This window comes from Beijerinckia mobilis (assembly GCF_000745425.1).
In the GTDB taxonomy this organism is placed as follows: Bacteria; Pseudomonadota; Alphaproteobacteria; order Rhizobiales; family Beijerinckiaceae; genus Beijerinckia; species Beijerinckia mobilis.
The window spans coordinates 1-56,937 of record NZ_JQJH01000017.1; the positions used below are offsets into that span (position 1 = coordinate 1).

The window sequence follows — 56,937 nt, forward strand, 5'->3', positions numbered from 1 at the left end:
CGACACCTTCGGTCTCATTCAAGGCTTCGAGCAGCGTTTCCCACAATCCAGCCAGCGTCCAGCGCCGAAACTGGCGATAAACTGATGACCATTTGCCGAAATGCTCGTGCAAATCGCGCCATTGCACGCCCGTGCGGGAAATCCAGAAAATACCATCAAGAACAAGGCGATGGTCCTTCGCACGTCGCCCGCTATGCGGCCCGCGCCGCGTCACGAACGGCTCAAGACAGGCCCATTCTTCATCCGACATCAGCCCACGAATCAAAGTCGCCTCCTTCTGAAAGCGACTTTGAATCAGAACCTTCGCAACTTGGGAATCCTATTCGTCAACAGGACCTAATTTCAGTATTTGATCGTGGCATTTTTTAACTCCGCCCATCTCTTGCATTCATCGCCCATTGATGACGGCGAAATTAAATTGGCAGTCATATCCCATCATATATACTCGTGTTTCCTGTTCGGGCTCTTATTGCAAGACCCTGCCGAGGCGCTTGATAAAGTGTGCCCGCAATATTTGCATGTGTAACGGCCACTGTGCCGCGCGATGTACTGGTGGACGCCGAATGAACTGACTGTTGATTTCTGGTTTCCCTGGGTCAGTTCTCTGTGGAATTCAATATATTGCTCTCCATCTTTAAAGAAATGCTGTGTTATCCCACCTAAACTTATCGGACGATAAGGGACGTCCTCACGCGCGCCAGCGCACGGTTCCTCACCAGTGCGGGCACATGTGATGAAGAAAGGGAAGAAGAACAACCCCTCCAGCTTCACTCATGGTTCCTCCACGAGTCGCGTGCCAGCAGCCTGCGCGGCTGTGCGAAGGTCTTTGTCCAGCGTGGCCAACGGCAACCTTTCACGCTGGGCCAGTTCCAAATAGCTGGCGTCATACACAGTCAGTTTGTATGCACGGGCCAGCGCGAGAACCACGGCTTCATCTGGAGCACGGTCGACGGCGATCCTGAGACATGCCAACCCTTGCAGGAAAGCGGCGGTATCGGCTTCGGTCAGCCGGCCGCGCCGCTCGTTGACGATCAGGATGTTGCGGACCTCAAACCACCAGAGGCTTGGCACCCACACCTCCTCCACGCGGACTCGCTCTAAGGCGAGAGAAGCGGCGGGATGATCTTCATCCTCGAACACCCAACAAGCGGCAACAGAAGCATCGAGAACGAAAGCCATATCAGTATTTATGGCCTTCGTGCCGAGCCGACAGCAATTCCTCAAGGGTGATCTTGCCGGTGCGCTTGCGCAGCGCCTTAATGCCGTTGATCGCCTTGTCGATGTCCTCCTGGCGACGATCCGGCTCTGGTACGAGACGGGCGATAGGACGTCCATGCCGGGTGATACTCACGGTTTCGCCATGTTCCACCTCGTCGAGAATCTGCAACAAGCGGGCTTTGGCCTCAGAAGCCTGAATCTCGCGCATGAACAGTCTTTCTTACTAGTTAAACTAACTGGTCATAATATAGCAGATTGTTTGAGAGCGTAAATCTTTAATTCCAAAAGCACGCGATAACAATTGCTTATCGGGTGTTTCCTGCAACGCGGTTGTTGGAATCTGCCATCTTGCCCGGCCTTCCGTTCGTGAGAGGGACCTCCCTGCCCCGGCTTCAGTCCTGCAGACCAACCGCCTATGACTACGACGCTGCAATGCAAAACAGACAGGCGCGACGGATGGGATGAAGTTTAAGTTCTAAGCTTCTCATGTCAGGCCAAAAGTGACCTCAAGGGGCATCACTCAACGACCGCTTAGCGCCCATCTCGGGCAAAGAAGTCTTCGCTCGCCGTTCCTGAAACCGGCCATTCAAATCGTCCACCGGCAATTCGCACACTGGGGCTCCCCAAACGGCTGGGTCTGGGACTTTCCTGTCAGACCGCTTCTGGGTCGGAATTGACCGAGGCGGCCGTTCAACCCACGGGGAAAACGCTTCGCAATCGGCAATGCGATTCACTGCGTGAGGCAGCGTACTATCAGCCGTGGAAGCTGTTCGCATATTGCAGGTGCACCACCGACGGCGAGACGCCGAAATGATCGGCGACGACTGTGACCGGTTGGTCCTCCATCTCGATCATGTGCACGACCGCGTCACGCGGTGCCATGAACTCGGCGGCGAACGCCCGTCCCACCGCCTGCCGGTCGGTGTAGAGATCGGCGACGCAGGACGCTCGATCGCCGAAGGCGATGAAGTCCCCGATCCCGCGCGCCAGCACAAAGGCGCTCGAACGCGGTCCCTCATCCTCGACGATGATGACCGGGACTTCCCCGTCTATGCTCTGGAACGCACGTAGCGATCCAGGCGCCTTGACGCTCAGGCCGAAGCGATCGCCAGCGCCCAGCAATCTCGACAGTCCATCGACGCCGCCTACGGGCTCGTCTTCCGTAAGCTTGAGCAAGGCGCGCGTATCGGCGGCCATGCTGTAGCCTTGGCGATAAGGCCGGACCGTAGGGTTGAGGTTACTCTGGCACTCGGCACGCAGTCGGGTTAGCACCGGCAGGGCGTTGCGCTCGTGGAACCGGTCAAGCTCCCGGCGCATCCACAATTGACCCTCCTCGAGTGCGTGAGCGAGGACCGCCGAGCTGAAGTCGAGGCGGGCATCCTCGTCGGGGATGAGCGCGATGAGGTCGCGGATTTGTGCGGCACGCACATCGTTGAGATCATAGGGAGACACGCCCAAGGCGCCCGCGGTCCGGCAGAACAGACGCTCCGCCACCTGGCTGCGCGAATCCTCGACACGCCGGAGCAACGCGTGGAGCGGGCGTGCACTGCGACCGCTCAACCAATGGCGTGAGGAGATCGGATGTAGGATCTCCTCAAGCAGCAACTGCTCGAACGCGGCGATTGTGAAGACCTTCGACCCGCGCTCAAGATCGAGCGCCCAGCCATTGCCGCCGCGTGCCTGGAGGTTGATCTGCGCGCCAAATACCGTTGCGAGTAGCGCGTAAGCTGCACCAGCTTGCTCCTCGAGGGAGAAGTCCCACAAGCGGAACGGCGCATCACGCCGGTAGAGCAGTCGCCACCAGTTCTCGAGCAGCCGCTGTCCAAGCGCGTTGAGGTCCGTCGTGGTCTGTGCAGCGGTTCGCTCGCGCGAGCCCGACGTCCACAGCCACGTGGTCAACTGTCCGGCGATCACGTCACTGTCCGCGTCGGCGTCCTCATCGAACACCATGCTAAACAGCGTGGCAGGCTCCGGTGCCGGGCGCGCCGAAGCGTCAGGCTCTTCCTTAAGTAGGTTGAGTTCGCGTGCCCGCTCGGCGCCCGCCTCGGTGATCTGCGGGATCGACCGGCGTCCGCTCGCTACGACTTCGATCAAGCCAGCGCCCGCAAGCGCCGATAGGGTCCGGCTGACATTGGGCTGGGCGCGACCGGCGAGCTCGGCGAGCGCGCCGATGCTCATGGGCCGATGGCGTGCGATCAGCCCAAGCACCTCGCGATGTCCCGGCACGCCCAGCACACGGACCCAATCATCGGCCTTCGGCGGCGCCTTGAGGTGATTGAGGAGTCTGTCCCGCATTGCCATAGCTGAAATGGTCTTATTCATGCTCATCATCCACAAAGAATTCCGACGACACCCCGCAGGCCTCGCAGTGCTTCACGACCTTGTCGAAGAAGTCTGTGATCAACTGCGCCGCCGAGACGAACATGTAGGGGTAGCGTTGCCCTGTCTGCCCGACCTTGTGCTCGTGGTCCCAGCGATCCTCGGGCGCGGCGCCGTCGAAGGCGTGGGCATTGTCGTATCCGAAAATCCGCTCGCCGCGCTCGTCCTGAAGGATCAGCGCATAGTCAAGACAATGCGGCTGTTGGTCAGTCTGATCGACCCAGTCGGCCCGGATGACCACCTGCCAACCATTCACCATCTGGTAGATACCAGCTTGCTCAACTAGATTCGATAGGTCGCGATGGCCAAACATATATCATTAGTTGATATGAATTGAAAGGCAATGTCAACCGGCATCCACATGGATGCCGTAACACTCGCCCCGTCCCGTCCTGCGCCTTGGCGCGTCGATCCTGCCAGTAATGTCGTGTGTAGCGCGCAGGAAGCCAGCGATGCGACGATCGCGGTCTTCCGCGATTGGCTTGTTGGGCAGGTCGGGGAGATGCCCGCTTCTCGGGATCAGCTCACGAAACGGAAAAAATTGTACGCTTACCGTGGCTGGCCTTTCGACTGAGTTCGAATAACCGTTTGAATCTATTAGAATATATGACCACGATCGACTTTTGAGAGTAGGCTTTAATCCAGAAGAAGATCGGCAAGTTTCATGCGAAAAATCTCGCTCGAAACCGTGCAGTATCTGGAGCAATAAAATAAATAATGTTATCAATTATATAGCGCCATTGATGGCATTGAACCACTTGGAAGTCCCAAGCTCAATTCTCAGGGTCAACCTCACGAATAAAAGCTTAAACGTACAATTTTTTCCGTTTCGTGAGCTGATCCCAGAAAGAGGCGCTGCTGCCCGATGATCTCAAGGCGATGCTCGGCTGTCTCGACCCCTCGGGCCTGCGCGGCATCCGCGACCGCGCCATTCTGCTCGTCAGCTTCACCGGGGACCTCCGCCGTTCGGAAATCACCGGTCTCGACTGCGCCGACAAGCAGACCGCCAATGGCACGGGCTGGATCGAGATTCTGCCCAAAGGCCTGGTGATAGTGCTCAAGGGCAAGAGAGGCTGGCGGGAAGTGGAGATCGGCCGTGGCTCGTGTCCCCTCACCTGTCCTGTCCACGCCATGGAGATCTGGCTGAAACTCGCCCGCATCGGCCATGGGCCGATCTTCCGCCGCGTGACGGGTCAGGGCAAGGAGGTCGGCATCGATCGGCTCAACGACCGCCATGTCGCGGAGCTGGTCAAGCGGGTGGCTCTTGCTGTCGGCGTCCGGGCGGATCTCCCGGAAGCGGAGAGAGGGAAGAAATTTGCGGGGCATTCCCCGCAGGCGGGGTTGGCCACCTCGGCCGAGATCGAGGAACGCCATGTGCAGAAGCAGCTTGGTCATGCCAGTGCCGAGATGACCCGCCGCTACCAGAGAAGACGCGACCGCTTCCGGATCAACCTCACCAAGGCCGCTGGGCTGTAGGACTGCAATCAGATCATAAGTGTCCTTGAATGAAATTAATTCAACTTCCACTTAGCGCCTCATTGTCGCCGTTCACGGTGCCGATCGCCAATCCCAAAACCCGTCATTCCTGCTGAACCCGCTTCCGATGTCTGCATCTGGGGACTTTCCCGTCGGACCGGTTCCAGGCGCCTCGGGGCGGAAACCAGACGTCGATCACCGCCTAAAGGGCCAACCCCGATCAGGGTGCTAGGGTTGATAGGTCTTGTTCAAGCGTAGCCAAGGATTGCAATCTCGCTACCCACCTACCAATTCAGAAAGCGGAGAATCTCATCAGGTCGCGGAAACAAAAACAACGCTCCAGATGACGGGGGACTAGTATGAAGGGGAAATGGCTTCGTCGACCGCAAAATAGCGTCGTGGTGATATTTCTGCACGGTGTTCTCTCGTCGATCGAGACCTGTTGGCGGCATGAAGGCGGTGCCTTCTGGCCTGATCTCGTGATGGATGTGCCCGAGACGAGACAATGCGGCGTATACGTATTCGCCTATCGAAGCACGATCTTCAGCGGCACCTATCGGCTCGGCGACGTCGTTGATGCGCTCAAGGAGCAGATGCGGCTCGATAAAATCTTCGATTGTCACTCGATTATATTCGTCGCCCATAGCATGGGCGGTATCGTCGCGCGCAAGCTCATCGTCTCGCGCACCACAGATTTCCAGTCTCGCAACATCAGGATCGGACTGTTCCTGGTCGCGTCACCTTCGCTGGGGTCGCAATACGCCAATGTGCTCACGCTCTTTGCCCTAGCGATGAAGCATACGCACGCGGAGGCGCTACGCTTTTCCCAGACCAACGGCTGGCTGATGGATCTCGATCGGGAGTTCATCAATCTCAAGGAGGCAGGGACGCTGAAGCTCGTCGGCAAGGAGCTGATCGAGGATAGGTTCATCTTCCTGAAGGGCGTTATCGATAGGCAAGTGGTCGAGCCCTTCTCAGGTGCCAGATATTTTGGCGAGGCGATCAAGATCCCGAACAGCGACCATAACTCGATCGCCAAGCCGGATTCCACCGATGCGCTGCAGCATCGCCTCTTGGTAAACTTCATCGAGGAATTTGTCGACGGCGAGTCACTCCCGATTGAATATGAGCTCAAGGACAGACTCCAGGACAGCCTCAATAGCTGCCGCGACGCTGGTGTCCCTTTCCGGACTTTCCATCGGCTCGCCGTTCTGTTCTCAATGCAAAGCGAGTTTACCGTGTCCTGCTTCGAGGAAGCAGAAACCGGAAAAGCCGCCAAGGTCGAAGGCTGGTTGCATCAGACGATTGCCCATCAGATCAAGAGTGAGAGAGGCCTGCCAAGCTTCCGCGACCCACTGAAAGATCTGGTCATCGGTGCCGCCGGCAAACTGGCCAAAGCGGACGGCGCGACACAAATCGACGAGCGGCACTATCTGCTTGCCGTCTTGAACGACCGCGACGCAGCCACCATCGCTGAACTGCGGCGAGGCCTCACCGAGGCTGGCTTCGAGAAGGTGCGGTCAGCCGCCCAATACGGCAGCCTCGAACCCTTCAAGCCGAGTCGCTCAAACGTGCTAAAGCTCGACGAATGAACGAGGATCGTCAATCTGGCGGGTTAAGGTCGTTTATCGGACGGCCTTTCTCGAACCTGCCCATACAAGATCGCCCCAAGCGCCTCTTGCGCATGGACGGTGGAGACGTCCTGCGGGTCCACACGATCAAGCGGGGCGGCATGGGCCTTGTCTACCTTTGTTCTTCTGAAGATGCTGAAGAGACGGAGCCCCAATTTGCGCTCAAGACCTTTGACGACCGTTACTTCTTCCATCCCGGGATGCAACAGGCAGTGGAAGTCGAGGCGCGAACCTGGATGCGCCTCTCCGGTCTCCCGTTCATTCTGCCTCTCATGGGCATCACGTCCTGCGACAAGAAACCGCATCTGGTCATGCCCGCTGTGCTTCCGAACAATGAGGGTAATGTAACCCTTGCCGACGAAATCAGACGACATCCGAAGGGAATGCCATCGCCCCGATCGTTTACGGTCGCTCTGGCGATTGCTCTGGGTCTGCGGGGATGCGGCGAGCGGATCCCCAACCTCGTCCATGGGGACATAAAGCCCGATAATATCTTACTTATCGGCGGTGACTCCCCTTTTCTCGCGGACTTCGGCACGGCCCGCATTGCGTCACGGGCGAAGCGACCGGCATCCGTCACCGGGACCGCCGCATATCTTGCACCCGAATGCTGGGAGGAGGAGGATCGGACCACACCGGCGAGCGACGTCTATGCGCTCGGCGCTACCCTCTACGAGATGCTTGCCGGTGCACCACCCTTCGCGTCGTTCCAGAACGATCTGCAGGCGCTCAAGAAGGCGCACCGTCAGGAGCCGGCGCGGTTCTCTTTGCCAACGGAAAACCCTCTCGAAGAGGCTCTGCAGGCGCTCGCGTTGCACTGCCTCCAGAAAGATCCAACGCATCGTCCTCCGACCGCTGGCGATATGTTGCTTGAGCTTGCCTGGATTGGCGATCAATTCGCCAGGGGCGAGATGGTCGAAACCCTAATGGCCGCCAGCCAATATGGAAGCGCAACGGAGGGAGAGGCGGAGATCGTCACCATGCGCGTCGAAGCGCTGCTGCGCCAAGACGATGCCGAGGGTGCGCTGGCAATCATTGAAACGTTGCCCGAGACCGACCTAACAGGACGGCTCCTTCAGCTGCGCGGCTCGGCCCTGTCGCTCGCGGGTCACGACGACGATGCGATCGCGGTCTTCGAGAGATGTTTAGCTGAGCAACAGCATCCCGCCGACCGCGCGGTTTGCCAGAGCGAATTGGGGCTGTCGCTCAAACGCCTGGGCAGGCTGGACGAGGCAAAACGGCTCTATGAACAGGCCATCCAGTCAGCGCCCCCAGAGAATTTGCTAGCATTGCGCGCAAACTACGCGACGACACTTCAGGAAATGGGAGATCTCAAAAAAGCAGAAGAAATCCTGATCAGGCTCACGCGTGAACATCCAAAGTCCTCCGAGGTTTGGGGCATGTTGAGCGACGTCAACGTGAAGATGGAGAAACCTGCCGAAGCCGCTGACGCCATAGCCCACGCTATACGGCTGGAACCCCGTAACGGCCGATACCGGGTCATGCTCGGGTCGATCCAGATCAAGGGCCTGCACGAGGTCGAGGCCGCACTCGAAACGCTCAATGTCGCCAATGGATTGGGTTACCATGTGGCCGAGTGGCTGGTTTTGACCTTGGCCTGTAATCTGCTGCTTGGCAGGGCCGGCGACGTGGGGGGGCTTCTTGATAGCGTGCGCAACGATCTTTCAGAAGAGGTTGCGATGGCGATGGTCGGCAAGGCGCTCAGAATTGCGAAGCAGGTGATGGACGGCGGGACGTCGCTGAACGACATTGACGAGTCAGAAGATGCGACGGCCGCGACCGATGTGGCCACTCCTGAGTATCTTCCGTCGCCCCCTTTCCCTGGTCTGACCTCCGAACCGACGGAGAAAGAGCCGGAAGGCACGCAGGAAAAGCTGCGCGCGCAAATCCGCGCGGGCACGCGACCACATCTCCAGATGCGAATGTCGGCCGTTGACAATACGATGATCCAGGATTTCTATTTTGGGCCCGAACAACCTGACTATGTCGAGATGTTCGTTCAAATGATGCGCGAGGTGCGTAATCCGATATTCAGCGGATTAGGAAACATGCGGCAGCGCACCACTCGCCACGCGTTTGCGAAATGCCCGAATTGCGGCGCCGTCATGCTCACGCAGCGAGACGAGGGTGAGCGCTATCGCTGCATTGGATGCGACGAGCACGTCCATGTACAGCGATATGCGACGCCAGAGCTAGATGCCCTGCGGGGCGCCGCGCTCGAGGCGGCCTATCTGAAACCGAAATCCTTGGGTGGTGGGACGCTCTTCGTGGGCGTCGGGCTACTCAAGCCGGATCAGGCAGAGGGGGTGAATCGCCACTTCACCGATGCCGGCTATGCGATGGTCTGCCCTCCACGCCGGATCATCCATGACATGTTCGTCATGCAGGCCCTTGATCGCGCCATCGATCTGCCGAAGGAGTTCGAAGTCTGGTGGAGCGAGTTGCCTCTCGACGACGCCGGGACCGCACAGGACGGCACCCAGGAAAGCTTTGATAGGCTGCTGCGCGAAACGATCAGAGAGGTGGGTGCACTAACCACGATGTCGGTGACCATCGACAGCGGCACAGGCCGGGCCTTCGCGTTGGCCACGCGTGAAGAGGCTTTCGATCAGCATCTCGATGGTGCCGAGGGCGTCTTGGAGAGTGCGGATCACGGCCGAGCCCTGGTACAGGCGGCAATCCACCTCGATCGCCTTACCGATGCGCAAAGATGTGTCGACCAACTACGATTGCTGTTCCCAAATGATCCCGACACTCAAGCGGCACAAGGCTTCCTGGCTATGGCCGAAGGCAATCATGCGCTCGCCATCGAGAGGATCAAAGCCGTGTTGGAGTTGCGCCCCCGAGACCAAGCCGCCCGCGCTACGCTCATGAACGCCTATCAAATTTTGGGGAAGGACGATCGTGCCCGGGAACTCTGGAACAAGCTTCAGGCTCATGGCATGATTCCTCGGCGCAGGGCCTACATGTAGCGGCTCGCAAACATCAGCACGGATGATCGCAATTATCGCGGGGCTGCGCTCAGATTGATTGCAACCGGGATTTCTGGGTAGGTGCAAGATCATTGCAAGCGTGATCGCAATCATCGACCTTGTGCCCACAATGATTGTAACCAAGGCCGGTCAAGAAAACCCTTCTATTTTTGCCCGATCACCGCTTGTTTGAGAAGCCCTCTTGCTACCCAGTTTTGGTGGGCATTAAACTTGGTAAGATAAACTCTGGTCGGTGACTGGTTTATGTCATGGGTTTCGTGACTACCGATAACAATTGCTTATCGCGTGCTTGGAAAGGCGGCCCCGGTCGCGCTAGGTTGTGGTGATGATTTAACTATTTGAGCCATATGGCGATAGCCGCGAGTTTGATAAAGCCAATGAAATTGGCGAGCAGCTTGTCATACCGTGTGGCGACGCGGAGGAACTGTTTGAGCTTGTCAAAAAAGCGCTCGATGTGATTACGCTCTTTGTACAGGACGGTGTCATAGACGCGTGGGCATTTGCGATCCCGTTTCGACGGGATGACGACCTCAATATCCCGTTGGTCCATCTTTTCAACGAGATGGCTGGCCATCATAGCCATTGTCAGCGAGGAGCACATCGGCCTCGATTCCATCAACGAGCTCATGAGCGAAAGCAATGTCATTGCACTGGCCGGGCGCTCCGATCAGACGGATGGGAAGGCCGAGGGCGTCAGTGGCAACATGGATTTTCGTGGTCAGTCCACCGCGAGACAGGCCAAGACCCTGGGCATGTGTACCCCTTTTCCTTATGGGCGCCAGCGGCCTGGCTGTGGGCACGCACGATGGTCGAATCGATCATCCCCCATTCAAGATCGGCTTCAGAATTGATGACCAGCAGCACGCAAAGTGGAACAGCCCCAACAATCTGAGCGCAGCTCCGCGGTAATTGCGATCATCCGTGTTGATGTTTGCGAGCCGCTACAATTACCCATCTGCATTCCGAAACAAACAGCGAGCCGGTAGTTCCGTCCAGAGATCGTGAAGGATCTGCCTGAGCAACAATGCCTCCGACCATCTGTCAGTCGTGTCATTACCATCCGGTCCTGTAATTGCGTAAGGCTTCGGACCCAGCTCGCAAGTGAAAACCAACTCGGCATCCGGCGCAGAGCGCTGCTGCCAATTACGCATGCCGTAGTCCCACCACTCGAGAAACAAATTCAGCCAAGGCCGGTGGTGAGGGAACGAGATTTCGAGCTGGATCTGTTCCCTCGATGCGATCCTGCCATGGAAGGCCCACGCGTTGCGCATGATGCGCTGGATCATATCGTTATTTTCCTCGTCAACAGGAAAAGCGAATTCACGGCCAACCAGAAAATGCGATAGGTCAGCAAGCAGCGGCAATCCGGGCCTCCGATCCAACAGATCCAACGTGAAGAACAAATCCGTCGTCATTCGATCGCGATGGGTTTCGATAAATACGGGAATGCCAGCGTCTTCGGCGAGCCGCATCCATCCATCGAGAAGTGGCAGGCAATCTTCAACCCGGCGCGGGCGGATATCGGGTTGAAGATCGATGTGGGTCACCGGAAATTCCGCCGCAAGCTCCAACGTCAGGCGTAAATCTTCGACGCAACGTGGAAAGCAGACTCCCTCGATCTTCAACCCCGTTCCCCGGATAGCTTCGTTCAGGCGAAGGACATCTTGACGGTTTGTGTAGTGTGCGCTGATGCCATCGAATTCCGCCTCCACAATCATTGCAATATTGTCGTCGAGGCTCCGCTCACGGCCATCCGTATGGCGCCATTCCATGGCCCAGAGCGATTGGAAAATCAGGAGCTTCTGCATCATGCAGCCCGTACGCTTTTCAAAAACATCTTGAGGTTTGCCCGCGGATCCGCCAATGCAGCGGGGTCTGGATGGATCCCTGCGGCAATGAGCCTCTCTGCCAGCTTGATGTCCTTGGCCAAGCTATTGCCGCTACCAAGCGCCGCCGCAGCCACAAGACGTCCGTTATCCAGATAAAATTCGAGCTCTCCTGCCGGGAGAGACCGCAAGACGCACTGATGCGTTGGTTGTGGCAGCCCTGCCACCTGGAGATTAAGATCATATTGATCGGACCAGAACCATGAGAGCGTGGTGAAAGCTTCCGCACTTCCAGCCATATTCCGCGCGGCAGTCTCCGCCTGGACTCTCGCATTTCGCCAGGTCTCATAACGAATGTACCCTCCGCCGGGCTGCGCGACCGCCGCGCAATCACCTGCAGCGAAAATATTCGGCATATTTGTGCGAAGATATATGTCTGTCTGGATTCCATTCCCTGTCATCAATCCAGCTGCTTCCGCCAAAGTCGTTTCAGGTAGAACTCCGATGACACTGACAACGAGATCGGCAGGCACCATAGTGCCATCGGTCAGAGTGACACTGAAGCTGTTGATTGCCGCAACACCTCGGCCCAGATGAAAGCCAACACCTTCAGCAATATGTCGGGCAAATAACTTCTCGGCGAAGCGCATCGGGACAGCGCGTCCCAGAGGTTTCGGCGCAGATTCGATCACATCGACGGTGATGTCCTTTCCACGCAGAACCGACGCAAGTTCCATCCCGATCAAACCACCACCGATGATGACAACACGCAGACCCTTTCCCATACGGGAGAAAATCATTTCAGCGTCGGCATAAGTGCGGAAATCAAGCGCAAGTTCGGCACCTGGACACGTCAGTTTTCTCGGACGCGCACCCGTGGCAAAAAGGAGTTTTTCATAGGTCAACGCCCGCCCATCATTCAGGATCACAGCTCCGGTCTCGCTATCAAGCTTCGATGCCGATGATCCCTGAAGATAATCGATTCCGGCAGACGCAAGCGCGTCACTTGTACATATCAGTTTCATCTCCGCTAAATCGCCAGTCGGCTTTGATAGCGGCGGCCGTTCATAGGGCAGATGAGGCTCGGCCCCGATCAATGTTATGGCTCCGGAATATTTCGCCTCGCGTAGGGCAAATGCTGCTCGTGTGCCGCATTCCCCGGCACCGATAATGATGATACCGTCCATGTGCTCTCCAAGAGAAAAACATCTGCGTGTAGCGGTGAAAACAACGCGCCGATCGGCCATGGGTCAGTTCTGATTATTGTATTTCGCCATATTCTCGGGAGTGACAAGTTCAAAAGGTACCATCACCTGCTTGTCGACGCTTTTGCCGTGCGCCAGGGCAAGGGCAGCGTCCAATGCGCTAGCCGCCTGCCCTTTAGCGTCCTGAAATACGGTCACGTCGAGCTCACCGGCCGCCATAGCAGCAAGGCCTTCCTGTGCTGCATTGACACCAACGACAATCACATCGTCCATCGATATGCCCGCAGCCCGGAGGGCTTGAATCGCGCCGATCGCCATTTCATCACTGTTGGCGAAAACCACATCGATTGGACGGCCCGCCGTGATCCAGTTCGTGGTCACATCCATCGCGTTGGTGCGCATCCAGGCGGCTGATTGCTCGTCCGCAATAGTTACACCTTTGCAATCTCCCGCTGCCAATGTCTCCTTAACCGCAAACGTGCGATCCCGTGACGCTTGATGAACCAAATCTCCCATCAATATATAGACTTGTGCATTGGCAGCTTTGCCTTTTTTCTTTAACAATCGACAGGCGGCCTCCGCACCCAAGCGTCCCGCATCAGTTTCCTTTGAGCCGACATAGGCTTGATTTTTGGGGAGCTGGTTTACATTGTCCGGCTCGAGATTGAGATAAACCAGCGGAGTTCCCGCCTTTTGCGCCGCAGCGGTAATAGCAGGGGCAACAGAAGTGTCCGTCAGCGTTAGGATGATCGCATCTACTTTTGCAGCAATAAAATTGTTGATCTGATTGATTTGCCGCGCGATGTCAGCCTGCGCATCCTCAACCTGGAGACGTATTCCGCCCACGTGGTTCGCTCTTGCTTGGAGCCCTTCGCGCAGCAACGTTTGGAAATTGTCATCGAAGTTCTGCATCGAGATGCCGATCGTCTCGGCCGAAGCGGTACCGACTATCAAGCTAGCCAGAACAGCTACCGTACAGATTGATTTCACGGTATCCTCCCCATTTATTTATTGCCGGGCATTCTATTGATTTGAAGGGCCCTTTATGCTGTCTGCCGTCATCCGCTCCTAGCTGATTGCCACGTGTACCACACCGTCCACCACCTCGGTTGGATAGGTCTTCAAATTATCACAGACAGGAAGCCGCAAGGCCTCACCCGTGCGATAATCGAAAGCACCGGAATGCTTGGGACATTCCACCTCAAAATCCATCACCAATCCGTCGGCGAGATGGATCGCCTCATGTGTACAGAGGCCGGCGGTGCAGTAGACACTGTCATCCGGTCCACGGTAGATCGCGTAGGTGCGGCTACCGTGATCAAAACGAATGACACTCTCCTGTTCAATATCATCGATCTTGCAAGCAGTGATCCAGGTCATTTTGCTGCTCCCCTGACTTCCATGCGACCCCTGCGGGCGGCGAGTTTTGCCTTCAGCTCGCGATAGCGTTCCTGCATCTGGGCTTCACCCTCTGGAGAGCCATCGTGCCAGCTGCCAAACCACTTATCGAGGGGGATCAGGGCATCGCCGTAATTCACTTCGAAATACTTATGGTGCAGGTAGTGGGCATAGGCATGACTATCGATCAGCTTGTCTCCGCCGACCTCTACTTTGTCGAAGCCGACATGACCCGGAATGGCTCCGAAGGCGGCGTAGTGGAGCTGGTAGAGCATGAGGATCGGGTTAGAAGGCAAGATCAGGTGGTAGAATGCTGTTCCAAAGTAAAGCAGATGCTCAACCGGATGCATCGACAGCGACGACCAGGGCGAGGGATTGACAGAGTTATGATGGACAGAGTGTACCCACTCATAAAGAAAGGGAGTATGGATGAGTCTGTGTATGCAGAAAAAATGTAATTCATGAATGATCGGCACCATCAGCGCAACAATGGCAAGCGTCCATGGGTGGTCCTTGAAAGTAAGCCAGGGCGCATAACTATTAGCATAGGCCCATAGCATCACGACCTCGATCGCAGTCCAGATCGTCACACCCGCTAGAAAAGTGCGCAGCATGTTGTCAATGTTCTGACTTTCGAACCAGAATGCCTTACTCTTCTGCCCGGCTGGAAACTTTCCATTGTACTTGAAGCGATTTTCCTGACGCTTCAGAACATAAAGATGGAGCTCGAATGCGCCATAGAAGCAAAAAGTGCAGAGCGCATTCACAACATAAAGCCTGGCAACCCAGCCGATGCCGATCGTCTGCATCATCTCCATCGGCGGAATGATCCACACCCAATAGGCAACCGCGGAAGCAGCAAAAATCACATTCCAGGGAAAGAAATAATGCGGCAACCATTTCAGGATTGCCATGAGCCGTGGCGGGAACACAAATAGCGGCGACGTCTCGATCGGCTGGATCGGTGCCCAGTCACCGCGCTTGTTGCGCTTGCCAAATTTCAGATCATCCATTGCGCTCTCCGTCGGGCGGACCGGCAGTCGTTGCGCCCATACAAATGTCACGTGGAGGGGAGCGCCTTAGACGCGTAACTCGGTGTCGCTTCTCTCGACGGCTCCGGCGCTTCTCCCTGCTGAGAAATTAACAAGGGGGCCTTGGAATGCCGAAGCTATTTTTGATCTAATTAGATCAAAGCGATTCTTTCATAATGGTAATGAAGCGAATGGGCGCTTTGTCCGGCTCGATATCGGTCACACCGATACGGCGCAGGATAAGGTCAAACGCGCGCCGGGCCTGCGCCTCCGGAGCTTGATCCAGCACCACATCCATTGTGCCGTCTTGCAAGGCAATGCGCGTGTATTCTGTCAGTTCGTGCCCAACGAAGAACACATCGCAGCCACGTGGATGCCGACGAAACACATCGATCAAGGCGGAATTAGCGCCTCCCGCATTATAGAAGCCGGCAAGATCGGGATACATCTCCAGTGCCGACCACAAGAGATCGGCGCTCGAACGCTCCTCGTCACGACCGAATCCGATCCATTCGAAGCCGGACGCGCCGAGATGCTCATGAAAATAATCCGAAAACCCGCGGATACGATCGCGATGCACTTGATAGATGGGGTGGCAAATCGCAATAACCGGCCCGGTCCGACAAGCCATTCGACTGATGAAGAGCGCGGCCGTTTGTCCAGCGGCATAATTGTCAATCCCTACAAATTCTCCGGCACGATCGGAAGCGCGCGTTACGACGTGCACGACTGGTAATCCTTGCGCGTTCACTTTTTCGACCGCAGCACTGATCACTGGATTGCTCGGCACGGCAAGGATCAAACCGGCCCGTGGAAGGTCGGTGGACAGGATGTGTTGCGCAATCTTTTCCGGCTTCATCTCTTCCGTGAAGGTGCGATGCACAATCACCAATGGATCAAGGGTCGCCGCGATCCGCTCGAAAGCACGAGAGAGACGTTGATAAAACGTCGTGTCTGGACGAACCATCAACACTTCCAGGCGCAAGAGACCGTGATGGAGCTCAGGCAGTATGCGCGGGTAGTTCAGAGTGCGTGCAGCAATTAGAACCTTTTTGACCAGTTCGGGGCGAACGCCTCCTCGTCCGTTCAAAACCCGCTCGACTGTCGCGGTTCCCACCCCGGCAAGACGCGCAATATCTCCATAGTTCGTCTTGCTCATATTCAATAATCCTCAAGAGTATCCATTTGGGTCGAGCGTGTTTTTATGTTTATTCACGGCTACCTCGCAAGAACGTGTTTGTGAGGATGACACTCTTTCACCTGACAGTAATGATGGCAAGTTTGGCCTCCCCCAATTGGATCTGCCAGCGTACACGCCGAGATCCAGTTGAACCGCATGACACCAAGACGCGCCCCAGCCGTCGGCAGAGCATTGAAAGTGACCATTTCCGGAGCAAGGGAACATGCTCAGGCAGGCAGCTTCCGGCCTCTCACCATCGCCCGATAAATCATCGAAGACTTTGAGACCATGTGCCTGCATCGACGTGGACCGCACAGTCAAGGCACGCTAGCCCCCCGCCCCGCATTCACGGTGTGTTTATGCATATAATTATTGCAATATATGTTGCCGATATTATATTTTCGCAATAAATTTTGAAAGAGCCGTCCATCGGCTCAGCGAACGAACATCTGAGGAACGCAGGCAGGGGGCATATATGGGTCTCACCGGAACGGAAACATATCCTAAGGCCGCACGGCGGCTGCGGCTTGGTATCGTCGGAGGCGGACAGGGAGCACTCGTCGGCCAATGGCACTGGGCCGGAGCACGGCTCTCAAACCGCTGGGACATGGTCGCGGGTGCCCTCTCATCCGATCCGGAACGGGCGCGAGCCTCAGGGCGCGACTGGATGCTTGCACAAGATCGGGTCTATGCCGACTATCATGAGATGGCGAAGGCCGAGGCGGCGCGCCCGGACGGGATCGAGGCGGTGGCGATCTGCACGCCGAATTGGACGCATCGGCCGATCGCCGAGGCCTTCATGGACGCTGGCATCGACATCATCTGCGACAAGCCCATGGCAATGACCCCGGAGGATTGCGACGCGCTCGCCGCAAAGCAGAACGAAAGCGGCGTCATCTTCGCGGTTACCCACCCTTATCCCTATCATCCGATGGCGCGCCAGGCGCGGGAGATGGTGGCGGCCGGAGCACTTGGTGAGATCCGGCAAGCGCTCGTCGAATACGCTCAGGACTGGGCCATGGAGCCGGACGACCCGGATTCGCGCACAGTCTCCTGGCGACGCGACCCGGCCAAGGTCGGCCGGGCTTCGGCAACCGGCGATATTGGCTCGCATGCACTTAACATGATCGAGTTCGTGACCGGTCTCCGCGTTAGTCGGCTCCGCGCTGACTTTCATGTCTGCGGCGCCCCAAAGGCAATGGAGGATACCGCCTTCATGAAGCTCGCCTTCGAGAACGGCGCACCCGGAGCGCTCTGGATCACCCAGGCCGCGCCCGGCAATTACTGCGCGCTGCGCTTTCGTGTCTACGGCACCAAAGCCGGGCTGGAATGGGATCAGGAATACCCCGAGCAGCTTCGCTTCCGCCCCTTGAACCAGCCCGAGCAGGTGATCGTCCGGGGCCATGGGGCCGGTGTCCTGCCCGGGGCCGAGCGGATGGTTCTGCTGCCACGTGGCCACGGCGAGTCGCTCTCGGACGCTTGGGGCCACCTCTACACCGAGATTGCCATCGCTGTTGAAGCCCGCCGCGCGGGTAAGCCGGTGCCGGAAGGACTCTTGGCTCTGCCTGGCATTGAGGAGGGTACAAGGGGCGTGCGGTTCATCCACGCCGCCGCGGACAGCAACGATGCGGGTGGAACCTGGCAGGAGCTGCCATAAGCCGGCTCTGACTCGCGAGTAACCGGCTCTGGTCGAAACATCGGTTTCGGCCACACCCCAACACGACCGGTCACGCGCCAACTTGGTGGCTCGATGTTTCGCGGGAACCCGCACGTATCAGATATTCTCCACGACATGCATGGAGACTGGATAAAGATTCCTGCGCCCAGACCCACTTTCAGGACAGGAACCTGTCATCCAGCCGACAAGGTCCTGAGCGATCTGGTCGATGGGTGTGCCCAACACCACATCGAGAATTCCACTCTCGAGCCCTGCACGTGTTTCGATGGTCAGTTCGTTCGAAACGGTGACGACCCTGCCCGGCTCCGCCTGCTCCCGCAAGGCAGCGATGGCGCCAGAGAAGCCGGAACAGGCGATATAGATACCGGCCAGATCAGGCCGCCGGCCAAGCAAATCGAGGACACCCTCCCTGGCCATATGAGCATCCTCCAGACTGATGAGAGGCGGGAGAACCTCGAAATCCGGCGCCGATTGCCGGAAAAATTCCGTAAACGCGATCTCCGTCTCCTCGTGCCCGAGATATCGGCGACTGCCCATCATAACCACCACCGGGCCAGGACGCCGCGCCAGCCGGGCTATGCTCCATGCCGCGAGCCGGCCGGCTTTGTGGTGGTCAACCCCGAAGAAAGCCGTCCGTGCTTCGGTGCTGAGATCAGACAGCAGCGTGAAGACCGGCATCCGCGTGGCAAGAGCCTCAACCGTCACGCCGATGCGCGGATGATCAGCGGCCACCACAGCGATCGCATCACAGCCCTTGGCGAGGTCGGTGATGCGATTACTCACGGTGGCAGGCGCGAGGTCCGGACAGAATTCAATCCTCATGCGGGCCTGTTGGCTGCGCGCCGCCTGCGTGAGAAGGCCGGCAAATCCCTGATAGAAAGGCTCGCTGCGCCGTTGTAGCAAAACACCGAGCCTCTTTTGCGGCCGGGTCTCTTCCATCCGCCGGCGGAGCAGACTGCTATTGTGGTATCCGAGCGCTTCTGCCGCGGCGAGAACCTTCTGCATGGTCTCGTCGCGAACAGGCGCCCGTCGGTTAAGCACCCGATCAACCGTGGCGATCCCGACGCCCGCTCGTTCCGCGACATCGGCAATACGCGGCCTTCCCATGGGTGGCCTCCCTGATAGTTCTTGCATCACCGTCTGCCAAGGACGGTGAGTGTTCTGATAGAAACTATCATGACGGTATTGCACGCAATAAATCAATCGCCTTATGATGTTGACGCAATAAAAATTGCTGCCACACACGGCGAACCTACGGTTGGGATGGAGGAAACCCGTCTGGGCCGAGCCCCGTCGTGAGGCGCATCGCGCTCTCATTCAAACACAAAAAATGGCTCCGATTTCTCTGTCTGCGGCAGTCGCATCTGCCGGGGATGAGATTGTGCGCCGCGCTTTCTTCGGGAGAAACCCATGGTGGACAATGACGGCAGAAACAATCGTGACTACAGCCTGACCGGCCGCGATGCCCATTTCGCTGAGGCATGCGGACTCGCTAATGCCGACTGGTACCACTGCGCCATTCCACGTAAAGAGCTGAAAAATCTGCTGAAGCGCCAGGACGGACCAGCGATCCGTGACACACTGATCTGGATCAGCGCGCTTGCTGTAACTGGCTTTGGCGGGGTCTGGTTCTGGGGCAGTTGGGTCTGTATTCCCTTCTTCATCGCTTATGGTGTCCTTTACGGTTCCGCCTCGGATTCGCGTTGGCATGAATGCAGCCATGGGACCGCATTTAAGACGCGTTGGCTGAATAACATCGTCTATCACATTGCCTGTTTCATGATCCTGCGCGAGCCGACCATCTGGCGCTGGAGCCATGCGCGCCACCACACGGATACAGTGATCGTTGGCCGTGATCCGGAGATCGTCGCTCACAGACCGCCCGATATTCTCGGCATGCTTCTGAATCTCTTTGCCATCAAGTCGACGTTTCACGCCTTTGGGAAGCTGCTCCTGCATGCTACCGGCAGGCTCGACCCCGAAGAGATGACATTTGTGCCAGAGATGGAGCATTCCAAGGTCTACTGGGTCGCCCGGCTCTACCTACTGCTATTTGTAGGCGTTGCTGCCGGATGTGTCGCTCTGGCCTCGATCCTGCCGGCGATGCTGATTGGCTTGCCGACACTCTACGGCGCCTGGCTCGCCCAGATTTTTGGACTCACGCAACATGCTGGTCTTGGAGAGAATGTGCTTGATCATCGGCTGAACTCCAGGACCGTGATGATGAATCCGGTGTTCCGGTTCCTTTACTGGAACATGAACTATCACATCGAGCACCACATGTTTCCCATGGTGCCATACCACGCATTGCCGAAGCTCCATGAGGCAATAAAGGCTGATTGTCCCGCGCCCTATCCGAGCCTTCTGGCCGCCTACCGGGAGATTATTCCCACCCTCCTCAAGCAGCGCCGGGATCCGGACTATTTCGTACAGCGCCGTTTGCCAGATCACGTGGTGACAAACTCGGACACCGAAAACTTACACCTGGCTCCAGCCGAATAGTCGCGGCCCGCGCATTCCTGCCGCCTGCCCTAGTCAAGGCCATCCCCTGAGTTTTCATGACGTGCATCGCCCGTCTGAGAGGAAAGCTATGAGCATCACCGATACGCCTGTATGGATCCTCGCCTGCATGGTGGATGATATCGAAGAAGAAGATGTGATCCGCTTCGATCATGGAGATCGGACTTTCGCCATTTACCGATCGATAAAGGATGAGTATTTCGCCACGGATGGTATGTGTACACATGAGCACGTTCATCTCGCAGACGGCTTGCTGATGGGTTACATCATCGAGTGCCCTAAGCACAACGGCCGATTCGACTGCCGGACGGGTCAGGCGAAAGGCGCACCGGTTTCTGTCAACCTGCGGACCTATCCGGTCAAGGTGGAAGACGGCCGGGTCATGATCCAAGTGAGATGACGCCATGACCGTTGAACGCATTGTCATCATCGGCGCTGGCGAAGCCGGGTGTCGTGCCGCTTTCGCCTTGCGCGAGAATAGTTTCACTGGCGAGATTGTTCTGCTCGGCGACGAGCCGCTCTCACCCTATGAGCGTCCGCCTTTATCCAAGCAGTGCCTACAGACAAAGGAGCCCGCGCGCTATATCGCCCAGGCGGAGCAATTCTCCGCGCAGGCCATCACGTTTCGTGCCGCCTGCCCGGTCGAGGCGATCCAGCCCCAATCCCACATTGTGAGGCTCGGTGCGGGAGAGGAGATCCGCTATGACCGCTTACTGCTGGCGACCGGCGCCCGCGCCCGGCCCCTGAGGATAAAGGGCGCCGATGCCGCCAGCCTGTTCTATCTCCGCACTCATGCCGATGCTCTCCGTCTGGGGGGCGTGCTGGACACGGGACGCCGTATCGCCATCGTGGGCGGTGGGTTCATTGGCCTTGAACTGGCCGCATTGGCACGCACTGCTGGCGCCGAGGTCATCTTGTTTGAGGCGGCAACCCGTCTGTTGAGCCGTGGCGCATCGGCTGAACTTTCCGACAGGGTCGCTGCTCTCCATTTGCGGGCAGGTGTAGACCTGCGCCTTGGGGCGCAGATCGCGGGTATCGCGCAAACGGGTCAAGCGCATACAATCCTTCTCTCGGATGGTGAGCAATTTGCCTGTGATGCCATTCTTGTGGGTGTCGGTGCTGAGCCGGAGACCAAACTGGCTGCAGCGGCCGGCATTACCTTGGATAATGGTATCGCCGTCGACAGCCAACTACGCACCAGCACACCTGATATCTTTGCCGCGGGAGATTGCTGTTCTTTTCCGCATCTACTTTATGGCCAGCGGCGTATTCGGCTCGAGGCATGGCGAAACGCGCAGGACCAGGCCAACCTTGCCGCGCGTAATATTCTTGGCGCGAGCGAAAGCTATACGGCCGTCCCCTGGCTCTGGTCCGACCAGTACGACATCACCTTACAGATCGCGGGTCTGATCGATGAGGGCACCACACTGGTGACCCGCAACCTCGCCGATGGTGGAGCCCAACTGCATTTTCACCTCAACGACGAAGGACGCTTGGTGGCGGCCGCGGGCATAGGAACCACCGGGCTGATCGCCCGGGACATACGTCTCGCCGAAATGCTCATCGCGCAACGCGCGCGGCCTGCCATCGCGGCTCTCGCCCAACCGGACGTGAAGCTGAAGACTTTGCTCGCAGCCTGACGCTTTCCCCGCTTGTCCCCCTCGGGAGGAAAACTGTGCAATATTCGCAAATTCCCCGTTCCGGCGAGAGGATCAGCCGTCTCGGATTCGGCGCCATGGGCTTCGCTGGCTGGTTCGGTTCGCAGGATGAAAAAGAGCATGTAGCCGCGCTTCACCTCGCATTAGAGCGAGGCGTCAATTTCATCGATACCGCCCGCGCCTATGGCGATTCAGAACGCATCGTCGGTATAGCACTGCGCGAATGGCATGGAGAAAAGCCATTCGTCGCCACCAAAGTGGAGGGGCTCGCTGGCGAACCGCAATGGGGGACGGTGGTACCCGTCACGGAATCATTTCCGCCCGGCCAGGTACGAGCTTCCTGCGAAAAATCCCTTCGAGCCCTCAATCTCGATCAGATCGATCTGTTGCAACTTCATACTTATTGGCCGAACTGGGGTATCTCCGGCTACTGGATGGATGAACTTCAGGCCCTGAAGGATGAAGGAAAGATCCGGTATATCGGCATCTCCATCCCTGATCACCGCTCCGATATGGTGTTGCCCATCGTGATGAGCGGGGCGATCGATGCGGTGCAGACCATCATCAATATCTTTGATCCCACCGCACTCGAAGTGCTGGTGCCCTTCTGCCAGACGCATAAAGTCGCGGTGATCGCACGCTGTATCCTCGACGAAGGTGGATTGTCAGGTTTCCTCACCCCGCAGACGTCCTTTACCGAGGGCGATTTCCGCGATGGCTATTTCGATGCGACGGTCCCGCGCGAGGCCTATATCCACAAGGTGGAAGCCCTGCGTAGCTTCATACCGGCCAATGCGTCGAGCCTTGCAGCTCTCGCCATTAAATATGCGCTGCATGATCCCGGGATCACCACCGCAATCTCGTCCATGCATGTGCGGGCCTTCCTTGAAGCAAATCTCACCGCATTGATGGAGGATCCGCTCGACGAAGCGACCTTCCGCACTCTGATGACGCGCCATCGCTTCATCAAGAACTACTCGAATTTCAAGCATTTCGGAGTGGTCTGACAATGCATGGACCGGATGAAATCCGCTGGGAGCGGTTGAAACCCGCCGAGTTCATCGCTCGCCGCGATGCCTGCCCGATCGTCTATCTGCCCATGGGCCTGTGCGAACCCCATGGCCATGTGGCGCCCTTCGGCCTCGATACCATTAAGGCCGAATGGCTGTGTATGGAGGCCGCACGCCGCTTCGGCGGCGTAGTCGCACCGACGCAGAGCTGGCATATACACGAATGCGGCTATCATGCACCATGGCTGCAAGAGGTCATGGGCGGTGTCAATCCGCTACTCGCGGCGCTGCCGGCCCATCTGGTGCTCGAGACTCTGCTCTATCAACTTCGCGCCTTCCGCAACGCCGGTTTTAAAGCAGCCGTGGTCATATCGGGCCATAATGGTGCCCAAGACGACCTGCGCATGGTAGCACGGCATTTCTCTACTGCTTTTCCCTTCGAGCATTTCATTGCAAGTGATCCGGAGCTGGTTGATGGCCTATTCCAAGGCGATCACGCCGGTCGCTATGAAATCTCCCAGCTTCTCGCCATCAGCGGAGAACTCGTCGCGCTTGGGCGGGCTGACCGGATTAACACGGACGCGCTCGGTCGTTTCGCCCAAAACCCGGATGCGGTCGAAGCGACAGTGGAGGAAGGTCAATCAATTCTCGATGCATCGCTTGAGCACATTGGCCAAGTCGTACGAGCTTTTCACCTCGCCGCGAAACAACCAACAGATTTTATCCCGATGAATGCACTGATCCCTATTTGGCGGGCCATTGACGCGGATCGCGTGCACTGGTGTACCACTGATCTATCACCTTCGGATACCGCCTCTCCTCAAATACTATAATAAAGAGACAGCTTTCTATACGAGCGTAATATATCCGAAGCGCACACAAATAATGTAGCCTGCTCATTATAATTATATGGAGGAAACAATGAAACGGATTCTTCTGGCTGTCATAGTTGTTCTAAATGTTTCCTGCTCGGCTTATGCCGAGACCATCGGCGTATCCATGTCAGCTTTTGACGATAATTTTCTGACTGTGCTCAGGAACGCCATAATTGCCCACAGCCATTCTCTACCTGACGTACGTGTCCAAATTGAGGACGCCCAGAACGATGTATCACGCCAACAAAACCAGGTTCAGAATTTCATCGCCTCTGGTGTGAGCGCCATCATCGTCAACCCAGTGGATACTGATGCGACTGAGAAAATCTCCAAACTCGCTTCTGACGCCAAGATTCCTCTTGTCTATGTTAATCGGCAACCAGCGAACGTGGATCGGTTACCGGAATCTCAGGCCTTTATCGCGTCCGATGAGAGAGTGTCAGGAACATTACAAACGCAGGAGGTCTGCCGCCTGCTCAAGGAACATGGCAAAGGCAAGAGCGCAAATGTCGTGGTGATAATGGGTTTGATGTCCAATCAAGCGAGCCGGCAACGGACCAAAGATATACATGATGTTATAGAGACTCCCGAATGCGCCTTCATGAAGGTCGTGGACGAACAAACCGCTAACTGGCAGCGCACCGAGGCCATTAATCTGATGAGCAATTGGCTCTCTGCCGGGATCCAGTTCGACGCCGTAATCGCCAATGCAGATGAAATGGCCATCGGCGCTATTCAGGCCATGCAATCGGCGGGGGTTCCAATGAAAGATTATATCGTCGCGGGTATAGACGGCAGTCCTGACGGGATCGAATTGATGAAGCAGGGCTACCTGAATGTAACCGTGTTTCAAGATGCCGTCGGGCAAGGCACGGCGGCACTAGATACCGCTTTGACTTTGGCGCACGGTAACAAGACCGAACAGAAAATCTGGGTGCCGTTTCAGCTGATCACACCAGCGAATATGAATGAGTTCACTGGCCGGAATTGACGTTTAACCATAGAAAGAGAATGGTTAGCAATTATTGTGACAGGTTTTGTACACATGAAGATTGCACTTGATCCCTACATGCATCGACAGATGATAAGCTCATTCTGCCCTGAGGAACGGACAGGAATGAAGACGACGAGAAAGCGCTACAGCACAGATTTCAAGGTGCGGATTGCGATGGAGGCGATCTGGGGCGACGTGACGCCTGCGGCCGACGATCTTCTTGGCCCCATCATAACCCAGTGTGCTGCTGAGGCCGGCGCCTTGACTGTCTGCTGGGCTATCCAGGCTCGCCGCGCTGGGTTCAGCGGGGCGCTGCTCGGCACATCCCGTCGATCATTAACACCACGTCGTGGATGGTGCGGAACAGAAGCAGCCGCACAAAACGGCGACACCACCAGTAAACGATTTGCCAAGGCGGAAAATGCACGGGCAGCATCCGCCATTCAAACCCTGGGCAAACCATATAGCGGATGACATTCAGCACGTCCCGAGAGTCGATCCAGCGCTTGTGGCCTGTTTGGGCGGCCTGGGGCGGCAGCGGTGAAATCGCCGCCCCACTCCTAGTCCGTCAAATCGCTTGGATAGCGCTTGGATTTCTTCTCAATCTTGGCCATGCGGCCACGGCTCTCTGGGTTCCACATCCAGAGCAAGACGCCAGAGCTCATCGCGCGCCAGCGGCACGCAAGAAGTCGCGGGCTGTTTCACCGATCCCCGTCTCGATCGGAGTCACATCCGACCAGAAGCGCGTCGTGAACCTCGTCCCATCGATATGATAGGGGCGATCAAAGAGGAAACGCACGTCATAAACCTCACGTAAAATCGGCATGATCATCCGCAAGACCGGCTGGAGAAAGGTGGGCACCTGCTGAATGCGTGGGGACCGCCCCATTGCGGCCGCCGCGATGGTGACGACCTCCCGTAGCGTCCGTGTCTCGGCGCAGGGCATGAGCCATACCTCACCCCAGGCATCCTCAGGTGCGTCCAGCAGGGTGTGCGCTGCCCGCGCCGCATCGGGCAAATAGGCGACGTCGTGCGGATGATCGATCGGCACAGCAAACTGCGCCGCCCTCCCTGCCGCCAACCTGCCGAACAGCAATTCGCCAAGGTGACTGTTGGTTACGCCGGGGCCGTAAAAGTCACTTACGCGAAGTGCACTCATGCGGACGCGCCCTTGCTTCGAAGCCGTCTGCCACATTTCGCTGATCGCACGGCGCACGGCAGGCTTGCCGCCCCAAGGCGCAAAAGGCGTATCCTCCCGTATAGGCGTATCCTGCGGGCCGTACATATACATGTTATCGAAGAACAAGGTCGGCGCACCGGTCGCCTCGGCGGCGGCAAGGAAATGTGCCATCGCACGCGGCCAGCATTCCGCCCATATCCTGGTGTCATATGCGAAGCCCGTGGCGATGACGATCCGCGACGCACCTGCCGCCGCATCCATGACCTCGGCGCGGTCGACGACGTCGCAACGGAAGAATTCCATACCGGCCGGAAGATCGGCTGGACGTGAGCGTTGTGCGACGCGGACGGAACGTCCTGCCGCCGCGAGCCTGTCGGCGATCGCCCGCCCAGCCACGCCATAGCCAAAAATCACGTCATGTCCATTCATCCTGAGCCCTTTCGATCCTGTGATCATCGGCTGGATAGCACTGGACTCAACCATGCTAAAAATGCATTATTTACATAATGAACATAACACCAACACATCTCTCTGGAATCGACCTCGATCTGTTGCCGGTCCTCGACGCGCTGCTGCGGCGACGCAACGTCACCCATGCCGGACGGGAGGTCGGGCTGAGCCAGCCAGCGATGAGCCGCGCACTCGGGAGGTTGCGGCATCTGTTCCGTGATCCGCTGCTGGTGCGTCAGGCAGGCGGCTTTACGCTGACGCCCAAGGCTCAGCAGCTGGCGCCAAAGGTTGCCATCGCGCTTGAGCAGGTCGGCGCTTTGTTTCGCGACGCTCCTTTCGATCCAGCCACGGAGCAGCGCATGATCCGCATCGTCGCGGCCGACGCCCAAACGCTGCTGCTGATGCCGGAGGTGATGCGCAGATTGTCCCGCGAGGCACCGGGACTACACGTCGCGGTGGAGGGCTATGGTCCAGAGACGATCACTCAAATGCAGCAGGGCCGGATTGATTTCGCCTTCGCGCTGTCAACTTCACCTCTGCCTTCAGGGGCGGAGAGTATGGTGCTGGGCTCCGACCAGTTGATGCTGGTGACACGGCGCGGCCATCCATTGGCCAACGGGCCGGTGTCAGCGGAGGATTATGCGCGCTTTCCGCATGCCGCGATCACAATCTTCGGCGATGGCCAGTCGGAAATCGACAGGGCATTGGCCGAACGAAGGCTATCGCGGACAATTGCATTCACTGCGCCGCATTTCACTACCGCGCTCGCGATTGTGGCAACGACAGATTATTTGACGACGCTGTCTGAAGCGCTGACCCGGCATTTCGCGGACCTGTTCGATCTGGTTATGAGGCCGTCTCCTCTGATCACAGAGCCGCTTGTCGTCACACTTGTATGGGACCGGATTCGCTCGACCGATCCGACGCTTGTCTGGTTTCGCGAACTCGTGCGCGACGTGGCCGCCACGGTCTACAGATAGGCCGTCCGATGCGGATGAGCTTTCACTCAAAGCACTGTGGATCATTCTGTCATTGTTGCCGTGAGCATCACCAGTTCGTTCGGCCCTGATCGAAGTGAGGTGTTAGGGGAGCATCCTGGTTTCGCGTGAAATCGCCATGTGATTCGAAACCTTTGAAAACAGCATTCTTCTTTTTGTAGCGCGCGGGCTCTGAAAAACCGCAAACGGCTCTCAGCAGCCGTGCGTGGTAAAAGCCACGATTGATTTTGCTTTTTAGCGCAAAATCAATGCTGCCCCGACCCATAGGTGTGAGCACACTTCGGAAAATGTGCTTAGCGGAATCCCATGGCGAACCAAACACCATCAATTGTGCGATTCCCCATGCAGCGCCGCCGAAAGTCCCTCTCACTCGATCCCGCACGAGGCGAGATGTCCACCCGCTCATCCCACCTTCGCCTTATTTAAGGACCATCTCCTCTTGTAAGAAGCTTTAGCGGGTCTCATCTTGCCGACAGGGAAGCCGGAGGATAGGGTCGGTCTAGCTGATTAATCGTCCTGAGGGCGTTGTGTAAGCGATATGCCATTTCCCGATGGCAATGAAGAAATCTCTGTCTCGAGGGCGCTCAATGTTGTTTCGGCCTTCTTCTGAATCGTTTTTTAATGCCTTTTTCTCCTCACCCTTGCCGCTCGCCGGGGTGTGGAAGCGCGTATTGGCCGGGGTCAGCATCAGTCTCGCCATGCAGGGTATTGCCCTTGCAGCGCCGATCGATCCGACAGGGCTTTGGTACACGACAGGCGAAGATTCGATCATCAAGATCGCACCTTGCCAACCGCCCGTCGCCGGCACGACCACGGCTCCCGGCGCGGCCACGACATATTGCGGGACACTCGTCTGGTTGAAGGAACCGCTTGAGGACGGCAAACCGAAAGTGGACCATGAAAATCCCGACAAGTCCAAGCGGACCATACCGATGATCGGCATCCAATTGTTGACGGAATTGACTGCCGACAAAAACCATTGGCGCGGCAAAGCCTATAATCCCGAAGACGGAAAAACCTACGACATCACGTTCCAGGTTTTGCCGGCCAAGGGTCACGAGAAAGAAAAACTGCCGGGTGATTCTGCGGAAATCGAAGGGTGCATCCTTAGAATTCTCTGCAAGACCGATGGCTTCACCCGGGCCCATTCCATTCCTGGCCAGCCTGATGCCGTCGCGACGCCAGCAGCTCCGAAACCGGCAGCCGCGAAGGCTGGAAAACCGACCGCTCATTGAAGTAAAAGGGCGCACCGCGAACTATGCCGGCCACGCCGAAGAGACTGCGTTTCGCACCAATCGAGACCCACTCGTTATCGCAGCGGGTGTTGGCACGGCATGCCCGTCGCTATGCAGCCCATAGGCTCATAGCGGCATCATTTCTCGCGGCCGCATTTCCGATCTGCGCAACCGGCAATTCCGCAGAGGCTATGACACCGCCGCTTCCTCCAATTCGGCCTCCTGAATTCCAAATCACCCCGCCCGCCGTGGCAACCATACCCGATAATAGTCAAACGGCAGGCAACCAGGCGGAAGCAGATCGTCCTGGTGTGACCAAAGCGGTGGCAATGACCGACAAGGGGACCGGCGACGAGCAAGCGATCGTTTCCCGACCATCGTTGCCATTTGCGGCGCCCTCACCCAACCCTACAAGCCTTGCAGCCGTTGCCTCCCAACCGGAATCCCCGGAGAACATATCGGCTGGCAATCTCATCGTCGACGCTACGCGGGTGGCGACGCGGGTACCGCAGAAATTGCCCAAACTACCAACGGCGTCACGCGCGCGCATGCATGAATGCGGGCTCCAATGGGATCAGATGAAATTATCCGGCGCCGCAGCCAACAAGACATGGCGTGTTTTTGCCACGGCCTGCCTCTCCCAATAAGCACCGTCAATGGCCGATGCTTCGTTCGGCCCAATGACAATAGCCTTAGGAATCGAACGGCACAATTATGCCAGTATCCTTCCTCAAGAGACGACAGATTGAGGGAGAATAAGAGCGCGGATTATTCCGCGCTTCATCGGAAACACGCTTCCCCAAAGCTGTTTCAAACGACTTCGCTTCGTTTGGGCATTTCTCAATGATATTGAATTGCGTCGCGATTCCATCGGTTTAAAAGTGCGCCGATATTTGAGCGGAGCGTCGCGGGATAGAACCGCAGCGCTCTTGAAGAGTGCATTCGCCGTCATCTCCTTAATACAGGCATCCCAGCCGCCTTCATCCCATAATGTGCTCCTGCATTTCGGAACCGATCAATTGTTTTCCGGGACGAGTGGAGCAAGGATTTTCGGCAGCGGTGGTGCGCCCTCTTTCCGCGAAATTTTCTTCACAGCGACTCTCCGGGCGGTGGGACGGCTGACGGTTTTGGAGGACGCTATCTTTGCCACCGCAGGCTTTTGCGCAGCAGTCTTCGCTGTCGTCGTTTTGGCTGTCGTCGTTTTGGCCGGTGCGGTTTTGGCCGCAGTCGTTTTACCGGTCACCGCTGTTCTGACTCCAGATGTCGCGGTCGGCTTCTTCGTAGTCGCAGTTGCTTTGGCAGCGCTCGCGGTGGCGAGGGGCTTGGCGGCCTTAGTTTTGGCAGTCGCAGACTTAGCGGGCGTAGATTGAGCCGGAGCGGCTTTGACGACGGCCACTTTTGTGGTGGAAGACCTCGAAGCGCTCTTTGCGCTCTTCGCACTCGGCGATTTAGAGGCAGTGGTTTTAGCCGTGGCTTTGGAGGATACAGCAGGTTTCGCCGCCGTCGTTTTTGCCGGTGTTGATTTCACCGCAGCCGATCCGGTGCCAGACGTCTTTACCGAAGCGGTTTTGCCCGCAGTTGTCTTGGTCGTTGTCTTGGCCACGCTCGCTGTCTTCGAGGCACTCACTGCTTTCGCTGCGGCAGGCTTTGCAGCCGTAACCTTGGCAGTGGTAGCCTGCGCGGATGTAGCAGATTTGGCAGTGGTCGTCTTGGCGTTTGCTATCTTGGTGGATGCTGTCTTGGCGGATGCTGTCTTGGCTGCGGCTGATTTCGGGGCTGCGGCTACCGGTACAGAGCCTTTTGCGGCAGAGGCTTTCGCCGCAGTCGCCTTGGTTGCAGTCACCTTGGTTGCCACTGTCTTCGGCGCTGTTGCCTTGGATGACGTCCCCTTGGTGCTTATCGCCTTGGCCGTTGTCGCCTTTGTGCTTGTCGTCTTCGCCGCTGTTGTCTTGGTGGAGGTCGTGCCGGAGGCCACAGCCTTGGATGACGCCGCTCTTGCGGACGATGCTTTGGCTACTGATCCTTTGGCGGCGCTTGTCGTACCAGTCGCCCTTCTGGCGCTGGTTGTCTTGCGCACTTCTTTCTTCATATCCTCTGGCGAAATGGCCGCTGCTTTGGCGGCGGCCTTTTTTGTCGCTGGTGCTTTCGTGGTTGCCTTCACCATTTTGGATTCCCTTCGATGCTTCCAAATTCGGCGTGTGCGCGACAAGACGCATTTTTACCAAGTCTTCCTGATCGCGACCCGACGCGATGAAGAAGAAGTCGCGGAAAGCCGCTGCCCCGCCATCAGGACAAATCCTGCTGACTCACATCATCAGGCTTTGATGTTATCAGCGTAGCGCGCTTCCTCATACGCGCAAGTGGTCACACATCCCAGGAAGCAATATTCGCGCTTGTTTCGACGGCGTGGAATACAAAGCGGATCACAAATCCAATGTGTGCGGCGGGTGGCCAAAGATGTATTCCGGGCGCTCGACGCCACATTTCAAACCCGCCTGGCAAGCAAGCGAGGAGTGCAGCGGAAATCACTCCGGCTTTACGGGCTTACATCCAGCGCCGTTATTTTATTAGCAACACATTGATATTATTTGCTTTTATCTGAAAGAAATTTGGTACTGCAAGAAAGCACATTCCACTTCTTTTCTTTTACGGCTCCTGCTTTTCAAACGATGCGTACCAATCATTTCGTCTTCTTTGGAGAGTGTCACGCGTGGCAATAATCGGCACGAAGGCGGTTCAAAAAAAATTTCGTGCAAAGACAAAAAAGGCCGTGCCAGCGGCACGGCCAACGCCCGAATGCGGACGAAAAGTGGCGAATCATTTTCAACGAGCTGCGGCCATCCGATCATCGGTGGCTCGTGAGACAACGCTACCTTGCACCGCATTACTGATCGCGATGCGGTGCATTCAGTAAGAACCGGCAGGTATCAGATCCCGAGTTTTGCCTTCAGCAATTCATTGACGGCTTGCGGGTTTGCCTTGCCTCCCGTCTGCTTCATCACCTGTCCGACGAACCAGCCGAGCATAGTCGGCTTCGCCTGCGCCTGCGCAACCTTGTCGGGATTGGCGCTGATGATCGCATCGACGGCGGCTTCGATCGCGCCGGTATCGGTGACCTGTTTCAAGCCACGAGCCTCGACGATTGCGCGCGGATCGCCTTCCTTCTCCTCACTGATGAGGATCGCCAGAACGTCCTTCGCGATCTTGCCGGAGATCGTCTGCTCGCTGATGAGATCGACGAGCGTCGCGATTTGCGCTGGTGTCAGATGCGTCTGCGCAACCGCCAGGCCGACTGAATTGGCATAGGCCGCGACATCGCCGGTCACCCAATTCGCGACTAGTTTCGGGTCGCGCTTCGTCCCGCCATAATTGACCGCCGCCTCGTAATAATCAGCGGTTTCCTTGTCAGCGACGAGCACACCAGCATCATAGGCCGGCAGCCCGTAATCCTTCATGAAACGGGACTTTTTCGCATCCGGCAATTCCGGCAGCGCGCTGGCGAGTTCATCCACATAGGCCTGATCGAATTCGAGCGGCAGCAGATCCGGATCGGGAAAATAGCGATAGTCATGCGCCTCTTCCTTCGAACGCATCGACCGCGTCTCACCCTTGCCAGGATCGAACAGACGGGTTTCCTGATCGATGCTGCCACCATCTTCGAGAATGGCGATCTGACGCCGCGCTTCCGTCTCGATCGCCTGCCCGATGAAGCGGATCGAATTGACGTTCTTGATCTCGCAGCGGGTGCCGAAAGGCTCGCCCGGACGGCGCACCGACACATTCACATCGGCGCGCAGCGAGCCCTGTTCCATATTGCCGTCGCAGGTGCCGAGATAGCGCAGGATCGTGCGCAGCTTGCTGACATAGGCGCGGGCCTCATCGGCGGAGCGCATGTCCGGCTTCGACACGATCTCCATCAGCGCAACGCCGGACCGGTTGAGATCCACGAAGGAATCCGTCGCCGACTGATCATGCAACGATTTGCCGGCATCCTGTTCGAGATGCAGACGCTCGATGCCGACTTCGATCTGCTCGGTCGGCGAGACATCGACGATCACCGTGCCTTCACCGACGATCGGGCTCTTGTACTGCGAGATCTGATAGCCCTGCGGTAGATCGGGATAGAAATAATTCTTCCGGTCGAAGACCGAACGCAGATTGATTTGCGCCTGGAGACCAAGCCCCGTGCGCACAGCCTGCGCCACGCATTCCGCATTGATGACCGGCAGCATGCCCGGCATGGCGGCATCGACGAGCGATACATTGGTGTTCGGTTCGGCGCCGAAGAGCGTCGAGGCGCCGGAGAATAATTTTGACCGCGACGTCACCTGGGCGTGGACTTCGAGACCGATGATGACTTCCCAGTCTCCGGTCGCACCCTTGATGAGCTTCGATGGTTTAACATGTGTGTTCATGCAGGACCCCGATTCACGAGCCCGCGCTCGCTGTGGCATCAAAGGCCGAAAGCGAGAAATTCTTCCGGCACTATTCGATGCGTTGAAGAAAAGAGCGGATCACCGGCCTGTGGTACCCGGCCACAGCAATCCGCCTCCGTTGCTTTGCTATACTTCAATCTATACCACATCTCATTGATCCCGACAGGTTGGGATCAATAAGGTCCGACGGCGCGGCGCATGACCAATCATTCGCACCGCCCGCCGACAATGTCACGCCCACCAGGCCGAGGGCAGAGATACGGGCGGCGCCGAGGATTCAATGACCGCTGCCAGCGCGAACAATGTTTGCTCATCGAACGGCCGCCCGATCAATTGCAGGCCGAGCGGCAGACCTTCGGAAGAGACGCCGGCAGGCACGGCGATACCCGGCAGACCGGCCATATTCACCGTCACCGTGAAAATATCATTGAGATACATTTCAATCGGATCCTTAGCGCCCTTCTCGCCAAGGCCGAAAGCCGCCGACGGCGTTGCAGGCGTCAGGATCGCGTCGATCTTCTGATCGAAGGCCTGATCGAAATCCTGCTTGATCAATGTGCGGATCTTCTGCGCGCGGACATAATAGGCGTCGTAATAGCCAGCCGAGAGCACATAGGTTCCGATAAGGATGCGGCGGCGCACTTCCTTGCCAAAGCCTTCGGCGCGGGTTTCCTCGTACATGCCCGCAATATCCTTGCCCGGCACGCGAAGACCGAACCGCACGCCATCGTAGCGGGCGAGATTGGACGAGGCTTCCGCCGGCGCGACGATATAATAGGCTGGCAGAGCATGGCGCGTATGCGGGAGCGAGATCTCGACAGGCTCGGCGCCCGCCGCGCGCATCCATTCGATGCCCTGATCCCAAAGCCTGCCGATTTCCTCCGGCATGGCATCGAGCCTGTATTCCTTCGGAATGCCGATCCGCATGCCTTTCACCGATTGCCCGAGCACTTCCTCATAATCCGGCACAGGCAGATTGACCGAGGTGGAATCCTTGGGGTCATAACCGGCCATCGAGCGCAGCATGATGGCGGCATCGCGCACCGTGCGCGTAATCGGTCCCGCCTGATCGAGCGAAGAGGCGAAGGCGACGACGCCCCAGCGCGAGCAGCGGCCATAAGTCGGCTTGATGCCAACGGTTCCGGTGAAAGCGGCTGGCTGGCGGATCGAGCCGCCGGTATCGGTCGCCGTGGCACCAAGGCACAATCGCGCCGCAACCGCCGCCGCCGATCCTCCCGACGAACCACCGGGTGTGAGCGGTGCTGTCGAACCGGCACGGCGCCAGGGGGAAATCACCGGGCCAAAATAGGATGTTTCATTCGACGAGCCCATCGCGAATTCATCGAGATTGAGCTTGCCCAGCATGACCGCGCCATCGCGCCAGAGATTGGCGGTGATGGTTGATTCATAGGGCGGCACGAAATTTTCGAGAATATGGCTCGCCGCTGTCGTCCGCACCCCCTCGGTGCAGAACAGATCCTTGATACCGAGCGGAATGCCTTCGAGCAGGCCAGCCTCGCCACGGGCGATGCGTTCGTCGCAAGCACGCGCCATGGCTTGCGCATGATCGGGCGTCTCGAGAAGAAAGGCGTTGAGCGGCCGCGCCTTTTCGATGGCCGCCAGATAGGCCATGGTCAGTTCGGCCGAGGATATCTTTTTCTGGCGCAAGGCATCGCGCGCATCGGCCAGTGTCAGGTCAGTCAATTCGGTCACGTTTCGCGTCCGTCCATCAGGATCGCGTTCGAGGATCGCTGCTTTTGCTTTACCGGAGGAAGCAGATCGGCAGGAGACGATCGTCAAGCGCGTCAGCTTGAAATCATTCTGTTTGGATCATCAACAGGCCCCGAGCAGCGTTACGTGGCTAAAGCCGCGATTGATTTTGTTTTTTTAAGCAAATTCAATGCTGCCCAGATTTTAAGTGTAAGCAAACTCTGGAAAGTTTGCTTAGGGCCTAAGAACTCCTATTCGACCACCTTGGGCACGACGAAGAACCGATCTTCGCTCACCGGAGCATTGGCGACGATGGCATCGGGAATTCCGCCATCGGTCACGACATCTTCGCGCTTCGCCATCGGCATAGGCATGACCGACGTTAACGGCTCGACGCCTTCGATATCGACCGCCGACAATTGTTCCACGAAAGTGAGAATGGCATTGAGTTCCTGTTGCAGATGCGGCACGTCGGCGTCATTGACCTTGATACGCGCGAGATGCGCGATTTTGCGGACGGTCACGGCATCGACGGACATAGAGGAGTCTCCTTGAGTGGCGCTTGCGCCGAAGCATTCAAAAGTGAGGCGCTTGAAGTGAACAGGAAAGCAAAATTCGCCGCGAACCGACACCAAGGGTCATGGATCGCGCCCTGTCATGATCCATGAAGCTTGGCGGATTGCCGTCGTTCCGCGAACTCTAAGGCCGAACGACGATAATCATGTTCACCGCCCTTCGGTATTAGCCGGAAATGGCGTGCATTGCACCCTCCCGCCGCCAATACGCTCCAGAATTATCGCCCAAGGACCCGCATCGATCCATGTTTTCCTATCTCTTGCAAACCTTTACCACATTGTTCGTGGTCATTGATCCGCTGGCGATCATTCCGATGTTCATTGCCTTCACGGCGGGCCTCACCGAGACGCAGCGCCGCTTCGTCGGTCGCCGGGCCTGTCTCGCCGCTTTGCTCATTCTTCTCACCTTCGCTTTCCTGGGCAACGGACTTCTGCAGGTGGCGGGAATTTCCCTGCCGGCTTTCCGCGTCGCCGGCGGCATTCTGCTCTTCTGGATCGGCTTCCAGATGGTGTTTCAGAAACGCAGCGATCGCAAAGCGGTGGATGCCGCTCCACCGGACCAGACCAGCGATGCCGACGCGCTTGGTTTGGCGGTGTTTCCCCTCGCCATGCCGCTGATAGCCGGTCCAGGCGCCATTGCCGCCGTCATTGTGGCAACGACCCATGCGCCGGGTTTCGGCGCCTTTCTGGGAGTCATCGGGCTGATCGTCGCGATCATCGCCATGACCTTCGCGGTGCTGCAGCTCGCCGAGAGGATCGATGCAATCATGGGCGTGACCGGTCGCGCGGTGATCAGCCGCCTGCTTGGCATTCTTCTGGCCGCGCTCGCCGTTCAGATCGCCGCCGATGGTTTTCGCGGTCTCTTCCCCTGATCCCTGATGCCCCCGCATAAGAGCGGTTTTCACCGGATGGATCTCCACGTCATCATGTCGCGCCCCAAAATATAAATCACCGATCCCGGTCTGCCGGGATCGGTGAGGTCTGGTGGGAAGCCAGCGCCTCGCCGTCGCGGGGCGAAATTGCAGAGTCCTATCCCCAGAGTCTAATTCTCAAGAAGTCTTCCGATCGAGAGTTGATATTAATCGATGATCTGGACAATGGTGCGCGTCGCAGGATCGACGATCGCGGTATGGCCATTGATGATCGTATACCTATATTTCTTGGCGATGCCATATCCCGACGGCACCCGATAATAGGTCACACCCTGCTTCGGCAGCACAGTCCCGACCGCCACGGGCTTATTGTATTGATAGGAAGACCGGTGCTCGCGGAGCACCTGTTCACGGAAACGCGCCGTCTGATCAATTCCGAGAACGCCTTTGACCGCTCCCGTCGCCGTGCCCACCGCACCGCCGACAATGCCGCCAACCGGCCCACCAATCGCACTGCCTTGCGCCGCGCCCTGTTCCGCTCCCGTCGTCGCTCCACCAATGACACCCTGGGCATGAACCACAGCCGGCACCGAAAGCATTGCCGCCAGAATCAGATATCCGAATTTCCTGTCCATCAAAGCCTCCTTCCTTCTCTTAAAGATGAAGGGGCAATCCCCGTTGCCGCAATAAGGTTCCGGAAAAGAATTCATGAAATTTGGATGGAACCGCACCATGCTGCGCATGATTATTACTGATTTTTCCAATGCTTTACGAGACGATTCATCGCTATTGATTGAATTTTTCCTCTTTCACTACGATGAAATATGAACATTCTTCTTAGTCTGTTCTTATCGCTGATTTAAGGTGAGCGGCAGGGCATTAAACACTCTTAACTTTTATCCCCTTTCAATGGTGGCATGAACGTCCTTGCCATGCCCCTCACACCCCATGTTGATCTCGCTTTGATGGTCCTCGCCGTCGCGATCGGCTTTGCCGTCACTTATGCTTCGATCACATTGTTCAGGGCCAGCTCAGAGGTAGAACGCATACAAAGGCCCGGCTGGATTTTTGCCGCTTCCGTGGTTTTCGTCTGCGGCCTTGTGACGACCTATTGCATCTTCCGTCTGGTATACGGGATCGGCGTTCCATCATCCATTGCGATTGAAATCTTGCCCTTGGTCTTTGTTTCAGGAACGATGACGGCCTGGATCGGCTTCACGCTGGTCGATCGAAGCCGCCCGCTTCTTGGTGGCGCGATCATCGGTCTGTCGATCGGCGCCCAGCACTATCTTCTTACCGCCTCGCTGAAATTTCGTGCCGAGATGGACTGGAGCCCGGGTTTCGTCGTTCTTTCCATTCTCGCGCCCGTCATGCTGGCCGCACTTTCCATGGCGATCTTGCCGAAGGATAGGACGGAGGAAAACCGGCCGGGGACTTCGGCAAAATCCTCTCCTTTCCTCTCCACCTCGCTCCTCTTCTCCTCACTCCTCCTCGCCACCGGAATTTGCGGCGCACATTCCTTCGGCATGGCGGCTCTGACTTGCAGCGCAGGGCCGGGCCTCATCCTTGCCGACCAGGATGGGCGCCCTACCCTGATTGCAACCGCTCTCCTTCTCCTGCTTCTGCTCTTCTGCGCGAGCCTCCTCATTGCCATAAGCCAATCTCATCGCTGCAAACACATGGAGCTGGAAGCCGAAGAGTTACGCAAAAGCCGCGATCATCTCGTACGCGCACAGCGTATCGCGCAGATGGGAAGCGTCGAACAGGATCTCGTGACAGGCGCGATCGAATTGTCGGATGAAATCTACCGGCTGTTCAACCTCGACAAAAGCAAACCAGCCTCGGCCTTTCAGTCCTTCGTCCGCTGTCTCAGCCCGGAGGATGGGCCGCAATGTTCTCTTCCGATGCGTATGCCGCATTTTTGCGGCGACGCAAAATGCCAGAACCTGCGTTTCGCGGGCGCTGACGGCACCCTGCGCTGGCTGCATTACAAAACTGAATTCCTCTATGACGAAACGGGCAGACCGCTGCGCTGGATCGCCACCTATGCCGATGCCACACGCATTCACGAAGCGGAAACACAGCAAAAACGTCTGTTGGAGGAATTGAACGCTGCCAAGGAAATCGCCGAAGCCGCGACGGAAGCACTTCTAAGCCTGAACGAGAAACTCGAATTGCGCGTCATGGAACGGACCGCCGAGCTCATCCAGACACAGGAAGATCTGCTGAAGAAGGAACGGCTGTCGACGATCGGCCAGCTCACCGCCACCGTCGCGCATGAATTGCGCAATCCGCTTGGCGCCATCAAGAACACACTCTTTCTCCTCAAGGAACAATCGACGGCGAGAGAGCTGAAGCTCGAAAGGTCAATCACGCGCATGGAGCGCAGCGTCGACCGCTGCAATCGCATCATTACGCACCTGCTCGAATATTCCCGCATCGGCGCCTTGAATTACGACGAGCGCAATTTCGACCAATGGATCCAGACCGTCCTCGACGAACTCGTCATACCGCCAGCTATTCAAGTCCTGTGCGATTTTTCTGCCCATGACAAAGATTGCACCTTCGACCCGGAAAGGTTGCGGCAGGTGATCGTCAATCTCGTCGAAAACGCCATCCAGGCGATGAGCGATCAGAAAAATATCACAGGCGAAAAAATCCTGCGCCTTTCAACCCGCCACCATGCCGATGGTGTCTTGCTGGTGGTCAACGACAATGGTCCGGGCATTTCTTCCGAAAATCTTACCCGCGTCTTTGACCCGTTGTTCAGTACCAAAAGCTTCGGCACCGGCCTTGGACTGCCCGCCGTCAAGCAGATCGTCGAGCAGCATGGCGGCACGATCGCTCTCACGAGCCGATTGGGCGAAGGCACCACGATCACCATCAAGATCCCCAGGCAAAAAGAGGAGTTGGCAGCATGAAAAAGCGCATTCTGATCGTCGACGACGATGGGGATCATGCCGAAAGCCTCGCCGACATCCTCGAACTGCAAGGCCATGAAGTCGAGCTGGCGGATTCCGGCGAGACGGCGCTGCTCCGTTTCGCCGAGACGGATTTCGACCTCATCTTCATGGATGTGAAATTGCCGGGCATGAATGGCGTGGAGACTTTTCTCTCTTTCCGCCGTATGCGCGAAAAAGCCCATGTCTTCATGATGACCGGATATAGCGTCGAGCAGCTTGTCGCCGAAGCCCTCGACAAAGGCGCGCTTGGCGTCCTCTATAAGCCTTTCAGTCCCGCCGATCTTCTCGCCGCCGTCGCAAAATCCGACCTCATGACGAAAGAGCCGCCAAAAATGTGCGGCCGCATCTTCCTCGCCGATATGGATACCCTTCTGATCGATCAGGTCTCACCGATCCTGACGGAGGCCGGCTACAAGGTGGAAGTCGTGGAAGGCGATATCGGGCAGATAGCCCCTGAAAGACTGGAAGATGTCGATTGTATCATCGTCAATCGAGAGAAATCCCTCCTGCGCGGAATGGAGCTCTGCATCGACATCAGGAACCAGCTGGGAGATATGCCAAAAATGCTCGTCGTCGGATCCGAGGGCGACGAACAATTCACGCAATCGACCCTGCTCACGCAAGGCATTCTCCAGAAGCCGCTCGATGCGGAGAATCTGCTGCGTGGCATAGCGCATCTGCTGCATCCGGAAGGCGGGGAAACCGGTACCGGCAATATTATCGCGGCACCGTGCGAGTGTGAGCCGCAGGCGCGACAGCCGGAAGCGGTCGCGGGAATCCCCACATGAATGACGCAGGCATGCACGACATCGGTTTGATCGAGCTCCGCTCGCAACCTGTCATGGTCGTCGACGATGATCCGGAATTCGGTGAATCGCTCCATGACATTCTCGATCTGCGCGGTTATCACGTCATTACGGTGCGTGATGCGGCGCAGGCGCTCGAAACCCTGCGCAGGGACAAGCCTGTCGTCGCCATGGTCGACATCCGCCTGCCCGGCCTTTCCGGCGTCGATCTTCTGTCAAAACTCAAGGCAGAGGATGCAAGCCTGATCGGCATCATGATCACGGCGCATGTGGATACATCGTCCGCGATAGAAGCGCTGCGGCGCGGCGCCTATGATTATATCGATAAATCCTGCGCCCCCGGCGAGCTCATCGCCATCCTCGAACGCGCGTTCGAGACCCATAATCTCCGGCGGGAAAAAACACGTATGATCGAGGCTCTACGCCTCGCGAAAGAAGGTGCCGAAGCCGCCAATCAGGCGAAATCCAACTTCCTCGCCACGATCAGCCATGAATTGCGCACGCCGCTCAATGCCATCATCGGCTTTTCCAATCTCATTCTCATGGAACTCATGGGCCCGCTCGACAACGAGCGCTACCGTGAATATCTCCACGACATCAATTCCAGCGGCGAACATCTTCTGTCGCTCATCAACGACATTCTCGATCTCACCAAGGCCGAAGCCGGACAGATGGAACTCTATGAATCCGTCGTCCATCCGCGCGACACCATTCTTCCGGTCGAGCGGCTTCTCATGCCGCGCGCCCGTGAAGCCGGGCTGACACTGACCTCGACCATCAACGCCAACCTGCCCCTGTTCCGCGTGGATGAACGCAAGGCCAAGCAGGTCCTGCTCAATCTGCTTTCCAATGCGGTCAAATTCACGCCGCGAGGCGGCTCGATCGAGGTCAATGCACGCCTCACGCAAAAAGGCGATCTCGCGATCGCCGTGGCCGATACCGGCATCGGGATTGCGCCGGAACATCTCAAACGTGTGTGCGAGCCCTTCGTGCAGATCGACAGTTCGCTCAGCCGGCGTCATGACGGCACCGGCCTCGGCCTGCCCCTGGTCAAATCCTTTATGGAACTGCACGGCGGCAGCTTGCATCTCAGCAGCCGGAGCGGACAAGGCACCTGTGCGGTCGTTACCTTTCCTGCCCACCGCCTGATCAATCCGCAACCGCTCCTTTGCGTGAACGGTTGAATCAGCGGGTGTGCGCCCCGCGCTTCATCCTGCATCAATCATGTGTGCGGAACGCCTCACCGCTTTCCAGTCCGCGCGTCGCGCCTCTCATCGCCTCGAAACGATTGTCGCCCTTCGGTCCCTGCCGCACCAAAGCCGCGCGCCGCCAGGGCACCAGTACCGGCTCCATCGCTTCCGTCGGTGATTGCGCAAGCAGCGCGATCAGCTCCTGAGCGAGACGCAGAAGTGAACCCTCGCCCTCCCCGAGCAGAACATGCAGCGGCGCTTCGTCCGGATTGCGTTCCATGAGCCTTGCCGCCGCCTGCCCGAGAGCCGTGCCGATCACCGCATCATCATACAATCCGTGCCGGAGCCAATTGGCGATCTGCAAAATCGCGAGCCGCAGGCTGGCGCGGTCGGCGATCTCTCCGGCATCGCCGTTGTCTCGCACCAACAGGCTGCTTTGGCCGTGTTCAATCAGCACATATAGGAGCGACAATATATGTTCGCAGAAAAAGGCCAAATCCTTGTCGCGGCGCTCCTTGCCTTGGCGCTCCTGCCCGGCCGTATCCACCGCCTCGAATTCCAGCGCAGCCGGCGCGAACGGCATGAGCCCCTGATGACGCGCGAAAGCATTCAACGCCACCTTGGCGGGTGAAGCCGCGAAAGCGGATGCGAGCGAGGCAAACGGTTTCAATTGCAACGCCGCCTCCGTGAAACGGCTTTGCAAGGCCTCTACCGCCTGATCGATCGGATCGGGAAGGAAAGCGACGAAACGGTTCGCTGGCAGGCCCCGCTCCGGCGCAGTCTGCTCCGCAATCGCATGGATCGCTTGTGACTCATCCATGATCACGAGCTTGATCGTCTCCTGCGGCAACCGCAGGAAGGTTTCGATCCGGCTACAGATGTCCGCGACTGTCTTCAAATCCCCCGGGCCGCGCAATTTCGGCTTCACGGCATAGATCGCGCCCTTGGTGCTGTTTGGCAGGCCGCGCGCGCGTTTCAAATCCTGTATCGCGATCAACGCCGTCACCGCCGCATCGATCAGACATTCCGGTACCGGCGCGTCCTTCTTATCGTAAACCAGATGGGAAAGGACATGCGGCGCGGCATGGCTCGCCATCAAAAGGCTGCGCCCTGGAAGGCTCAAAGGTTTTCCAGCGCGATCGGTCAGGGAGAGATCGGTCGCGAGCAAGCGGTCCGTGACTTTCTTATTCTTCTTGAACTCGATACGCAGGCTGCCTTTCAAAATACCGAGCCAATTACGATAGGCCGCAATCTTGTCCTTGGGGCCCGCACAAAACAGACTGTCCTCGAAATCAATGATCACCGCCAATAGAGATTCCAGGAGAACATCGGCGAGACCAGCAGGATCGTCTTTTCCGATCACATGGCGGCGATCGATCCGCAGCAGAATGTTTCCGCCCTCATGATCGAACAGAACGCCGGTCGGGCGCTCGGGGCGTCCTTCGCAGCCGATGAATTGTTCGGGCTTTTGCAACGCGCTGCGGTCGCCGGGCGCGAATTCGGCAAAGAGTTCTCCCTCGGCGACGCCGTAGAGCCTGACATCCGCATGGCTGCCCTTGGCGAGCGGCAAAACCTGGTCGAGAAAGATTTTGGCCCGTTCCATGACCTTGGCGCCACGCACTTTATTATATGCACCGCCGCGTTCAGCGCCCTCCGTTTCGGGAATGAGATGCGAGCTATAGAGCGCATCATAAAGGCTGCTCCAGCGCGCATTGGCCGCCTTGAGGATGTAACGCGGCTCTGAAGCAGACACGGCGATCTGCGGTCCATGAAGACGCGTGACAAGAGGATCGATGCCGACCTTCGCAGGCGTTTCCGGCACACTGACGGAAAACGGGCTTTCCACCGCTGGCGGCGCGCTCAGCAAGGGCGCGAATTCGTCGATTAGTTTTGCAAGACCGCTCCAGAATTGCAACGCGCCCATGCCCGTGCCCGAAAGCGCTTCATAGGTGACGAAATCATGCAAGGTCTCGTCAATGGCCAAGCTGCCGATCTTGATGGGCATGTGTACTGTTCCTGCGGCGCGTTTTCCGGGACGCCTATGATGTTGTGGAACGGCCCCTTGAAAATGGGGCCTTTATCGAGCCTTTTGCAGCGTGCGGCAGGCTATTTCAAAACCAACCGACCGCGCCATCCGCATCTCTGCGCCGTGTTTTGAAAGTCTTCAGAGAGGGGATGTCAAGACGGCCGCATAATCAGGCCGGGAAATCAGGATCCATGCCGCGCCGCGCAAGAACCGCCGATCCGCTGGTAGTTTTTGCGGGTTTTGGCATTCGCGGCAAATTTCTTTATGCTTCGGATCCATGCCGACCCTGTCTCTTCTTTTCGCGCGCGCGCAGTCCCATTGGCGTCAGGCCGCCGCTGATATCCTGCTTTCCGCCCTCGCGGCATCCTTCGCCTGGTGGCTGGCCTCGATCATTTTCGCACATCGTACGCCGATTTTCGCACCCATCGCCGCCATTGTCTGTCTCGCGCCCGGCATAGCGCGGCGCGGGCGTCAGGCCATCGGCGTTCTCATCGGCGTGTCAATTGGCATTCTCGTCGGCGAAACCTCGCTGGCGCTCTGGCATGGGAGTGCCGTCCCCATCACCGAGTCGCTGCCACGGCTTGCCGCCATCATCATGATCGCGATGTTCGCCGCCTCGAGTTTCGGCCTCAATGCCGTCATGCTGATCGAAGCTGGTGCTTCCGCCGTTCTCGTCAGCTCGCTTTCGAGTGCGGGTTTCGACAGGATCGGCGATGCCGCCATCGGTGGACTGATCGGCCTTTTGTTCAGCCAAATCCTGTTCACGCCCGATCCCCGACGGCTCATCGCCCCGAAGGCACGAACTCTGATCGAGTCAATTGCCGACCTTCTGGAAAGCGCAGGCCATCGTCTTCAAGACCAGAGCGGCAATAGTCTCGATGTCGGCGCCGTGCAGATCCGCGACAATGTTTTGCTGTTGCAGGAGATGATCGCTTTTGCCGACACGATCAAACGCTGGAGCCTGCGCGGACGCATGAGTGGGCAAAGCATCACCCGTCTCATTGATTGCTGGTGGCCTTCGTCAGTGCGCCTCGGGGCACGCGCAGTTCTGTTTACCGATCGACTCCAGCGAGCGCTGGAAAGCGATCAAGGCCATGCGCCACCAAAAAATTTCGCCGAAATTCTATTTGCGACCGCGCAAAAAGCCCGGCAATTTGCCGGAGAACAGAAGCACCGCGCCACTACGGCGCATAGTTTTTCGCATTATGCAAAGGCGATTGGAGAGACTGCGCCGGTCTGGCATCCGGTCGTGGATGAATTTGCCGGCCTTTGCGAAGAACTCGAAACGATCAGCTACGAGCAGGCCGGCCATGAGAGGCTTCCGGTGGCGGATCCCCTCTCCCGGGCCGCCCCGGATAATGTTGGAGAGCCGGGACTGTCTTGAACGATCAGGCCCGGACGAATTCGCCTATCAAGCCTCGGCGTGAGCCAGCCAGGCCTCGGCTTTCATGATGCGGCGATATTCGTCGACCATCTCGTCGGTCAAAACTTCGATCATGCGTTCACCCTCGACCCAGATTTCAATGACGCCGAACACACCGCCACGCCTGCGATATTTCGCCGGCCACCCTTCCCGCTTGGCGATGGCGAAAACCTGTTCCTGGTTGAGATGCGTGCCCACAGCCGCATGAGTGGCGCTGCGATCATCCCGACCCGAGGCCATGCCCACGGCATCCGCATCGCCTTCCTGTTCGAAAAGCACAGTATGCAGCGGATAGACCTCGACCGCCGTATTGCGGTCATCGTGCGCAATGGCCGCCCATCCCCCTTCAATGACATGTGGAAAAGGCGCGACGACGCCATCCCATAATTCGGCAAAAACTTGTGCGACACGATGCGGATCGCGCGCGGCAATAGAAAAATGAAACAGCATTTTGTTTCCCCCGTTCGTACTCAAATGCATGGATCACGACTTGTCGTGATCCATGAAGCTCGGCGGATTACCGCCGCCCCGCAGTCGCGGGGGCCGATGGGCTATGAGTCAGGCTCATCGCTCATCGGGATCAGACGCTTCACGATTTGTTGTTATAAACTGGCACAGAAAGTGTCAATATAAATTTGACACTTTCTGTGCCAGAACCTATTCCGTTCTTATGACCGAGATCGAACAGGCAAAGACCGGCCAGCGTGAGCGCAACAAGGAAGCGATCCGCACGCGCATCGAGGATGCGATCATCGCCCTCATGAGCGAGGGGAGCGCCGTCAATCATGACAATGTCGCGGAACGCACCGGCATCGGCCGGCGCACGGTCTATCGCTATTATCCGGATCAAGACGCTTTGATGCAGGTCGCCTGGAACCGTGTCACCGCACTCGCAGGCCCGACAGTCACTTTTCCAAAGAGCGAGGCTGATCTCACCTCGACCTTGAAAGATATCTATGAAGGTTTCGACAGGATCGCGCCGCTCGCGACCATCGTAAGATCAACACCCCAAGGCCGCGCCGTGCGTCTCTCGTGGCGGGAAAGGCGGCAGCAAAGCTATCTCGCGGCAACAGCGGAAGCGGTAAAGAACCTCCCCAAGGAAGACCAGATTCTCGCAACCGCCATGCTGCAAGTTTTACACACGATGCCGTGGCTCGAAATGCGCGATCAATGGGGCCTCAATGGTACCCAATGCGCTCGTGCTTGTGGCTGGGCGATGCGGACCTTGTTGAAGGATCTCAAGCAGCGCGGTGGGCAGCCGCTGGATGAGGATATTGAGTGAAATTTGCTGGGAGCTGATGTTACCCAGAACTTAAGATTTAAAACGGAGCGCATGCGTAATTGTCTCCGCCTTTTGTATCTTTCATAAAATATGAGCTTTAGAAGAACGCTCACTCATCGTCTTGATAGAAGCCAATATCCGCCCTCTGATGAGCCCGCTGACAGGCCGGATCAGATACCAATAGGGCGCAAACCTGAGCCAGGTGGCGCGATCGGGACAGTAGACTCGCGTTTCCGTCACCAATCGCGTTCTGCCATCACCTTGAGGTATGGCCAAGAAGCCGACGACAAGCTTGGCTGTGCCCGGATCGTTGAAAGTCAGGAAAGCTTGAGCGTCTGGCACTTTGACGAGACCATAATCAGACTGCCAGAACCGCCCGATTAGACCATAAACCAGTCCGGAGCCGTTTTGCTTTTCAAGCAAAATGAAATTGTGAAGGCCGAATGGAGCCGGATTGATTGTCTGTCTTCCCCCAAAGAGCGCTTTCAAGCGCATGGGAAACTCTCTTACGGCAATCATTTTCCGAAAAAAAGCGTCTGCTTCCGGCCGGAAAGCGGCGGCAGCGTCAATGACGATTGTTGGATGCGCCGACACATCCCGGAAATGCGTTTCTTTGAAACTATAGTCAGGAATGTATTTACTGAGTAGATCCATAACAGGTTTCCGCAGTTCTCCAGAAATTCCTCAGCAAATGATACGATGATATTATTGTAGCCAACATCGCTAATCCATAGCTCAGGAGAAATGGCGTCGTTCAATTCTCAGGGTTCACACGTTTTACGATAATGTAAAATTATGAAGCCATCCGCGATGACCAACGAAACCGGCGGCAGCGGGCAACGCCCGCTCTCCTTCTCGACATATGCCGATTGATGGCAAAGTTTGTTTTACGGGAATTTTTCGCCCACCAACTCCTCACTCCGCATCCACAGCGCCTCGGCAGCCGCAGGATCAAGCGCATAGGCGCGGACGCCACCTTCAATCAGGCCAAGCGGCTGGTCCTCCGGCACAATCTCGCCGACATGACAATCTTCGCAATAACGGCCTCCGATCGTCTCCGCATCCGCCACAACACCCGCCCAAACGGAGGTCGCAGCGCCTTGCGGGATGGTCTTGAACTGAAACGGCGGTTTGCCTTGCGCAGCAGCCTGTTCATTGATCTGCGCCACCATAGCCTCGATCTGGCCCGCAGCCATGTGACGGCCAAGCTCCGTCGCGATCCCGCCGGGATGCACCGCCGTCGCACGAATGCCGTGTGAACGGTGCCGCGCATCGAAGGCGACCGCAAACAAAATATTGGCGGTCTTCGAGCGACCATAGGCCACGAAGGGATCATAGGGCGTATGTTCGAAATTCGGATCCACGAGATCCACATTGGCAAAGCGATGACCCGCGGAGGCGAGATTAACCAGACGGCTGCCGGATCGCATCAATCCCGCAATCCGGTTGACCAAGACGAAATGCCCGAGATGATTGGTGCCGAACTGCGTCTCGAAACCATCCTTCGTGCGGCCAAATGGTGTGGCCATGACACCAGCATTGGCAATCACCAGATCGAAAGGAAGCGCCTTGGCGTTCAGCGCATCCGCACAGGCACGGACGCTCCCCAGATCCGCAAGATCGAGTTCGACAAGCTCGAAAGCACCCTTGCCTTTTTCCGCACCCGCACGAACCTCGAGTGTTGCGGCTTGCGCCTTTTTCAGATCCCGCGCGGCACCGACGACATGCGCGCCATGGGCCGCCAGGACCCGTGCGGTCTCGACGCCGAGCCCGGCCGAAACGCCGGTGACGAGAATATGCTTTCCTTGGAGAGAAATGCCTGACAGGACATCATCCGTGGTGGATGTTGCGCCAAAAACTACCGCCATGATGGACTCCCGCATGAAACGGACGCGGCCGATTGTGCGCCAACGTCCTGGGATTTATAAGGAGCTATACTCCGCTTATATATATGCGGAGCTATCCTCCGTTTAACAAGGGGACGCTCTGTGACGGAGTTGAAAAAAGCGCATCGGCGCCCGCGCAGCGATGGCCAGCGCAACCACGAACTGCTGATCGAAACCGCGAAAGCAGCGTTTCACGCTGGCGAGATCGATATTCCTTTCGATGAGATCGCGCGGCGCGCCAGCGTCGGCATAGGCACCCTTTACCGTCATTTCCCGAACCGGGATGCGCTGATCGAAGCCGTTTACCGCAGCGAGCTCGAAAAGCTCGCCAATTCCGCCACGCAACTTGCGGAAACCCGGCCTCCCGTAGAGGCTCTGCGGGAATGGATGCTCCTGTTTATCGACTATATCGCAGCCAAACAGGTCATCGCCCCGGCGCTCAACGCTCTGGTCAGCGGAACATCCGCTTTGTATGCGGCCTCGGGAGAAATCATCACAACGGCGATCAATGCGCTGGTCGCGCGCGCGGTCGAGAATGGCGATATCCGCTCAAATATAGAACCATTGGATTTGCTTCGCGCGCTGGTTGGCGTATCCAATGTCGCAGCAGCACCAGGGTGGGAAGCGAGCGCGAAGCGTCTCGTCGATATTTTGATTGCTGGAATGCGGGCTGTATAGGGAGGTGATGACACTGTTATCGGATTGTCATTTATAACTTCTGCAGTCTACCAAAGCATTGCAACCTTAGGTAAATAGCCCTGATCCAAGCAGCTGGCTCACCCCTATACAATCCGCTTGGTTCTCGGAGTGATAGCCAAACCAAGAAAAATGAGGATAGCCTGGTTGAGGTGCAAGACGTCCTCGTCATCCAACTGTCCCACGCGTCAGGCCATCTTGGATTTCGGAACAGTCGTCATCTTATCCACCATCAAGCGACAGGCTAAATGCAATCCATTACGCCCGTTCAGCTCCACCAGCAGACGAAACAAGGGAGCTTCGGTCTCATTGGTTGTGAATGCACAGACGGTGTCGAATCCGTGGCATCGAAACTATCGTCTTGTACGATAACCATCGGGCACGGCTTGTCGGCATAATCCTTGCTTCCGGCAACGGTCCAGATTTCTCCGTGCCTCATTCATCATCCCGGTCCGACACGACGTAAATCAGAGGATCAAATTCGTGGGGCGAAATTCTTGATTTTCGCATGCACCCGTTCCACTGCAAACGATCCATGAAGCCCTGAATAGCGAGTATTGAAATGGCGACGACGGCGGTAGAGGCAATCGATCATTTTATCAATGCCAGAGGCTTTCGAGAGGGAGAGACCTTTTCATTCGCGTCTTTACAAATCCGCCATCCACACCACGACGAGTTGCGCGCCGTTTTGAAGCAGATGGGCGAAGATGGTGTGATCGAAGACGCCTCTGAAGGCGTTTACAAAATGACAATGGCCGGATATGCAAAATACTTTGGAGCGCCACCGTCGGAAGACGACACGATCAACGCGATCATGACGGAAATCGGTACGCGCGGTATCAAGGCTGGAAAATCATTTATTTGGGCACCTGTGCAAGAGAGCCTGACCCTTAAACGCTTTCGTGAGGGCGACCTCAAACCAGCTTTGGAAAAAATCTTCGCGAACCGCTGGCTGGAAAAGGCCTCAATGCCGGGTTTCTACAGGCTGACGGACGCTGGTTTTACGGCCCTCAACACTGGCAACGCTGGGTAGCGAAGACCACACCCTGAGGAGGAGGCGAAGTCACCTTTTCGAAGGGCGATTGCAGCGCAGCCTCATGAATTGTTCAAATCGCGTCCTTCGACGCAAGATCCGCAGACGGGTCAAGATGGCAGAGAGCAACCTGCCTTGTTTCCGCAAAGCCGTTTCGGTGTAAAAACCTTGAATTATGCACCCTGGAAAGCGCGGAGCAGACACTATCTCGAGGCGTTTTTCTCAGCGATTTCTTAAGGCGCTCTCGTTTTCCTCCAGTTTGCGGTGGCAGGCAAAACTCCACGACTATGAGACTGAGAACCTATCGAATGATGATCACTGATGTGCAGATGTGGTCAAGTCTGGTCGATCGAAACGTCCTGGCTCTCAGCCTGTTTTGCCTTCAGGCTTGGGCTCGCCCCAGGGGAGGCTTTTAAGCTTGGGCTTATAACCATTTGAGAGATAGGCATCCTCGGTGATCTCTTGTTCCGTGATGCCATCCGTTACCCAGACGCCATCTTCTTTCGGGTCCGGGTTTTTGATTCTGTACACGCCTGTCGGATCCATTCTTCCCTCAATTTTAAAAGTGCAACAGTTGCGCCGGATTATCATTGCCGTCGCAGGTCTGAGAAGTGGCGTCAGCCTTGGCTCTCAAATCCTTTCAGGCGGTCCAGCCAGCGCGCCAAGAAGGCAGCGAAAGAGGCTTCGTCTCTGAAAGCCACGTCGGCAAACCATTCAACCGTCTGCTGGCCATCGGCCCAGCCGCGATCTTCCCTGTACCAGGAAAAGATGGGCCAGGCGGGATTTTTATAGGCCGGGCTCGCCGGATAATCGTCGGGATGCAATGAAGGACGGCCAAGCAGATCGCTCAGCCATTGCATGATCTCCGGCAGGAAGGTGGCGCCGAAGAAAATGCCATGGCGCTGGACCCGATGCACATCGCGCAAAATATATTGCTGAATCCAGGCGAGAGACGGCGGCTGATCAAGCGTGCGAAATTCACGCAGGACGAGTAGCCGAAAGCCTTGATCGAGAATTTGCGCCGGCACTGCGCGGACGTCGCCGGCTGTTTCATGTTCATGCATCAATGTACCATCCGGCAGTCAAGCCACGCCGTTCTTTCGCGGGCTCGCCTTTGTCAGAGCTGAGGAAACCTTGTCCTCACTTGTACCCACAGATGCAAGACATGATCCGAACACCCAGCCGTTGCTGGCTAGAGCGTTTCGGATATATCCAGAAACGCTCCACTCAAAGAACAAGAGCATTTTCAGAGGTATGGAATCGCGAAGCGATTCAACATCAATGCAAAGTGCTCCAGGGGCCTCAGCATCCTGGGGCTCCGCCAGATCAAGCCATATTGGATCAGAGCCAGCCAAGACAGCCCACCCGTCGCAGCGGCGGACAACGAAGTTGAGTTTGCTGCTGGATATTAAGCTACCTCCAGCATGCGCAATTGACCGATTTGTGCATTGCATGGACATCCGCTTTTGTGCGCGGTTGATAGTTCTGCCAGTGCCCAGATGTCCGCATCGCTGTCCAAGCGGTGGCCCGCGTTATGCTCTGCGGCTTGGCTTGGCGGAATCCCCAATGTGGAAAGCAAGGAGTAAATGATGGCCGAAATTGAAATTTATACAACGCCGACCTGCGACTATTGCGCGAGCGCGAAAAAGTTATTCGCCAAGAAAGGCGTGACCTATACGGAAATCGACGTTTCGGGGTCGAAGGATTTGCGCAAGGCGATGACCAAGCGCGCCAATGGCGGCGACACGGTCCCGCAAATCTTCATCGACGGCAAACATATCGGAGGCTACGACGATATGTATGCGCTGGATCGCAAGGGCTTGCTCGATCCAATGCTCGGCAAGACCGCATAAAGGCTTGCATGATCGCCTGTTTGCTGATGAACACCGATGCGGCGTTGGCTGGTGCCAGCGCAGCAGGGGGGCGTAGTTCCATAACGACAGCGGACAAACTCCCGATTGCACCACCCTATGAAATTTTCTGGATCGAACGTCTGCTTCGGGGCACGAGCGACCCCTGGCCGACCGACCTGGGCGCAAAGCGGGAGTCGAATGACCTTCCTTGAAGGGCGCTTGTGGGCTGATTTGAGACAAAAACGGCTCCTATCAAGCCATCGAGATCCCAGACAAACAGGGCTCGCGTCATCAGCCACGAAAGGAGAAACAGGCTCTTCCCAAAACCCTTAACTGCTCAACCCCGCCAGCAAACTCGGCATATCCAGCGGCCTGAAACCGTAATGATTGAGCCAGCGGATATCGGCATCGAAGAAGGCGCGGAGGTCCGGCATACCGTATTTCAACATGGCGATACGGTCGATGCCCATGCCCCAGGCGAAGCCCTGATAGACATCGGGATCAAGCCCGCAATTGCGCAGCACGTTGGGATGCACCATGCCGCAACCGAGGATTTCCAGCCAATCGTCACCCTCGCCAAAGCGGATCTCGCCGCCCTTGCGGGAACATTGGATATCCACTTCCATTGACGGTTCGGTAAAGGGGAAATAGCTCGGGCGGAAACGCATTTTCACGTCCGGCACTTCGAAGAAGGCCTTGCAGAATTCCTCCAAAATCCATTTCAGATTGCCGAGATGGGCGGAGCGGTCGATAACCAGCCCTTCGACCTGATGGAACATGGGTGTATGCGTCTGGTCGGAATCGCAGCGATAGGTGCGGCCGGGGCAGATGACGCGGATCGGCGGCTTCTGCGTCAGCATAGTGCGCACCTGCACCGGGCTTGTATGCGTGCGCAACACTTTGCGTTTACCCTCGGCATCCGGCTCGAAGAAGAACGTATCATGCATGTCCCGCGCGGGATGATCCGGTGGGAAATTCAGCTTGGTGAAATTGTAATCGTCGGTTTCGATATCCGGCCCTTCGGCAATGGCGAAACCCATTTCCGCGAAGATCGCCGCCAGTTCATCCATGACCTGCGTGATGGGATGTATGCGCCCCTGCTCTTCCGGACGCGCCAGCACCGGCAAGGTGACGTCGATGGTTTCGGCGGTGAGCCGCGCCTCGAGCTCCTGCTCCTTCAGGATCACGCGCCGCTCGGCCAAAGCCTCGGTGACCTTGTCCTTGATCGCATTAATGGCGGCGCCCTGCACCTTGCGCTCTTCCGGCGCCATCTTGCCGAGCGTCGCCAGCAGGGCCGAAATGCTGCCTTTCTTGCCGAGCGCGGCGATCCGCACGGCTTCCAGCGCGCTTTCATCCGCGGCGGCGGCCACCTGCGCAAGCGTTTCCATCAGCAGGGCATCGAGATCAGACATCACATTCATCCGGTCGGAATTTTCGGCGCTTGTGCCATGCGCGGGACGCAAAGTCGAGACCGTAGAGCGGTCTTGTCACACCGTGACATCCCTGATCCAGGCGAGATAGGCGGGCGCGCCACGGGAAATATCGAGTTCGATGATCTCCGGCGTATCATAATCATGCATCCGCAGGATCGCCGCCTCAAGCGCCGGATAATCCGCCCGCTTGATCTTGCAGAGGAGGAGAAACTCCCGCTCGTTCTGCACCGCGCCCTGCCAGCGATAAAAGCTTTCAATGGGCATGATCTGCACGCAGGCCGCAAGCCGCTCGCCGACGAGAGCGGCGGCAAGATGGCGCGCGCTTTCCTCGCTACCGCAGGTGGTCGTCACCAGCGAGAATAGACTTTCTTCGCTCACGGCTTCTTCAGCCGTTTGGTGACTTGTTTCAGCCAGCGCAGGACTTCCGGTTCAACCAGCGGCGCAAGCTCCGCGACGACGCGCGCGTGATAGGCGTTGAGCCAGGCGATTTCCTGCGCATCGAGCAGTTTCGGATCGACCAGGGCAAGGTCAATCGGCGCGAGCGTGATCGTCTCGAAGCCGAGCATTTCACGTTCAGCACCCGGAATCTCGCGCGGCTCGACCACGACGAGGTTTTCAATCCGGATGCCCCACTGGCCGGCATTATAATAACCGGGCTCGTTGGAAAGGATCATCCCCGGCTCCAGCGCCACGCCGCCCGTCTTGGCAATGCGCTGCGGCCCCTCATGTACGGAGAGATAAGAGCCGACACCGTGCCCCGTGCCGTGATCGAAATCGAGCCCCGCCTGCCACAGCGCCATGCGGGCGAAGGCATCGATCTGGCTGCCCGCCGTGCCCTTGGGGAAGACCGCCCGGGCGATAGCGATATGGCCCTTGAGCACGCGGGTGAAACGATCACGCATCAGCGCGGTCGGCCGGCCGACCGAGAGCGTGCGGGTGATGTCGGTGGTGCCGTCCTCATATTGGCCGCCGGAATCGATGAGGAAAATACCCTTGCCGATGCGGCGGTTGGTCTTGACGGTGACATGATAATGCGGAATGGCCGCATTCGGCCCGGCGGCGGCGATCGAGGGAAAGGACACATCCTTGAGCTTGCCGGTGTCCCGGCGGAAGGTTTCCAGCGCCTCGGCGGCCTCGATTTCCGTCAGACGGCCGGAAGGCGCGTTCACGGCAAACCAATGCAGGAAGGTGGTCATCGCCGCACCATCGCGCCGATGCGCCTCGCGCATGCCCTTGAGTTCCGTCTTGTTCTTACAGGCTTTGAGGAGCGCGATCGGATCGGGGCCGACCTCGTGGCAGCCGCCTGCCTCCTTGAGGAGATCGGCCAGCTTCACCGGCACAGTGGCATGATCGAAGCTGACCGTTTTACTGTTGCGGCCAAGCTCCTTGAGATCCAATTCCAGCAGGGGCGGCTCAGCGAGATCGGCAAGGACGCAAAGCTTCTCCTGCAGGGCAACATCGAGCTTGCGTGCATCGACGTAAAGCCTTGGCTTGATGTCCGGGATTCTTTCCGGATTGAAAATCAGCGCGTAAGCCAAAGGCAGGGGTGTGTGCGCGACATCGCGGCCACGGATGTTGAAGGCCCAGGCGACGGCATGCGGATCACTGACGAGAAGGGCATCGTTGGTGCCGAGCGAACGCTGGATGCGGGCAAGTTTGCTTTCCGCGCTCTCACCGGCGAATTTTTTCGGATGCGCATTGATCTTGCCAAGCGGATGCGCCGGCCGGTCGACCCAGACCACGTCGATCGGATTATCATCGACCGGCACGAGTTCGGCGCCGGCCAGGGCACAGGCACGCCGATAGCGTTCGATCTGCGCTGGCGTGTGCAGCCAGGGATCATAGCCGATTTTGGCGCCCTGCGGCAGATTGGCGGCAAACCATGCCTCGGGGCTTGTCTGGACCAGGGCGACCGGCTCGAAGCAGTCCAAATCCACTTGATCACGCACGGCGAGTACATAGCGGCCATCGACGAAGATCACCGCGCGGCCGGCAAGGACGACGGCGAGGCCGGCCGATCCAGTGAAGCCGGACAGCCAGGCGAGGCGCTCCTCGGAGGGCGGGACATATTCATTCTGATGTTTGTCGGCGCGCGGCACGAGAAAGCCATCGAGACCGAGTTCCGCCAGCCGGCCGCGCAACAAAGCCAGACGCTCTCTGCCGAAAGAGGGATCGGCGACGCTCTCGAAGGATTGGTAACGGCTCTCGAACATAGGTTTCCAACAGCCTCAATGGATTGCGTGAAGGCGATGCATGCGGTGGGCCTGAACCACGCGTCTCGCTCATCGAGCGCATAATCTCGAAGAAGCCCTTACGCAAGCTTCACACCAGATCAAAGACTTAATTTACCCTGAAACCTTGACCGTCGCTGCCAAGGATGGGGAGGGTCGATGACGGACGAGAAATATATCCTCCGCCCTCATAGGGACGCAAAGGGACCTGGCGAAAGACCAATGCCCGAAAGTGAGGCGCCGTGGATTTGCGACAACAGCTCTATCCTGAAATACGCCGCAATCGCGATGAACAATGAAATGTTTGTAATCGTTGAAACCTTTTAGCCACACTCGCAGCTACGGACCGGAATGAACAGGATGCAACACACAGTGGCGAACACAATTATATATAAGCTGCTTACTTGACGAACATCCCTACAGGTGAAACACTGTCATGCAACCTGCGATACGGCATATAAGCAGATTGCTTTCATACGATTTTAACATACAAAAGAGAAACTAATTTCATGCGGATAATCAAACCTGGCAATCCAAGATGCATGTACCGAGGCCGTCAAAAGTTTCTCTCTTGCAGAAATCATTACCCGATGAAACGGTCATTCGGGAAATCCTAATTTAAACTATTGTAATCGCATAATTTATCCGCAAACAGTCTCACATTGAAACGACATTCACGATCTCGGTAAATTTTATCTCCCGGGATCGAGAACGGGTATAGAATAACGAGTACAACTGAAACACCTCGGAAATGATAAACAGATAACATAACGCGCTGAACTTCCATTGAAAATGATTCAAACTGGATAACGCCAGTTGAAAGGAAGCCATATTGGGTGTTTGATCGGTTTTCCGTTTGGAAAGGCGAAAAGACGCGCATGCACCAAGGCTCCATGAGACTTGGCGTCAATCATTCGATGAGAACTCAGAGCCAACTCTATTCCCGTAGAAATTGTTGGAGTTCTGACTATGGCGTTAAAGACTTGTCCCACCTGCGGTCGCCCCAATATGGACCGCGTCATCTATCTCGCCCTTCCCGGTTCGCTTTGTCGAACCAAGGGATGCAATACACTTCTCGGATTGGCATCCTACGCACCTGCAATCACATGCACAGATGAACGCGGCGAGCGTGATTATCATTTTCTTCGATATAATGATTTCTATTTAAAAGCATTGTGGCAATGGCTGAAGAGCAGTTGGTCTCTCTCTCGCAAGGCAGTGACGGAAGCTAGCCCGACGTAAAGCGATTATCGCATTCTGCATTCCATCGATCCGAAGACAGGGCATCGCTTTGCAAGCGTCGTTCGATAATGAGGATTTGGAAGCGATCCCCTACAGGACAAACCTAGAAACGAAAATTTATTCCAAAACTATTCGAGACATTTACGAAAATAGAGAATATCCTTCCCGCGCCATGTAACGCCGCGAGCCTCTAAAAGTTTCCACGAGAGAACACATTCGGATGGTTCCGGATGGTCCTTCTTTGTACATTTCTTGATAGAAACGGCGCATGGGACGTCATGCTGTCCGGGATTCGCTATACCCTCTGGGGAACAAGTTCGCTTC

The 56,937-nt window shown here is 57.2% G+C and carries 53 protein-coding genes and 3 pseudogenes; 24 read left to right on the forward strand and 32 right to left on the reverse strand.

The window, feature by feature from the left end:
- The 5 genes from DL88_RS13090 to DL88_RS13110 form a co-directional block, all read right to left on the reverse strand.
- Positions 1-250 (reverse strand): transposase (locus tag DL88_RS13090; protein ID WP_034996808.1); only part of this gene is annotated, 250 nt, incomplete at its 3' end.
- A 521-nt stretch (positions 251-771) separates the two neighbouring features.
- A complete protein-coding gene (locus DL88_RS13095; RefSeq protein ID WP_051955964.1) occupies positions 772-1,179 on the reverse strand; it encodes a type II toxin-antitoxin system VapC family toxin in 408 nt (135 codons plus the stop codon).
- A gap of 1 nt (position 1,180) precedes the next feature.
- On the reverse strand, positions 1,181-1,426 hold the full coding sequence (locus DL88_RS13100; RefSeq protein WP_034996815.1) for a type II toxin-antitoxin system Phd/YefM family antitoxin: 246 nt from the start codon (positions 1,424-1,426) through the stop codon (positions 1,181-1,183).
- 545 nt (positions 1,427-1,971) lie between these two features.
- Positions 1,972-3,540: an HVO_A0114 family putative DNA-binding protein gene (locus tag DL88_RS19465; protein ID WP_051955965.1), complete on the reverse strand. Its 1,569-nt coding sequence runs from the start codon at positions 3,538-3,540 to the stop codon at positions 1,972-1,974.
- Positions 3,533-3,856: a toxin-antitoxin system TumE family protein gene (locus DL88_RS13110; RefSeq protein ID WP_156971095.1), complete on the reverse strand. Its 324-nt coding sequence runs from the start codon at positions 3,854-3,856 to the stop codon at positions 3,533-3,535. The genes DL88_RS19465 and DL88_RS13110 overlap by 8 nt, the downstream gene beginning before the upstream one ends.
- A gap of 584 nt (positions 3,857-4,440) precedes the next feature.
- Between DL88_RS13110 and DL88_RS13120 the strand changes: the two are divergent.
- From DL88_RS13120 to DL88_RS13130, 3 genes and pseudogenes are all read left to right on the forward strand, one after another.
- Positions 4,441-5,073 (forward strand): annotated as a pseudogene (locus DL88_RS13120) (tyrosine-type recombinase/integrase); the annotation flags it as partial.
- Positions 5,074-5,432: 359 nt separating this feature from the next.
- Positions 5,433-6,665 carry an alpha/beta fold hydrolase gene (locus DL88_RS19470; protein WP_051955966.1) on the forward strand — a complete coding sequence of 411 codons (1,233 nt, stop codon included), beginning with the start codon at positions 5,433-5,435 and terminating at the stop codon, positions 6,663-6,665.
- A complete protein-coding gene (locus tag DL88_RS13130; RefSeq protein WP_084705178.1) occupies positions 6,662-9,697 on the forward strand; it encodes a protein kinase domain-containing protein in 3,036 nt (1,011 codons plus the stop codon). Before DL88_RS19470 ends, DL88_RS13130 begins: the two co-directional genes overlap by 4 nt.
- Positions 9,698-10,052: 355 nt before the next feature.
- Here the strand turns inward: DL88_RS13130 and DL88_RS13135 are convergent.
- The 7 genes and pseudogenes from DL88_RS13135 to DL88_RS13165 form a co-directional block, all read right to left on the reverse strand.
- Positions 10,053-10,573: pseudogene (locus DL88_RS13135) on the reverse strand (IS5 family transposase); the annotation flags it as partial.
- A gap of 92 nt (positions 10,574-10,665) precedes the next feature.
- Complete coding sequence (locus DL88_RS13140) at positions 10,666-11,529, reverse strand: sugar phosphate isomerase/epimerase family protein (protein ID WP_051955967.1); 864 nt, start codon at positions 11,527-11,529, stop codon at positions 10,666-10,668.
- The gene (locus DL88_RS13145) at positions 11,526-12,731 is read right to left on the reverse strand and encodes an NAD(P)/FAD-dependent oxidoreductase (RefSeq protein WP_034996823.1); all 1,206 of its coding nucleotides are present in this window, start codon (positions 12,729-12,731) and stop codon (positions 11,526-11,528) included. The genes DL88_RS13140 and DL88_RS13145 overlap by 4 nt, the downstream gene beginning before the upstream one ends.
- Before the next feature lie 63 nt (positions 12,732-12,794).
- Positions 12,795-13,739, reverse strand: a complete 945-nt coding sequence (locus tag DL88_RS13150; protein ID WP_034996828.1) for a substrate-binding domain-containing protein — start codon at positions 13,737-13,739, stop codon at positions 12,795-12,797.
- A 78-nt stretch (positions 13,740-13,817) separates the two neighbouring features.
- Positions 13,818-14,129 carry a MocE family 2Fe-2S type ferredoxin gene (locus DL88_RS13155; RefSeq protein WP_034996830.1) on the reverse strand — a complete coding sequence of 104 codons (312 nt, stop codon included), beginning with the start codon at positions 14,127-14,129 and terminating at the stop codon, positions 13,818-13,820.
- Positions 14,126-15,160 carry a sterol desaturase family protein gene (locus DL88_RS13160; protein WP_034996833.1) on the reverse strand — a complete coding sequence of 345 codons (1,035 nt, stop codon included), beginning with the start codon at positions 15,158-15,160 and terminating at the stop codon, positions 14,126-14,128. Before DL88_RS13160 ends, DL88_RS13155 begins: the two co-directional genes overlap by 4 nt.
- A gap of 175 nt (positions 15,161-15,335) precedes the next feature.
- Complete coding sequence (locus DL88_RS13165; RefSeq protein WP_034996838.1) at positions 15,336-16,337, reverse strand: LacI family DNA-binding transcriptional regulator; 1,002 nt, start codon at positions 16,335-16,337, stop codon at positions 15,336-15,338.
- A gap of 496 nt (positions 16,338-16,833) precedes the next feature.
- Here DL88_RS13165 and DL88_RS13170 point away from each other — a divergent pair, with 496 nt between their 5' ends.
- Complete coding sequence (locus DL88_RS13170) at positions 16,834-18,015, forward strand: Gfo/Idh/MocA family protein (protein WP_034996842.1); 1,182 nt, start codon at positions 16,834-16,836, stop codon at positions 18,013-18,015.
- 117 nt (positions 18,016-18,132) lie between these two features.
- On the opposite strand, the gene DL88_RS13175 is transcribed toward DL88_RS13170, so the two are convergent.
- Positions 18,133-19,143, reverse strand: a complete 1,011-nt coding sequence (locus DL88_RS13175; protein WP_034996844.1) for a LacI family DNA-binding transcriptional regulator — start codon at positions 19,141-19,143, stop codon at positions 18,133-18,135.
- 303 nt (positions 19,144-19,446) lie between these two features.
- On the opposite strand from DL88_RS13175, the gene DL88_RS13180 reads away from it, so the two are divergent.
- The 6 genes from DL88_RS13180 to DL88_RS13205 all read left to right on the forward strand — a co-directional run bounded on the left by DL88_RS13180 (position 19,447) and on the right by DL88_RS13205 (position 25,090).
- On the forward strand, positions 19,447-20,538 hold the full coding sequence (locus DL88_RS13180) for a fatty acid desaturase family protein (protein WP_034996851.1): 1,092 nt from the start codon (positions 19,447-19,449) through the stop codon (positions 20,536-20,538).
- Between the two features lie 88 nt (positions 20,539-20,626).
- Positions 20,627-20,956: a MocE family 2Fe-2S type ferredoxin gene (locus DL88_RS13185; RefSeq protein WP_034996854.1), complete on the forward strand. Its 330-nt coding sequence runs from the start codon at positions 20,627-20,629 to the stop codon at positions 20,954-20,956.
- A 4-nt stretch (positions 20,957-20,960) separates the two neighbouring features.
- Positions 20,961-22,196, forward strand: coding sequence for an NAD(P)/FAD-dependent oxidoreductase (locus tag DL88_RS13190; protein ID WP_034996855.1), 1,236 nt, complete (start codon positions 20,961-20,963; stop codon positions 22,194-22,196).
- Positions 22,197-22,231: 35 nt separating this feature from the next.
- Entirely contained in the window at positions 22,232-23,221 is a 990-nt protein-coding gene (locus tag DL88_RS13195) for an aldo/keto reductase (RefSeq protein ID WP_034996856.1), read from the forward strand.
- A gap of 2 nt (positions 23,222-23,223) precedes the next feature.
- Positions 23,224-24,057 (forward strand): creatininase family protein, encoded by an 834-nt coding sequence (locus DL88_RS13200; RefSeq protein ID WP_051955968.1) that lies wholly within the window; start codon positions 23,224-23,226, stop codon positions 24,055-24,057.
- A gap of 88 nt (positions 24,058-24,145) precedes the next feature.
- Positions 24,146-25,090, forward strand: coding sequence for a sugar ABC transporter substrate-binding protein (locus DL88_RS13205; protein ID WP_034996858.1), 945 nt, complete (start codon positions 24,146-24,148; stop codon positions 25,088-25,090).
- Between the two features lie 304 nt (positions 25,091-25,394).
- Here the strand turns inward: DL88_RS13205 and DL88_RS21085 are convergent, their stop codons facing one another.
- Together DL88_RS21085 and DL88_RS13215 are read right to left on the reverse strand one after the other, a co-directional pair.
- Entirely contained in the window at positions 25,395-25,640 is a 246-nt protein-coding gene (locus DL88_RS21085) for a transposase (RefSeq protein ID WP_084705179.1), read from the reverse strand.
- 114 nt (positions 25,641-25,754) lie between these two features.
- The gene (locus tag DL88_RS13215; protein WP_034996859.1) at positions 25,755-26,702 is read right to left on the reverse strand and encodes an NAD-dependent epimerase/dehydratase family protein; all 948 of its coding nucleotides are present in this window, start codon (positions 26,700-26,702) and stop codon (positions 25,755-25,757) included.
- A gap of 77 nt (positions 26,703-26,779) precedes the next feature.
- Here DL88_RS13215 and DL88_RS13220 point away from each other — a divergent pair, with 77 nt between their 5' ends.
- Positions 26,780-27,703 carry a LysR family transcriptional regulator gene (locus DL88_RS13220; protein ID WP_034996860.1) on the forward strand — a complete coding sequence of 308 codons (924 nt, stop codon included), beginning with the start codon at positions 26,780-26,782 and terminating at the stop codon, positions 27,701-27,703.
- Positions 27,704-27,770: 67 nt separating this feature from the next.
- Here the strand turns inward: DL88_RS13220 and DL88_RS13225 are convergent, their stop codons facing one another.
- Together DL88_RS13225 and DL88_RS20575 are read right to left on the reverse strand one after the other, a co-directional pair.
- Positions 27,771-28,049: a hypothetical protein gene (locus DL88_RS13225; RefSeq protein WP_169741578.1), complete on the reverse strand. Its 279-nt coding sequence runs from the start codon at positions 28,047-28,049 to the stop codon at positions 27,771-27,773.
- A 171-nt stretch (positions 28,050-28,220) separates the two neighbouring features.
- Entirely contained in the window at positions 28,221-28,409 is a 189-nt protein-coding gene (locus tag DL88_RS20575) for a hypothetical protein (RefSeq protein ID WP_169741579.1), read from the reverse strand.
- Between DL88_RS20575 and DL88_RS13230 the strand changes: the two genes are divergently transcribed.
- The 4 genes from DL88_RS13230 to DL88_RS13245 all read left to right on the forward strand — a co-directional run bounded on the left by DL88_RS13230 (position 28,393) and on the right by DL88_RS13245 (position 31,295).
- A complete protein-coding gene (locus DL88_RS13230) occupies positions 28,393-28,956 on the forward strand; it encodes a DUF2147 domain-containing protein (protein ID WP_169741580.1) in 564 nt (187 codons plus the stop codon). The genes DL88_RS20575 and DL88_RS13230 overlap by 17 nt on opposite strands.
- Positions 28,957-29,285: 329 nt before the next feature.
- On the forward strand, positions 29,286-29,603 hold the full coding sequence (locus DL88_RS20365; protein WP_156971097.1) for a hypothetical protein: 318 nt from the start codon (positions 29,286-29,288) through the stop codon (positions 29,601-29,603).
- Positions 29,604-29,885: 282 nt separating this feature from the next.
- Positions 29,886-30,326 (forward strand): hypothetical protein, encoded by a 441-nt coding sequence (locus tag DL88_RS13240; RefSeq protein WP_034996867.1) that lies wholly within the window; start codon positions 29,886-29,888, stop codon positions 30,324-30,326.
- 12 nt (positions 30,327-30,338) lie between these two features.
- Positions 30,339-31,295 carry a hypothetical protein gene (locus DL88_RS13245; RefSeq protein ID WP_034996870.1) on the forward strand — a complete coding sequence of 319 codons (957 nt, stop codon included), beginning with the start codon at positions 30,339-30,341 and terminating at the stop codon, positions 31,293-31,295.
- A gap of 255 nt (positions 31,296-31,550) precedes the next feature.
- Here DL88_RS13245 and DL88_RS13250 read toward each other — a convergent pair whose 3' ends face one another.
- The 4 genes from DL88_RS13250 to gatC all read right to left on the reverse strand — a co-directional run bounded on the left by DL88_RS13250 (position 31,551) and on the right by gatC (position 35,641).
- Positions 31,551-31,805, reverse strand: coding sequence for a hypothetical protein (locus DL88_RS13250; protein ID WP_034996871.1), 255 nt, complete (start codon positions 31,803-31,805; stop codon positions 31,551-31,553).
- Between the two features lie 78 nt (positions 31,806-31,883).
- The gene (gene gatB, locus DL88_RS13255; protein ID WP_034996873.1) at positions 31,884-33,371 is read right to left on the reverse strand and encodes an Asp-tRNA(Asn)/Glu-tRNA(Gln) amidotransferase subunit GatB; all 1,488 of its coding nucleotides are present in this window, start codon (positions 33,369-33,371) and stop codon (positions 31,884-31,886) included.
- Positions 33,372-33,623: 252 nt separating this feature from the next.
- On the reverse strand, positions 33,624-35,105 hold the full coding sequence (gatA, locus tag DL88_RS13260; protein ID WP_034996965.1) for an Asp-tRNA(Asn)/Glu-tRNA(Gln) amidotransferase subunit GatA: 1,482 nt from the start codon (positions 35,103-35,105) through the stop codon (positions 33,624-33,626).
- 248 nt (positions 35,106-35,353) lie between these two features.
- Positions 35,354-35,641: an Asp-tRNA(Asn)/Glu-tRNA(Gln) amidotransferase subunit GatC gene (gatC, locus tag DL88_RS13265; RefSeq protein WP_034996876.1), complete on the reverse strand. Its 288-nt coding sequence runs from the start codon at positions 35,639-35,641 to the stop codon at positions 35,354-35,356.
- Between the two features lie 281 nt (positions 35,642-35,922).
- On the opposite strand from gatC, the gene DL88_RS13270 reads away from it, so the two are divergent.
- On the forward strand, positions 35,923-36,549 hold the full coding sequence (locus tag DL88_RS13270) for a MarC family protein (protein ID WP_034996878.1): 627 nt from the start codon (positions 35,923-35,925) through the stop codon (positions 36,547-36,549).
- Positions 36,550-36,755: 206 nt separating this feature from the next.
- On the opposite strand, the gene DL88_RS13275 is transcribed toward DL88_RS13270, so the two are convergent.
- On the reverse strand, positions 36,756-37,184 hold the full coding sequence (locus DL88_RS13275; RefSeq protein WP_051955975.1) for a DUF1236 domain-containing protein: 429 nt from the start codon (positions 37,182-37,184) through the stop codon (positions 36,756-36,758).
- Positions 37,185-37,481: 297 nt separating this feature from the next.
- On the opposite strand from DL88_RS13275, the gene DL88_RS13280 reads away from it, so the two are divergent.
- From DL88_RS13280 to DL88_RS13290, 3 genes are read left to right on the forward strand one after another with little or no spacing between them, the layout of a single operon-like run.
- Positions 37,482-39,470 (forward strand): ATP-binding protein, encoded by a 1,989-nt coding sequence (locus tag DL88_RS13280; protein ID WP_169741581.1) that lies wholly within the window; start codon positions 37,482-37,484, stop codon positions 39,468-39,470.
- Complete coding sequence (locus tag DL88_RS19480) at positions 39,467-40,300, forward strand: response regulator (protein ID WP_051955970.1); 834 nt, start codon at positions 39,467-39,469, stop codon at positions 40,298-40,300. The genes DL88_RS13280 and DL88_RS19480 overlap by 4 nt, the downstream gene beginning before the upstream one ends.
- A complete protein-coding gene (locus DL88_RS13290; RefSeq protein WP_051955971.1) occupies positions 40,297-41,502 on the forward strand; it encodes an ATP-binding response regulator in 1,206 nt (401 codons plus the stop codon). The genes DL88_RS19480 and DL88_RS13290 overlap by 4 nt, the downstream gene beginning before the upstream one ends.
- A 34-nt stretch (positions 41,503-41,536) precedes the next feature.
- On the opposite strand, the gene DL88_RS13295 is transcribed toward DL88_RS13290, so the two are convergent.
- The gene (locus tag DL88_RS13295) at positions 41,537-43,513 is read right to left on the reverse strand and encodes an aldolase/citrate lyase/malate synthase family protein (protein ID WP_034996880.1); all 1,977 of its coding nucleotides are present in this window, start codon (positions 43,511-43,513) and stop codon (positions 41,537-41,539) included.
- 298 nt (positions 43,514-43,811) lie between these two features.
- Between DL88_RS13295 and DL88_RS13300 the strand changes: the two genes are divergently transcribed.
- Complete coding sequence (locus DL88_RS13300; RefSeq protein WP_034996882.1) at positions 43,812-44,918, forward strand: FUSC family protein; 1,107 nt, start codon at positions 43,812-43,814, stop codon at positions 44,916-44,918.
- Positions 44,919-44,945: 27 nt separating this feature from the next.
- Here DL88_RS13300 and DL88_RS13305 read toward each other — a convergent pair whose 3' ends face one another.
- Positions 44,946-45,407: a hypothetical protein gene (locus DL88_RS13305; RefSeq protein WP_034996885.1), complete on the reverse strand. Its 462-nt coding sequence runs from the start codon at positions 45,405-45,407 to the stop codon at positions 44,946-44,948.
- A gap of 220 nt (positions 45,408-45,627) precedes the next feature.
- On the opposite strand from DL88_RS13305, the gene DL88_RS13310 reads away from it, so the two are divergent.
- Positions 45,628-46,239, forward strand: coding sequence for a TetR/AcrR family transcriptional regulator (locus tag DL88_RS13310; RefSeq protein ID WP_034996887.1), 612 nt, complete (start codon positions 45,628-45,630; stop codon positions 46,237-46,239).
- An 81-nt stretch (positions 46,240-46,320) separates the two neighbouring features.
- On the opposite strand, the gene DL88_RS13315 is transcribed toward DL88_RS13310, so the two are convergent.
- Positions 46,321-46,893, reverse strand: coding sequence for a hypothetical protein (locus DL88_RS13315; RefSeq protein WP_034996888.1), 573 nt, complete (start codon positions 46,891-46,893; stop codon positions 46,321-46,323).
- 233 nt (positions 46,894-47,126) lie between these two features.
- A complete protein-coding gene (locus DL88_RS13320; RefSeq protein WP_034996890.1) occupies positions 47,127-48,107 on the reverse strand; it encodes an SDR family NAD(P)-dependent oxidoreductase in 981 nt (326 codons plus the stop codon).
- Between the two features lie 120 nt (positions 48,108-48,227).
- On the opposite strand from DL88_RS13320, the gene DL88_RS13325 reads away from it, so the two are divergent.
- Positions 48,228-48,803 carry a TetR/AcrR family transcriptional regulator gene (locus DL88_RS13325; protein ID WP_034996893.1) on the forward strand — a complete coding sequence of 192 codons (576 nt, stop codon included), beginning with the start codon at positions 48,228-48,230 and terminating at the stop codon, positions 48,801-48,803.
- 206 nt (positions 48,804-49,009) lie between these two features.
- Here the strand turns inward: DL88_RS13325 and DL88_RS20580 are convergent.
- Positions 49,010-49,260, reverse strand: a pseudogene (locus tag DL88_RS20580) (type II toxin-antitoxin system PemK/MazF family toxin).
- A gap of 123 nt (positions 49,261-49,383) precedes the next feature.
- Between DL88_RS20580 and DL88_RS13330 the strand changes: the two are divergent.
- Entirely contained in the window at positions 49,384-49,854 is a 471-nt protein-coding gene (locus DL88_RS13330; RefSeq protein WP_034996896.1) for a hypothetical protein, read from the forward strand.
- 366 nt (positions 49,855-50,220) lie between these two features.
- Here DL88_RS13330 and DL88_RS13335 read toward each other — a convergent pair whose 3' ends face one another.
- The gene (locus DL88_RS13335; protein WP_034996898.1) at positions 50,221-50,400 is read right to left on the reverse strand and encodes a hypothetical protein; all 180 of its coding nucleotides are present in this window, start codon (positions 50,398-50,400) and stop codon (positions 50,221-50,223) included.
- Positions 50,401-50,471: 71 nt separating this feature from the next.
- Positions 50,472-50,918 carry a hypothetical protein gene (locus DL88_RS13340; RefSeq protein ID WP_034996900.1) on the reverse strand — a complete coding sequence of 149 codons (447 nt, stop codon included), beginning with the start codon at positions 50,916-50,918 and terminating at the stop codon, positions 50,472-50,474.
- 525 nt (positions 50,919-51,443) lie between these two features.
- Between DL88_RS13340 and grxC the strand changes: the two genes are divergently transcribed.
- A complete protein-coding gene (grxC, locus tag DL88_RS13345; RefSeq protein WP_012383337.1) occupies positions 51,444-51,707 on the forward strand; it encodes a glutaredoxin 3 in 264 nt (87 codons plus the stop codon).
- 329 nt (positions 51,708-52,036) lie between these two features.
- On the opposite strand, the gene pheS is transcribed toward grxC, so the two are convergent.
- The 3 genes from pheS to DL88_RS13365 form a co-directional block, all read right to left on the reverse strand.
- Positions 52,037-53,119: a phenylalanine--tRNA ligase subunit alpha gene (pheS, locus tag DL88_RS13355; protein ID WP_034996974.1), complete on the reverse strand. Its 1,083-nt coding sequence runs from the start codon at positions 53,117-53,119 to the stop codon at positions 52,037-52,039.
- A gap of 75 nt (positions 53,120-53,194) precedes the next feature.
- Positions 53,195-53,518: a divalent-cation tolerance protein CutA gene (gene cutA, locus DL88_RS13360; RefSeq protein ID WP_034996904.1), complete on the reverse strand. Its 324-nt coding sequence runs from the start codon at positions 53,516-53,518 to the stop codon at positions 53,195-53,197.
- Positions 53,515-55,353 carry an aminopeptidase P family protein gene (locus tag DL88_RS13365; protein ID WP_034996906.1) on the reverse strand — a complete coding sequence of 613 codons (1,839 nt, stop codon included), beginning with the start codon at positions 55,351-55,353 and terminating at the stop codon, positions 53,515-53,517. Before DL88_RS13365 ends, cutA begins: the two co-directional genes overlap by 4 nt.
- Positions 55,354-56,937: the final 1,584 nt, after the last annotated feature.

Bases quoted from the DNA above. Each gene is read 5' to 3' on its own strand.
- DL88_RS19480 (WP_051955970.1), top strand. From the start codon at position 39,467: ATGAAAAAGCGCATTCTGATCGTCGACGACGATGGGGATCATGCCGAA.
- DL88_RS13335 (WP_034996898.1), bottom strand. From the start codon at position 50,400: ATGGATCCGACAGGCGTGTACAGAATCAAAAACCCGGACCCGAAAGAA.
- DL88_RS13315 (WP_034996888.1), bottom strand. From the start codon at position 46,893: ATGGATCTACTCAGTAAATACATTCCTGACTATAGTTTCAAAGAAACG.
- DL88_RS13305 (WP_034996885.1), bottom strand. From the start codon at position 45,407: ATGCTGTTTCATTTTTCTATTGCCGCGCGCGATCCGCATCGTGTCGCA.
- DL88_RS13270 (WP_034996878.1), top strand. From the start codon at position 35,923: ATGTTTTCCTATCTCTTGCAAACCTTTACCACATTGTTCGTGGTCATT.
- DL88_RS13155 (WP_034996830.1), bottom strand. From the start codon at position 14,129: ATGACCTGGATCACTGCTTGCAAGATCGATGATATTGAACAGGAGAGT.
- DL88_RS20575 (WP_169741579.1), bottom strand. From the start codon at position 28,409: ATGCTGACCCCGGCCAATACGCGCTTCCACACCCCGGCGAGCGGCAAG.
- DL88_RS20365 (WP_156971097.1), top strand. From the start codon at position 29,286: ATGACCGACAAGGGGACCGGCGACGAGCAAGCGATCGTTTCCCGACCA.
- grxC (WP_012383337.1), top strand. From the start codon at position 51,444: ATGGCCGAAATTGAAATTTATACAACGCCGACCTGCGACTATTGCGCG.
- gatC (WP_034996876.1), bottom strand. From the start codon at position 35,641: ATGTCCGTCGATGCCGTGACCGTCCGCAAAATCGCGCATCTCGCGCGT.
- DL88_RS13215 (WP_034996859.1), bottom strand. From the start codon at position 26,702: ATGAATGGACATGACGTGATTTTTGGCTATGGCGTGGCTGGGCGGGCG.
- DL88_RS13160 (WP_034996833.1), bottom strand. From the start codon at position 15,160: ATGGATGATCTGAAATTTGGCAAGCGCAACAAGCGCGGTGACTGGGCA.
- DL88_RS13130 (WP_084705178.1), top strand. From the start codon at position 6,662: ATGAACGAGGATCGTCAATCTGGCGGGTTAAGGTCGTTTATCGGACGG.
- DL88_RS13180 (WP_034996851.1), top strand. From the start codon at position 19,447: ATGGTGGACAATGACGGCAGAAACAATCGTGACTACAGCCTGACCGGC.
- DL88_RS13175 (WP_034996844.1), bottom strand. From the start codon at position 19,143: ATGGGAAGGCCGCGTATTGCCGATGTCGCGGAACGAGCGGGCGTCGGG.
- DL88_RS19465 (WP_051955965.1), bottom strand. From the start codon at position 3,540: ATGAATAAGACCATTTCAGCTATGGCAATGCGGGACAGACTCCTCAAT.
- DL88_RS13340 (WP_034996900.1), bottom strand. From the start codon at position 50,918: ATGCATGAACATGAAACAGCCGGCGACGTCCGCGCAGTGCCGGCGCAA.
- DL88_RS13205 (WP_034996858.1), top strand. From the start codon at position 24,146: ATGAAACGGATTCTTCTGGCTGTCATAGTTGTTCTAAATGTTTCCTGC.
- DL88_RS13185 (WP_034996854.1), top strand. From the start codon at position 20,627: ATGAGCATCACCGATACGCCTGTATGGATCCTCGCCTGCATGGTGGAT.
- DL88_RS13170 (WP_034996842.1), top strand. From the start codon at position 16,834: ATGGGTCTCACCGGAACGGAAACATATCCTAAGGCCGCACGGCGGCTG.
- DL88_RS13250 (WP_034996871.1), bottom strand. From the start codon at position 31,805: ATGATCGGATGGCCGCAGCTCGTTGAAAATGATTCGCCACTTTTCGTC.
- DL88_RS13310 (WP_034996887.1), top strand. From the start codon at position 45,628: ATGACCGAGATCGAACAGGCAAAGACCGGCCAGCGTGAGCGCAACAAG.
- gatB (WP_034996873.1), bottom strand. From the start codon at position 33,371: ATGAACACACATGTTAAACCATCGAAGCTCATCAAGGGTGCGACCGGA.
- DL88_RS13095 (WP_051955964.1), bottom strand. From the start codon at position 1,179: ATGGCTTTCGTTCTCGATGCTTCTGTTGCCGCTTGTTGGGTGTTCGAG.
- DL88_RS13300 (WP_034996882.1), top strand. From the start codon at position 43,812: ATGCCGACCCTGTCTCTTCTTTTCGCGCGCGCGCAGTCCCATTGGCGT.
- DL88_RS13220 (WP_034996860.1), top strand. From the start codon at position 26,780: ATGAACATAACACCAACACATCTCTCTGGAATCGACCTCGATCTGTTG.
- DL88_RS13330 (WP_034996896.1), top strand. From the start codon at position 49,384: ATGGCGACGACGGCGGTAGAGGCAATCGATCATTTTATCAATGCCAGA.
- DL88_RS13365 (WP_034996906.1), bottom strand. From the start codon at position 55,353: ATGTTCGAGAGCCGTTACCAATCCTTCGAGAGCGTCGCCGATCCCTCT.
- DL88_RS13280 (WP_169741581.1), top strand. From the start codon at position 37,482: ATGCCCCTCACACCCCATGTTGATCTCGCTTTGATGGTCCTCGCCGTC.
- DL88_RS13140 (WP_051955967.1), bottom strand. From the start codon at position 11,529: ATGATGCAGAAGCTCCTGATTTTCCAATCGCTCTGGGCCATGGAATGG.
- DL88_RS13145 (WP_034996823.1), bottom strand. From the start codon at position 12,731: ATGGACGGTATCATCATTATCGGTGCCGGGGAATGCGGCACACGAGCA.
- DL88_RS13110 (WP_156971095.1), bottom strand. From the start codon at position 3,856: ATGGTGAATGGTTGGCAGGTGGTCATCCGGGCCGACTGGGTCGATCAG.
- DL88_RS13100 (WP_034996815.1), bottom strand. From the start codon at position 1,426: ATGCGCGAGATTCAGGCTTCTGAGGCCAAAGCCCGCTTGTTGCAGATT.
- DL88_RS13275 (WP_051955975.1), bottom strand. From the start codon at position 37,184: ATGGACAGGAAATTCGGATATCTGATTCTGGCGGCAATGCTTTCGGTG.
- DL88_RS13165 (WP_034996838.1), bottom strand. From the start codon at position 16,337: ATGAGCAAGACGAACTATGGAGATATTGCGCGTCTTGCCGGGGTGGGA.
- DL88_RS13295 (WP_034996880.1), bottom strand. From the start codon at position 43,513: ATGCCCATCAAGATCGGCAGCTTGGCCATTGACGAGACCTTGCATGAT.
- DL88_RS13190 (WP_034996855.1), top strand. From the start codon at position 20,961: ATGACCGTTGAACGCATTGTCATCATCGGCGCTGGCGAAGCCGGGTGT.
- DL88_RS19470 (WP_051955966.1), top strand. From the start codon at position 5,433: ATGAAGGGGAAATGGCTTCGTCGACCGCAAAATAGCGTCGTGGTGATA.
- DL88_RS13320 (WP_034996890.1), bottom strand. From the start codon at position 48,107: ATGGCGGTAGTTTTTGGCGCAACATCCACCACGGATGATGTCCTGTCA.
- pheS (WP_034996974.1), bottom strand. From the start codon at position 53,119: ATGTCTGATCTCGATGCCCTGCTGATGGAAACGCTTGCGCAGGTGGCC.
- DL88_RS13290 (WP_051955971.1), top strand. From the start codon at position 40,297: ATGAATGACGCAGGCATGCACGACATCGGTTTGATCGAGCTCCGCTCG.
- DL88_RS13200 (WP_051955968.1), top strand. From the start codon at position 23,224: ATGCATGGACCGGATGAAATCCGCTGGGAGCGGTTGAAACCCGCCGAG.